The organism is Pseudomonas piscis, assembly GCF_009380155.1.
In the GTDB taxonomy this organism is placed as follows: domain Bacteria; phylum Pseudomonadota; class Gammaproteobacteria; order Pseudomonadales; family Pseudomonadaceae; genus Aquipseudomonas; species Aquipseudomonas piscis.
Genome location: NZ_WHUV01000001.1, coordinates 1627353 through 1685023 on the forward strand (window position 1 = coordinate 1627353; position 57671 = coordinate 1685023).

Below are 57671 nucleotides of genomic sequence, written 5' to 3' on the forward strand. Positions count from 1 at the left end.
CGAGGGAGCCGGCTCCCTCGCCACCGATGCCGTTATCGAATCATTGAGCAGGCAGAGACCTGCGATGCCGTTACTGACCTGAACCTGGAGCCTGAGGAATCGACCTACCCATAACCCCGCCATTGGAGTGCACGATCCATGAGCGCCAACGTTGATCTGAACAACCGTCCCGATTACGACCCGGTTTTGCAGGACATTGCCGATTATGTCCTGGAGTATCGCGTCGACTCCCCCCTAGCCCTCGATACCGCCCGCCATTGCCTGATGGATACCCTGGGCTGCGGCCTGCTGGCATTGCGTTTTCCTGAGTGCACCAAGCACCTGGGGCCGCTCGTCGAAGGCACCGTGGTGCCCCATGGCGCCCGCGTGCCGGGTACCAGCTATCGCCTGGATCCGGTGAAGGCCGCCTGGGATATCGGCTGCATCGTGCGCTGGCTCGATTACAACGATACCTGGCTGGCGGCGGAGTGGGGGCACCCGTCGGACAACCTCGGCGGCATCCTGGCCGTGGCCGATCACCTTTCGCAGAAACGCGTAGCCAACGGCGAGGCGCCACTGAGCATGGGCGATGTGCTGCGGGCGATGGTCATGGCCCACGAGATCCAGGGTGTGCTGGCCCTGGACAACTCCTTCAACCGCGTCGGGCTCGATCATGTGCTGCTGGTGAAGGTGGCCTCCACGGCCGTTTGCGCCCGCTTGATGGGGGCCAATCGCGAGCAGCTGCTGGCCGCGCTGTCCCATGCCTTCGTCGACGGCCAGGCGCTGCGTACCTATCGCCATGCACCCAATGCCGGGTCGCGCAAGTCCTGGGCGGCGGGGGATGCCTCGAGCCGCGGGGTGCGCCTGGCGGACATGGCGCTGCGCGGCGAAATGGGCATTCCTGGCGTGCTCAGTGCGCCGCAGTGGGGCTTCTACGACGTGCTGTTCAGCCATGCCAACAAGGACCTTTCGCTCAAGCCCGAGGGCCAGCGGCGCTTCAGCTTGCCCCAGGGGTACGCCAGCTACGTGATGGAAAACATCCTGTTCAAGATCAGCTTTCCGGCCGAGTTCCATGCGCAAACCGCCTGCGAAGCGGCAGTGGCCCTGCACCCGCTGGTGCGCGATCGGTTGCAGGAGATCGAGCGGATCGTCATCACCACCCATGAGTCGGCGATCCGCATCATTTCCAAGGTCGGACCGCTGGCCAATGCCGCCGATCGCGACCACTGCCTGCAGTACATGACCGCCGTGCCCCTGGCGTTCGGCACCCTGGTGGCCGAGCACTACGAGGATGATTTCCACGCGGCGCATCCGATCATCGACCAGTTGCGCGACAAGATGCAGATCGTCGAGGACCCGCGCTACACCCGCGAGTACCTGGAGGCCGACAAGCGTTCGATCGCCAACGCGGTGCAGGTGTTCTTCGCCGATGGCAGTTGCACCGAACAGGTGGCGGTGGAGTACCCCATTGGTCACCGCCGGCGGCGGGCCGAGGGCATCCCGCTGCTGGAGGACAAGTTCAAGGCCAACCTGGCCACGCGCTTCAGCGCCCAGCGCTCGGTGCAGATCTTCGATCTGTGCAAGGACCCGGGACGGCTGTCGGCCACGCCGGTGCAGCGCTTCGTCGATCTGCTGGTGATTTGAAACCGCGATGCAGGCAGCGCCTGGTGCGCTGCCTGCCGATGGTCGCTGGGGCCGCGCAGGCCCTGGGAATAGGGGACAGCTTTACTTGAAACGGCGTTCGACGCCTTTTTCCACGAGGATCTTGGCCGAGATTTCCTCGACGGAGAAGTGCGTGGAGTTGATATGCGGGATGTTTTCCCGGCGCAGCAGGTTCTCGACTTCCCGTACCTCGAATTCGCACTGGGCGAAGCTGGAATAGCGGCTGTTGGGCTTGCGCTCGTTGCGGATCGCGGTGAGGCGGTCGGGGTCGATGGTCAGGCCGAACAGCTTGTGCTTGTGCGGGCGCAGCGCGTTGGGCAGTTGCAGGCGCTCCATGTCCTCTTCGGTGAGCGGGTAGTTGGCCGCGCGGATGCCGAATTGCATGGCCATGTACAGGCAGGTCGGGGTCTTGCCGCAGCGTGACACGCCCACCAGGATCAGGTCGGCCTTGTCGTAGTAGTGGGTGCGGGCGCCGTCGTCGTTGTCCAGGGCGAAGTTCACCGCCTCGATCCGCTCCATGTAGTTGGAGTTGTGGCCGATGGAGTGGGATTTGCCCACGGAGTAGGAGGAATGCTCGCTCAGCTCCTGTTCCAGGGGGGCGAGGAAGGTGGAGAAGATATCGATCATGAAACCATTGGAGGTCGCGAGAATCTCACGGATGTCCTGGTTGACGATAGTGTCGAAAATGATCGGTCGATAACCGTCTTTTTCGGCGGCTATATTGATTTGCTGTACCATGGCCCGCGCTTTTTCCATGCTGTCGATATACGGCCGCGTGAATTTGCTGAACGTAATGTTCTCGAACTGCGCCAGAAGGCTCTGGCCGAGGGTTTCCGCTGTGATACCGGTACCGTCGGAGATGAAGAAGGCAGATCGTTTCATTTGCGGCTTGGGCCTTAAGCTAGTGACGATTCTTGGATATGATAGGCGCGATTTGTCGGCCGGGAATGGCCCGCATTCTCACTTATTTTCCAGGTCCAGGCCATATGACGGGCAGATGCACCCCTGAAGCAGCCCGTTTCTGAGCTTTTCCAACACAGTTAGTGGAGAGATCACCTTGGTAGAGTACGTAGTTTCCCTCGATAAGCTCGGCAAACACGATGTTGAGCATGTGGGGGGCAAGAACGCATCCCTGGGCGAGATGATCAGTAACCTCGCGGGTGCCGGCGTCTCGGTCCCGGGTGGCTTCGCCACGACCGCCCAGGCATATCGAGACTTTCTCGAACTGAGCGGTCTGAACGACCAGATCCATGCAGCGCTCGACGCGCTGGATGTCGATGACGTGAATGCCCTGGCCAAGACCGGCGCACAGATCCGCCAATGGATCATGGACGCCGAGTTCCCCGAGCGCCTCGACGCGGAAATCCGCAAGGCCTTCGCCGCGCTGTCGGCGGGCAACCCCGAGATGGCCGTGGCCGTGCGCTCCTCGGCTACCGCCGAAGACCTTCCGGATGCATCCTTCGCCGGCCAGCAAGAGACCTTCCTCAACATCCGTGGCGTGGACAACGTGATCCGCGCTGCCAAGGAAGTGTTCGCCTCGTTGTTCAACGACCGCGCCATTTCCTACCGCGTGCACCAGGGCTTCGACCACAAGCTGGTGGCCCTGTCCGCCGGCGTGCAGCGCATGGTCCGTTCGGAAACCGGTACCGCCGGGGTGATGTTCACCCTGGATACCGAGTCGGGCTTCCGTGACGTGGTGTTCATCACCGGCGCCTACGGCCTGGGTGAAACCGTGGTGCAGGGCGCCGTCAACCCTGACGAGTTCTACGTTCACAAGAACACCCTGACCGCCGGCCGTCCTGCGATCCTGCGTCGCAACCTGGGCAGCAAGGCGATCAAGATGATCTACGGCGACGAAGCCAAGGCCGGTCGCTCGGTGAAGACCGTGGACGTGGACAAGGCCGATCGCGCACGTTTCTGCCTGACCGACGCCGAAGTGAGCGAGCTGGCCAAGCAGGCGATGATCATCGAGAAGCACTACCAGTGCCCGATGGACATCGAATGGGCCAAGGACGGTGACGACGGCAAGCTGTACATCGTGCAGGCCCGCCCGGAAACCGTGAAGAGCCGTACCCAGGCCAACGTGATGGAGCGCTACCTGCTCAAAGAAAAAGGCACCGTCCTGGTGGAAGGCCGTGCCATCGGCCAGCGCATCGGCGCCGGCAAGGTGCGGATCATCAAGGACGTGTCGGAGATGGACAAGGTCCAGGCCGGCGACGTGCTGGTTTCCGACATGACCGACCCGGATTGGGAGCCGGTGATGAAGCGCGCCAGCGCCATCGTCACCAATCGCGGCGGCCGTACCTGCCACGCGGCGATCATCGCCCGTGAACTGGGCATTCCGGCGGTAGTGGGTTGCGGCAACGCCACCGAGCTGCTCAAGGATGGCCAGGGCGTGACCGTTTCCTGCGCCGAGGGCGACACCGGCTTCATCTTCGAGGGCGAACTGGGCTTCGACGTCAAGCAGAACTCCGTGGATGCCATGCCGGAGCTGCCGTTCAAGATCATGATGAACGTCGGCAATCCGGACCGCGCCTTCGACTTCGCCCAGCTGCCGAACGCCGGTGTGGGCCTGGCCCGCCTGGAATTCATCATCAACCGCATGATCGGCGTGCACCCCAAGGCGCTGCTGAACTACGCGGGCCTGCCACAGGACATCAAGGACAGCGTCGACAAGCGTGTCGCCGGCTACCATGATCCGGTGGACTTCTACGTCGACAAGCTGGTCGAGGGCATCAGCACCCTGGCCGCGGCATTCACGCCGAAGAAGGTCATCGTGCGCCTGTCGGACTTCAAGTCCAACGAATACGCCAACCTGATCGGCGGCAAGCTCTACGAGCCGGAAGAAGAAAACCCGATGCTGGGCTTCCGTGGCGCCTCGCGCTACATCAGCGAATCCTTCCGCGATTGCTTCGAACTCGAGTGCCGTGCCCTCAAGCGCGTGCGCAACGAGATGGGCCTGACCAACGTCGAGATCATGGTGCCCTTCGTGCGTACCCTCGGCGAAGCCAGCCAAGTGGTTGATCTGCTCGCGGAAAACGGTCTCAAGCGGGGCGAGAATGGCCTGCGCGTGATCATGATGTGCGAACTGCCATCCAACGCGATCCTGGCCGAGGAGTTCCTGGAGTACTTCGATGGTTTCTCCATCGGTTCCAACGACCTGACCCAGCTGACCCTGGGCCTGGACCGCGACTCCGGCATCATCGCCCACCTGTTCGACGAGCGTAATCCTGCGGTCAAGAAGCTGCTGGCCAACGCCATTGCGGCTTGCAACAAGGCTGGCAAGTACATCGGCATTTGCGGCCAGGGCCCTTCGGATCACCCTGACCTGGCCAAGTGGCTGATGGAGCAGGGCATCGAAAGCGTTTCGCTGAACCCGGATTCGGTGCTCGAGACCTGGTTCTTCCTGGCCGAGGGCCAGGGCGCCGCATAATCGGTGAGTGCAGGCCTGGCCAGCGACTGGCCGGGCCTTGCGATTCAAGCAGGGCGCGCTTCTTCCGGATGCCGCCCTTTTTTGTGCAAGAAAGAATATGCAAAGCAGCAGCAACCTATTTCCTGTCGCCTTGATCAGTGCCGAGCGTCGAGGCGACCTCAGCGAAGATGTCTATCGCTTGAAACCCGGCAACAGCCCCGATCCTTCGGTGGAGCTGGCCGTGACGCGCCTGGGCCTGGCCGATGCGCCTGGGGCCCAAGGCGTACCCGTGGTCCTGTTGCACGGCAGCTTTTCCAACCGGCGCTTCTGGTACTCGCCCAAGGGTATCGGCCTTGGGGCCTACCTGGCACGGGCCGGTTTCGATGTGTGGATCCCGGAAATGCGCGGCCATGGCTTGTCACGCCGCAATGCCCAGTACCGCAACAACCGAGTGGCGGATTACGCGCGCTACGACCTGCCGGCCATCGCGGCCTTCGTTCGTGAGCTGAGTGGGCAGGTTCCCCACTGGATCGGCCATTCCCTGGGCGGTACCACCCTGGCCGCGGCGCTGGGCGGCCAATACCTGGGCGACGCGGGGGTGGCCTCGGCGGCGTTCTTCGGCACCCAGGTCAGCCGTATCTACTGGCCCTTGAAGATTCCCTTGGTGGAGTGGAGCGGACGCCTGTTCATCAAGCGGTTTGCCCAGTTGTCCGGTTCCCGGCTCAAGCGCGGCCCGGAGGACGAGCCCATTGGCCTGGCCCTGGAGAGCATGCGCTGGCATGGGCTGTTCGGGCGTTTCGGTGATGCCGACAAGGATTGGTGGGCCGGCCTGACGGAGGTCGGCGTACCGGCCCTGGCGGTCAGCGCCGCTGGCGACCACCAGGATCCGACCTGGGCCTGCCGCAAGCTGTTCGATCAACTGGGCAGCGAACACAAGCAGTTCGTCTGCCTGGGGCGTGAACAGGGCTTTGGCGGTAATTTCGGCCATGTCGAGATGCTCGTGAGCAAACCGGCGCAGGCCGAGGTCTGGCCGTTGGTGGCACGCTGGCTCAGGGACCAGCAGGCGCCGTTGCTGGTTTGCGCCACCGAGCAGATGGCGACGGTTTGACGCAGAGGCTCTGACAAGGGCATTTCGCTGGATAGCGCTTGCGGCTAAGATATGACGCGCTGAACCGTTTTGGTCACATTCAGTTATTGAGTCGACTTTCCGTTCTGTCGGCAGTCTTGCGAAAATGCCCGCCAGGTTGGTGGGCGGCCCGAGTGCGGTAGGCTAAACATCTGCCGATTGGGCTCGTATTTTCATTGCTGGCCCCGGAATGACCGACACCGTCGATCGTGTTCTTTCTGTTACAGGAGCTTCTCGATGAACCATTACCTTACTCCCGACCTGTGCGACGCCTACCCGGACCTGGTGCAGGTGGTCGAGCCCATGTTCAGCAACTTTGGCGGGCGCGATTCCTTTGGTGGCGAAATCGTCACCATCAAGTGCTTCGAGGACAACTCGCTGGTCAAGGAGCAAGTCGAGCTCAAGGGGCATGGCAAGGTGCTGGTGGTCGACGGTGGCGGTTCCCTGCGACGCGCCCTGCTGGGGGACATGCTGGCCGAGAAGGCAGCCAAGAATGGCTGGGAAGGCTTGGTGATCTACGGTTGCATCCGCGACGTGGATGTCATCGCCCAGACCGACCTCGGCGTCCAGGCCCTGGCCAGCCACCCGATGAAGACCGACAAGCGCGGTATCGGCGACCTCAACGTGGCCGTGACCTTTGCCGGGGTGACCTTCCGTCCGGGTGAATATGTTTACGCCGACAACAATGGCGTGATCGTTTCGCCCAGCCCGCTGAAAATGCCTGAATGACCAAGCGGCCAGAGAAGGGGTGAGGATGTTCGAGGAAGAAAACGCGCAGTGGGGGCTGGTGCATGCCCTGGTGCTGGATGGTAAAGGCGGTGCGCGTTCGATTGCCCGGACTGAGCTCGACGATCTGCAACTGCAGGCCCATGAGAGCCTGTGGTTGCATTGGGATCGCAGCCATCCGCAGACCCAGACCTGGTTGCGTCGCTCCAGTGGCTTGAGCGAGTTCAGTTGCGACTTGCTGCTGGAGGAAAATACCCGGCCACGCTTGCTGGCACTGCCTGATTCGGAACTGCTGCTGTTCTTGCGTGGCATCAATCTCAATCCGGGTGCCGAGCCTGAGGATATGGTCTCGGTGCGGATCTTCGCCAGCGCGCAGCGGGTGATTTCGCTGCGTTTGCGCCCCTTGCGAGCCACCGATGAGCTACTGGTGCAGTTGAGCGAGGGCAATGGCCCGAAAAGCGCCGCCGAGTTGCTCCTCTACATGGCCGAATACCTGACCCACAAGGTGCAGAACCTGGTCAGCGATCTCGCTGAAGTGGTCGATGATGAGGAAGAAAAACTGGATGCCGACGAACGGTATACCCCGGAGCATGGCAGCATTTTGCAGATTCGTCGTCGGGCTGCCGGACTGAAGCGGTTCCTGGCCCCGCAACGGGATATCTTCTCGCAGTTGAGCCGGATAAAACTGCCCTGGTTCGCTGCCGACGATGGCGACTACTGGAATGAATTGCACAACAGCCTGACCCGCTACCTGGAAGAGCTGGAACTGGCCCGGGAGCGCGTGGGGCTTGTGCTCGAGGCCGAGGATAGGCGTTTGAGCGTGCGCATGAATCGCACCATGTACCGCTTCGGCATCATTACCGGGATCTTCCTGCCGATGAGCTTTCTCACCGGGCTTTTGGGGATCAACGTCGGTGGTATTCCGTTCTCTGCCAGTCCCTATGGCTTCATCATCGCCTGCCTGTTGCTGGTGGCGGTGGCGCTGGGCCAATGGTGGCTATTCCGGCGTTTACGTTGGGTATGAAGAGGCTTCATGTGACCCGAATAAATCTGATCGCGTCTTTTTCAAACATCACCAGAGGTGCTTATGCACGATCCGTTTGAAGAGTCGCTGCGTGACATGCTCAAGGCCTCGCCATCCAGTCGCGATGACGACGCTTGCCTGGGCCGCGTATTGAAAACCGCCAACCGCCAAGTGGGGGCAGGGGACCTGTTCAGCCTGCTGGGTCGCTGGTTGCCGGCCTTGATGATCGCCCTGAATAACGGATCGGCCCATATAGCGCCGGTTTCTCGTCTTAAATCTACTGCTCGCACTGCTGATAAGGCTGATTGAATATGGAACTTGATCTCTGGACGCAGAGCCTCGTCACAGCGATGACCGCCTTGTGGACCAAGGTGGCGAACTTCATTCCGAACCTGTTCGGCGCATTGGTGGTGCTGTTGTTGGGCTTCGTGGTTGCGAAGCTGCTCGACACCCTGCTGTCCAAATTGCTGGCCAAGCTGGGGCTGGATCGGCTCATGGGTGGTACCGGCTTGACCAAATTGCTGTCCCGTGCGGGCTTGCAAGTTCCCATTTCGACCCTGATCGGCAAGATCGTCTACTGGTTCGTGCTGCTTATTTTTCTGGTTTCTGCTGCTGAATCCCTTGGCCTTGAGCGAGTTTCGGCTACGCTCGACATGCTTGCGTTGTATTTGCCGAAGGTTTTCGGCGCTGCGCTGGTGCTGTTGGTGGGGGTTCTGCTGGCGCAGCTGGCCAATGGGCTGGTGCGGGGCGCGGCGGAAGGCGTGGGGTTGGAGTATGCCAGCGGCGTGGGGCGGATCGCTCAGGGATTGGTGATCATCATCAGTATTTCCGTGGCGATCAGTCAGCTGGAGGTCAAGACCGACCTGCTCAACCATGTGATCGTGATCGTTTTGATTACCGTTGGTCTGGCAGTTGCGCTGGCGATGGGGTTGGGAAGCCGGGAAATTGCCGGTCAGATTCTTGCGGGAATCTATGTGCGTGAGTTGTACCAGGTGGGTCAACAAGTGCGTGTTGGCGAGGTTGAAGGCCAGATCGAGGAGATTGGCACGGTCAAAACTACATTGCTGACCGATGAGGGTGAGCTAGTCTCTCTCTCCAATCGGATCCTGCTGGAGCAGCATGTAAGTAGCCGCTAACCCGGCACCCTGCTAATGTATGCCGCCGCAAAATGCCCCTCGCCGGGCTGCGGTGGACACTGACCTGACTGTCGGCACGACTCGTTTTGAATAACACCCAAACGCTATCCACGCGCTATGACCCCCGCGAGCTCTCTGATGAGGAGTTGGTTGCGCGCTCACATACGGAGCTGTTTCACGTAACACGCGCCTATGAAGAGTTGATGCGACGCTATCAGCGAACCCTATTTAATGTTTGTGCGCGTTATCTGGGGAACGATCGGGATGCCGATGATGTCTGTCAGGAAGTGATGTTGAAGGTGCTGTATGGCCTTAAGAACTTTGAGGGCAAATCGAAGTTCAAAACCTGGCTATACAGCATCACGTACAATGAATGCATCACGCAGTATCGCAAGGAGCGACGCAAGCGGCGGTTGATGGATGCTTTGAGCCTTGATCCCCTCGAGGAGGCGTCTGAAGAGAAGGCGCCGAAACCTGAGGAGAAGGGCGGACTTGACCGCTGGTTGGTGCATGTGAACCCGATCGATCGGGAAATCCTGGTGCTGCGTTTTGTCGCAGAACTGGAGTTTCAGGAGATCGCAGACATCATGCATATGGGTTTGAGTGCTACAAAAATGCGTTACAAACGTGCTCTTGATAAATTGCGTGAGAAATTTGCAGGCATTGCTGAAACTTAGTTCGGCGCAAATATCTCTTACGTCTAGGTGAGTTCTGATAGACTTACCGCCGAGTTGTCCCCCGGTATGTGGGACTGCTTTACAATCACCAGATGGGGATTTAACGGATGAAACTGAAAAACACCTTGGGCATTGCCATTGGTTCTATTGTTGCCGTGACTTCGTTCGGCGTTCTGGCGCAAGGCCAAGGCGCGGTCGAGGGTGAACTGTTTTACAAAAAACAGTACAACGACAGCGTTAAGCACATCGAAGATGGCTTCAACCCAGGCGCCCGTATTGGTTACTTCTTGACCGACGACCTGTCGTTGGACCTGAACTACGACAAGACCAACCACACCCGTTCCAACGACGGTACTGGCAACCAGAAGATCAAAGGTGACACCACCAGCCTGCTGGCCACCTACCACTTCGGCCAAGCTGGCGTGGACTCCCTGCGTCCATACGTTTCCGGTGGTTTCGGTCACCAGAGCCGTAGCAACGTAGCAGCTGATGGTCACGGCGGTCGCGACAAGACTACCCAGGCCATCATCGGTACTGGTGTTAAGTACTACTTCACCGACAACCTGTTCGCCCGTGCTGGCGTTGAAGCCGACTACGGCATGGACAACGGCAAGTGGGACTACGCTGCCCTGGTTGGTCTGGGTGTGAACTTCGGCGGCAACGCCGGTAAAGTCGCTCCAGCTCCAGTAGCTCCAGCTCCGGCTCCAGAGCCAGCTCCAGAAGCTCCAGTTGCTGAAGTCGTACGTGTTGAGCTGGACGTGAAGTTCGACTTCGACAAGTCGGTCGTCAAGCCTAACAGCTACGCTGACATCAAGAACCTGGCTGACTTCATGAAGCAGTACCCACAGACCACCACCGTTGTTGAAGGTCACACTGACTCCGTCGGTCCTGACGCTTACAACCAGAAGCTGTCTGAGCGTCGTGCAAACGCCGTTAAGCAAGTACTGGTTAACCAGTACGGCGTTGGCGCTGAGCGCGTTCAGTCCGTTGGTTACGGTGAGTCCCGCCCAGTTGCCGACAACGCAACTGAAGCTGGTCGTGCTGTTAACCGTCGCGTAGAAGCCTCGGTAGAAGCTCAAGCTAAGTAATTAGCCTGTCAGCTTGGAAAAACCCGGCCTAGGCCGGGTTTTTCTTTGCCCGGATTTTGTCCTGGGCCTCAGGCCTGGAGCAGGCGGGTGGCGCTGGTACCGCCAGTTGCCGCTACTGCGCCGATCACCAGGATCGCCGGGCTCTTGAGCCTGAAATCCAGGGCATCCTGCTGCATATTCCCCAGCATGCTGCGACATTCCCGCTGCTCTGGCAGCGAGGCGTTCTCGATCATCGCCACCGGTGTCCAATCCGGCATGCCAGCGGCGCGCAACTGTTCGCCGATCTCTGTCAGTTTCGCCACTCCCATGTAGATCACCAGGGTCGTTCCGCCCTGGGCCAGTGCCTGCCAGTCCAACGGGCTGTCGTCCTGGGTATGGGCGGTGAGTAACGTCACGCCGCGGGCCACGCCACGCAAGGTCAGGGAAATATCGCAACTGGTGGCACCGGCCAGGCCGGCGGTGATGCCGTTCACCAACTCCACCTCGATGCCGTGCTCCCGGAGCCACTGGGCTTCTTCGCCACCGCGTCCGAAAATGCATGGATCGCCACCCTTGAGGCGAACCACGCAATGGCCTTGGCGGGCATAACGCAGCATCAGGCGATGGATGAAGGCCTGGGGCGTGGAACGACAGCCGCCACGCTTGCCCACCGCGATCACCCGCGCTCCGGGACAGTGTTGCAAGACGGCACTGTTGACCAAGTCATCGATCAGTACCACATCGGCCTCGCCCAGGGCGCGTACCGCCTTGAGCGTCAGCAGCTCCGGGTCGCCAGGACCCGCGCCGACCAGCCAGACTTTTGCACTCATGGGAATTCCTCTCACACAGGGATGGCCAAAGGTTGCGCCGCAGTGGCCAGGAGACGCTTGATCTCCGGCACGCAGGAGCCGCATTGGCTGCCGCAACCCAGTTGTTGTCGCAGTTGCCCCAGATCCAGGCCGGCGGCGATGCCGGCTTGCACGGCGCGATAACCGACGTTCTTGCAGTTGCACAAGGTGCGGTCCGCAGGCTCGCCCAGGCCGCAGGCTTGCGGTGGCGTGCTCAGGGGGGCCAACAGCCAGCGGCGCAGTTGTTCGTCGGCACGTCCTTCGAGCCAGAGCTGCTGCAACCAATGCCGGGCGAGGGTTTCCCCGGCCAGGCGGATGGCTGTGATCCGCTGCTGCTCGATACGCACCCGCTTGCCGATGGCCCGGCGCGGATCGTCATAGGCCAGCACCGGGCCGGCATCCAGCCCCAGGTGCTGGTCGATGGCCGCAAGCAGCTGGGGTTCCGGCGCCTGCAGGTGGGCGGCGCGAATCACCAAGGCCGGGCGCTCGCGGCCGGTCAGGGCGAGGCTGACATAGGCCAGGGACTCGCACAGCGGGCGCAGGGCCTGGAAGCGGGCCTGTACATCGCCTTCGACCAGGGCGAACAGTTGCCACGGCAAGTGCACCGGCTCCAGGCGCACGCCGCTGTGCTTGAGCTCCGGTTGCTTGGATAGCGGGTCGAAGGCCGGTTGGGTGACGGCATTGATTCCGCCCTTGAGGAAGCGATCGCCCCAATGCATCGGCAAGAACGCCTGGCCCGGGCGCACGCTGTCATCGCCGGTCACGGGCACTATCACGCTGCCGCGTCGGCTCTTGAGGCTCACCAGGTCGCCGTCTTGCAGGCGCTGGCGGCGCAGGTCATCCGGATGCAGGCTCAGCAGCGCCTCGCCGACATGGCCGAACGCCTGCGCTGCGGTGCCGGTACGGCTCATGCCGTGCCATTGGTCCCGCAGCCGGCCGGTGATCAGGGTCAGGGGAAAGCGCGCCTCGCGCTGCTCCCGGGCCGCTACGTAGGGATCGCTGATAAAGCGTGCGCGCCCCGTGGGCGTGGGGAACACGCCGTCGCCATACAGGCGTGCCGTGCCGTGGTCGGCGCCCTCTGGAAATGGCCACTGCTGCGGGCCAAGCCGGTCGAGCAGTTCGAAGCCGAGGCCGGACAGATCCAGGTCGCGCCCCCGGGTCAGGCCCTTGTATTCATCGAACAGCTGGCTGGCACTCCCGAAGGCGAACAGGCTGGGCAGCCCGGGACGCAGGCGGCGCTCCAGGCGTCGGGCGAAATCCAGGGTGATCGCCCAATCCGCACGAGCTTCTCCAGGCGGCGGCACCGCTTGGCGCACATGGGAAACCCGGCGCTCGGAGTTGGTCACCGAGCCTTCTTTTTCCCCCCAGCTGGCCGCTGGCAGCAAGAGGTCGGCGAAAGCCGCCGTTTCCGTGGTGGCGAAGGCCTCTTGCAGGACCACGAAGGGACACTCGAGCAAAGCCGCGCGTACGCGATTCTGGTCGGGCAGCGATTGGGCCGGGTTGGTGCAGGCGATCCACAGCGCCTTGATCCGTCCGCTGTGCAATTGCTCGAACAGTTCGATAGCGCTCAGCCCGGGTGTCTCCGGCAGGCGCTCAACGCCCCAGTAGCTGGCGACTTCGGCGCGGTCTCCGGGATTGGCGGCTTCCCGGTGGCCCGGCAGCAGGTTGCTCAGGCTGCCGGTTTCCCGACCGCCCATGGCATTGGGCTGGCCGGTGAGGGAGAAGGGCCCAGCGCCGGGCCGGCCAATCTGCCCGGTGGCCAGGTGCAGGTTGATCAGCGCGCTGTTCTTGGCGCTGCCGGCGCTGGACTGGTTCAGGCCCATGCACCACAGCGACAGGAAGCTCGGCGCGGTGCCGATCCATTGGGCGCACTGCTGCAGTTGCTCGATACCGATGCCGCACAGCTGCGCCACCATGGCCGGGGTGTAGTCGCGCACCAGGGCCTTGAGTTCGGCCAGGCCCTCGGTATGGGCCTGGATGAAATCCCGGTCGATCCAGTCCTCCCACAACAGCAGATGCAGGATGCCGTGGAACAGCGCGACATCGGTGCCCGGCAGGATCGCCAGGTGCAGGTCGGCCAGGTCGCAGGTGTCGGTGCGCCTGGGGTCGATGACGATGACCTTCATCGTCGGGCGTTGGTTCTTGGCCTGTTCCAGGCGGCGAAACAGCACCGGGTGGGCATAGGCCATGTTGCTGCCGACGATCATCACGCAATCGCTCTGCTCCAGGTCCTCGTAGTTGCACGGTGGTGCATCGGCTCCCAGGCTGCGCTTGTAGCCCACCACCGCCGAAGACATGCACAGCCGCGAGTTGCTGTCGATGTTATGGGTGCCCACCAACGCCCGGGCCAGCTTGTTGAAGGCGTAGTAGTCCTCGGTCAGCAGTTGTCCGGAAAGGTAGAACGCCACGCTGTCCGGGCCGTGCTCGGCGATGGTTCGGGCAAAGACTTCGGCGGCGTGGTCCAGGGCACTGTCCCAATCGCAGCGGCTGCGAGCCAGGGCCTTGCCCAGGCGCAACTGCGGGTACAGCGCGCGGGCCGCCGGGTCGCCGGTCAGGTGCAGGCTGGCGCCCTTGCTGCACAGTCGGCCGAAGTTCGCCGGGTGCGCCGGATCGCCGCTGACCCCGAGGATCTGCCGGCCATCGTGCTCGATCAGCACGCCGCAGCCGACCCCGCAATAGCAACAGGTCGAGGCGGTGCTCTGGCGCTCCATCACCCGGCATCCCGCAGGGCCAGTTGCACCCGGCCGCTGGCGACCCGGGCCGCGTGCTGGTGGGCGCAACCGACATCCGGCGCCTGGGCCTGACCCGATTGCAGGTCGATCTGCCAGTTGTGCAGCGGACAGGCCACCCGCTTGCCGTGGATCAGGCCCTGGGACAGCGGCCCACCCTTGTGCGGGCAGCGATCGTCGAGGGCGAACACCTGGTCGTCGCTGGTGCGGAAAATCGCGATATCGCCCCGGGGCCCCTTGATGATGCGCGAGCCCAGGATGTTGATGTCTTCCAGGGCGCAGATATCCAGCCAGTTCATGCCGGCACCTCCAGTTGCTTGACGGGGATGGTCTCGTACTCTTTTTTCAGCAGCGGCTCGGCCAGCCGCTGCTGCCAGGGGTCCTGCTCGAAGGACAGGGAAAACTGCAGGCGTTCGTTGAGCGCCTGGCGCCGCTGCGGGTCTTCCAGTACGGCGCGTTTCACGTGTTCCAGGCCGACCCGCTCCAGGTAGTGCACGGTGCGCTCCAGGTAGAAGGCTTCCTCGCGGTACAGCTGGAGGAAGGCGCCGTTGTACTCGCGCACCTCGTCGGCGGTCTTGAGCTTGACGAAGAACTGCGCGACCTCGGTCTTGATCCCGCCGTTGCCGCCGATATACATCTCCCAGCCGGAGTCGACGCCGATGATGCCCACGTCCTTGATCCCGGCTTCCGAGCAGTTGCGCGGGCAGCCGGAGACGGCCAGCTTGACCTTGTGCGGCGCCCACATGTTGAACAGGTCGTGCTCCAGGTCGATACCCAGCCGGGTCGAGTCCTGGGTGCCGAAGCGGCAGAATTCGCTGCCAACGCAGGTCTTCACAGTGCGGATGGATTTGCCGTAGGCATGGCCGGACGGCATGTCCAGGTCCTTCCACACTCCCGGCAGGTCTTCCTTGCGGATGCCCAGCAAGTCGATGCGCTGGCCGCCGGTGACCTTGACCATGGGCACCTGGTACTTGTCCGCCACGTCGGCGATGCGCCGCAGCTCGGACGGGTTGGTCACGCCGCCCCACATCCTCGGCACCACCGAGTAGGTGCCGTCCTTCTGGATGTTGGCGTGGGCCCGCTCGTTGATCAGGCGCGACTGTGGGTCGTCCTTGGCCTCGCCCGGCCAGGTGGAGATCAGGTAGTAGTTCAGGGCCGGACGGCAGGTGGCGCAGCCGTCCGGGGTACGCCAGTCCATGAAACGCATGGCGTTGCCCAGGGTGATCAGGTGGTGCTCGCGGATCGCCTGGCGCACCTGGCCATGGGTGAGGTCGCTGCAGCCGCAGATGGCCTTCTCGCTCTTGGGCTTGACGTCCGCCGCGCCGCCCACGGTGCTGATCAGGATCTGTTCCACCAGCCCGGCGCAGGAGCCGCAGGAGCTGGCGGCCTTGGTGTGCTTTTTCACCTCGTCGACGCTGAACAGGCCGTTCTCCTGGATGGCCTTGACGATGGTGCCTTTGCATACGCCATTGCAGCCGCAGACTTCGGCGCTGTCGGGCATGTTCGCCGCGCTGTTCTGGCCCTGGTGGCCAACGTCGCCCACGCTGTTCTCGCCGAACATGAGGTGGTCGCGGATCTCGCCGACGTTATGGTTCTCGCGGATCTGCCGGAAGTACCAGCCGCCGTCGGCGGTGTCGCCATACAAGCAGGCGCCCACCAGCACGTCGTCCTTGATCACCAGCTTCTTGTACACCCCGCCGATGGGGTCGGCGAGGGTGATGGTCTCGGTGCCTTCGCCGCCCATGAAGTCGCCGGCGGAGAACAAATCGATCCCGGTGACCTTGAGCTTGGTCGACGTGACCGAGCCCTGGTAGCGGGCGAAACCCAGCTGGGCCAGGTGATTGGCGCAGACCTTGGCCTGCTCGAACAGCGGCGCCACCAGACCATAGGCGATGCCGCGATGGCTGGCGCATTCGCCGATGGCATAGATGCGTGGGTCGTAGGTCTGCAGGGTGTCGTTGACCAGGATCCCGCGATTGCATGGCAGGCCGGCACGTTCCGCCAGTTCGGTATTGGGCCGGATGCCGGCCGCCATGACTACGAGGTCGGCGGGCAGGATGTCGCCGTTCTTGAGCCGTACCGAGCCGACCCGACCGTTGCCGGCATCGAGCAGCGCCTGGGTCTGCTCGCTCAGGCGGAACTTCAATCCGCGGCTTTCCAGGGCGCCTTGCAGCAGCTGGGCGCTGGTCTGGTCCAGCTGGCGCTCGAGCAGCCATTCCCCCAGGTGCACCACGGTCACTTCCATGCCGCGCAGCTTCAGGCCGTTGGCGGCCTCCAGGCCCAGCAGGCCTCCACCGATCACCACGGCATGGCGGTGGGTCCTGGCGGTGTCGATCATCACCTGGGTGTCGGCGATGTCCCGGTAGCCGATCACGCCCTGCAGATCGTTGCCGGGAATCGGCAGGATGAAGGGCGTGGAGCCGGTGGCGATCAGCAGGCGATCGTATTCGGCCTCGGTGCCGTCGTCGGCGATCACCCGGCGCCGGATACGGTCGATCTGCACCACCTTGCGGTTGAGCAGCAGCTTGATGCCGTGCTCCTGGTACCAGCCAAGGTCGTTGAGGATGATGTCCTCGAACTGCTGTTCGCCGGCCAGCACCGGCGACAGCAAGATACGGTTGTAGTTGGCGTGGGGCTCGGCACCGAAGACGGTGATGTCGTACAGCTCCTCGCTCAGCTTGAGCAGTTCCTCCAGGGTGCGGACCCCGGCCATGCCATTGCCGATCATCACCAGCTTGAGTTTTTTCATGGGCTCCTCCGGGAGCGCAGGCAGGGCTTGGGCCTGGCTCGACAAAATGCGCGCAAACAAAAAAGGCGTCCCGTCAGTGGCCTGACGAGGACGCCTTTGTCCGATCCCGTTCTCTCGGGAAGCCTGCCTTCGTCGTTGAAGGCCGGGCTTTATGTCTGTTGCCAGGAGCAATGCAGCGCCTGTGCCAAGTTACCGAGACCGCGTATTTGCATGCTGCCCAGGCAGCTGTTCGCGCTACCGGGGCAGTTTCTGCACCGAATTGACGCGTCCTGCCCCGTTTCGATACCGGCCATTTCCACTCCCACGTGGCCGCTGCCGAGCCTGTGAGGCTGCGACAAGGCCCGCAGGGCCTTCATCGCCGGGTCATGCGCAACCAAGGCCTCAGCCGCGCAGCACCAGCCACAGCAGCACCAGGTTGAGCAGCACGGCGGCCAGGGCGAGTCCGCGCCAGACCTTCAGCGGCTCGCGTTCCAGCAGTGGCCGGGGCCGGCTGTGCAGGCTGCGGCGTTCACCCTGTTCCAGCGCCAGCAGCCACTGCTCGGCAGTTTCGTAGCGCTGCTGTGGTTGGGCGCAGACTCCGCGCTCCAGGCTCTCCTCCAGCCATTGCGGCAAGTCCGGGCGGTAGCGTCCTGGGCTGGTCGGCAGGCCGAAGCGCGGGCGCTGGAAGGCTTCGACCTCGCCATGGGGATAGTGCCCGGTCAGCAGGAAGTACAAGCACACGCCCACGGCGTACAGGTCTTGCCCGGGGCCGGGAGGTTCGCCAGCGAAGGCTTCCGGGGCGATGAAGCTCGGGGTGCCGGGCAGCAGGTGTTGCGGGTCCACCGTCAATCCGGGGCAGTAGGCCAGGCCGAAATCCAGGATGCGCAGTTCGCCATCCTCGCCCAGCAGCAGGTTCTCCGGCTTGAGGTCGCGGTGCACGATCTGCCGCCGATGCAGCAGGCCCACCGCCCGCAGCAGGCGTTCGGCCAGGGCCTGCCACTGGTCCAGGGGCAGGGTGCCGTGCTGTTGGAACAACTGCGCCAGGGTCCGTCCCGGATATTCGCGCATCAGGTAGTACAGGTGCTGGCGCGAGCTGCCGCCATGTACTTGGGGAAAGTGCCGGCCGGCGACCCGACGCAGCAGCCATTCTTCGGCCAGCAGTGCCTGGCAGGCCGGCAGGTCATCGTGCAGGGCGCCGGGCAGGGTCTTGAGCAGCCAGGCCTGATCTTGCTCGTCGCGCACCCGATACAGCAGCGACTGCCGGCTCTGGCCCAGCAGCGACTCGACCTGCCAGCCCTCGAACATCTGGCCGGGCTTCAGTGGCGGCGGCAGGGGCCATTGCTGCAGGTGCAGCAGGGCATCGCCGATGCTCTGTTCACCCAGGGCATCGACCCGTACCAGCAGGGCGCTGGCATTGTCCTGGCTGCCGGCCAGGTGGGCGGCGCTGACCAGGGTCCGGGTGGCGCTCTCCGGGTCTGGTTGGTCGTGCAGGATCGCCGCGATGGCGGTGTCGCTCAGGGTGGCCCAGACCCCGTCGCTGAGCAGCAGGAAGCTCTCGCCCTGGCGCAGTTCCCCGTCGAGGAAGTCCAGCACCAGGTGCTGGTCCAGCCCCAGGGCGCGCTTGAGCACATGCTGCATGCCTGGCTGCTCCCAGACATGATCTTCGCTGATGCGCTGCAAGCGTTGCTGGTGCCAGCGGTAGACCCGGCAGTCGCCGACGTGGGCCAGGGTGAAGCGCCGCCCGCGCAGCACCAGGGCGCTGAGGGTGGTGAGCAGCGGTTGGCCGCCACCATTGGCCTGCAGCCAGCGATTCTGTGCGTTCAGCAGGCGCTCCAGGGACTCGGCCACGCCCCAGGTTTCTGGTGTCGCATAGTAGTCCAGGGCCAGCGCCTGCAAGCTGGAACGGGCTGCCAGGCCACCATCGGCGCACTGGCTGACACCGTCGGCAATGGCGAACAGCAGGCCCTTGCTCGCGGCCAGGACCGGCTCCGGGGTCACTCGGCGCAGGGCATCCTGGTTCTCGGTCCGGGGGCCGGTGGCGCTGGCCTGGGCGTGGCTCAGTTGCAGGGCCATGCAGTGTCAGACCCGGGCCGCGGTCACGGCAGCCGAGCCCCAGGTGGTGCGCCAGCGACGCTTGACCCCATGCAGGCCGAACCAGGCCAGCAAGCCCAGGCTGGCGAACAACCACAGCGCCAGCTGGTAGCTGCCGGTGCCTTGCTTGATCGCCCCCATGCCGGCCGCCAGGGCGAAACCGCCGATGCCGCCGGCCATGCCGATCAGCCCGGTCATCACGCCGATTTCCCGCCGAAAGCGCTGCGGCACCAGCTGGAACACCGCGCCATTGCCCGCTCCCAGGCCGAGCATGGTGCAGACGAACAGCGCCAGGGCGGCGTAGGAGCTGGGTAGGTTGAAACCCACCGCGGCGATGCAGACCGCCGCCACGCTGTACATCGCCAGCAAGGTGCGGATGCCGCCGAAGCGGTCCGCCAGGGCCCCGCCCAGGGGGCGCATCAGGCTGCCGCCGAAGACACAGGCCGCGGTGTAGTAGCCGGCCGTCACCGGGCTCAGCCCGTACTGGTCGTTGAAGTAGCCGGGCAGGGCGCTGGCCAGGCCGATGAAGCCGCCGAAGGTGACGCTGTAGAAGAACATGAACCACCAGCTGTCGCGGTCGCCCAGGGCCTTGAGGTAGTCCGCCATGGACTTGGCCCGGGGCCGTTCGGGGGCGTTTTGCGCGAGCCAGGCGAACAGCACCAGGGTCAGCAGCAGCGGGATCAGGGCGAAGCCGAACACATTGCTCCAGCCATAGGCCGCGGCCAGCGCCGGGGCCAGCAGCGCGGCGAACACCGTGCCGGAGTTGCCCGCGCCGGCGATGCCCATGGCCTTGCCCTGGTGCTGCGGCGGATACCACTGCGAGGCCAGGGGCAGGGCCACCGCGAACGATGCGCCGGCCATGCCCAGGAACACTCCCAGCAGCAGGGCCTGCTGGTAGCTGTGGACCCCTAGCGTCCAGGCGCCGAACAACGCGCCGATGACGATCGCCTGGCCGATCAGGCCGGCGGTCTTGGGGGACAGGCGATCGGCCAGCAGGCCCATGGCGAAGCGCAGCACCGCGCCGGCGAGGATCGGCGTGGCCACCATCAGGCCGCGCTGCTGGGTGGTCAGCTGCAGGTCGCTGGCGATCTGTACCGCCAGTGGTCCCAGCAGGTACCAGACCATGAAACTCAGGTCGAAATAGAGAAAGGCCGCGAACAGGGTCGGGGCATGGCCGGATTTCCAGAAGCTTGAACTCATCGCGCACCTCGGCTGACAGCAATCGTGAAAGTGGTCATGGGCTTTGAGGGGGTGCGCCACGCCGGCCGCACCACCAGCCCCGTGCAGTGGGGCCAGAACGAAAAGACGCCGGCACCCGGCTCGCGGTGGGCGAGCAGGATGCGCGACGTCTTTGTCGTGGGTGGGGCAACCGCCGTTGGTTACCGATGCTTATCCGATAGCAAGAGCCGGGCCAATCGCCGCCAGGGGCGGGGTCAGCCCAGCAGTTCCTGCATGGCGATGATCTGCTCCGCCACCTGGATCAGCTTCTGCTGCCGGCTCATGGCCTGGCGGCGCATCAGGGTGTAAGCCTGCTCCTCGTCGCAGGCCTTCATCTTCATCAGTAGCCCTTTGGCCAGTTCGATGCGCTTGCGCTCCGCCAGTTGCTGGTCCCGGGCCTGCAACTGGGCGCGCAGGGCCTGGTCGCTCTCGAAGCGGGCCATGGCCACATCGAGGATCGGTTGCAGGCGCTGGACCTGGATGCCTTCGACTATGTAGGCGCTGACCCCGGATTTGATCGCCTGGCGCATCACGCCCGGGTCGTGCTCGTCGGTGAACATCACGATGGGCCGGGGCTGGTCGCGGCTGACCAGCACCACTTGCTCCATGACGTCGCGCCCCGGTGACTCGGTATCGATCAGGATCACGTCCGGACGCACCGCTTCGACGCGTCCGGGCAGGTCGATGGTCAGGCCGGATTCGTCGATGACTTCGAAGCCGGCCTCGCTGAGGGCCGCCTTGAGCCGCCCGACTTTCTTCGCGGTGTCGTTGATCAGCAAGATTCGCAGCATGTTCGCAGGCTCCGCTCAGTGCCGGGCGCAGAGGGCTGGGGTGTCGTTCAGGGCGTGCAGGTGGAAGCTGCGGGCATAGGCGGCCGGTTGTGAGCCGTCCCAGACCTTGCCATCGATCAACTGGCTGCTGCGCATCTGCGGGCCGCAGGCGATGCCCAGGGCTGTCGCTGCTTCGCGGTAGAGCTGCACTTGCTGTACCTGGCGTGCCACGGCCAGGTAGTCCGGGTCTTCGCGCAGCAGGCCCCAGCGGCGGAACTGGGTCATGAACCACATGCCGTCTGATAGATAGGGCTGGTTCACCGCGCCATGCTGGTGAAAGCGCAGGGCATGGGGATCCTGCCAGCGATGGCCGAGGCCGTCGGCGTAGTCGCCCAGCAGTCGTGGTTCGATGCAGGCAAGCGGCGCGTCGAGGTAGTCGCTGGCGCTCAGTAGCCGGGCGGTGCCTCGACGGTTCTCCAGGCTTTGCTCGATGAAGCGGCTGGCCTCCAAGACGGCCATCACCAGGGCTCGGGCGGTGTTGGGGTAGTGCTCGGCGAAGGTTCGGGTGCAGCCCAGGACCTTTTCCGGATGATCCGGCCAGATCGCCTGGCTGGTGGCCAGGGTGAAGCCCAGGTCTTGCTGCACCGCGCTGGCGCTCCAGGGTTCGCCGACGCAGAAGCCGTCGATGCGCCCTGCCTGCAGGTGGGCCACCATCTGCGGCGGCGGTACCACCACGCTGTCCACGTCCTGCAGCGGATGGATGCCCTGGCTGGCCAGCCAGTAGTACAGCCACAGGGCGTGGGTGCCGGTGGGAAAGGTCTGGGCGAAAGTCAGGCGCGCCCGGCTTTGGTGCACATGGCGCTCCAGTGCTTCAGGGCTGGTCACCTCGAGGGCTTGCAGCCCCGGCGACAGGTTGATGCTCTGGCCGTTCTGGTTCAGGCCCATGAGTACCGCCATGGGGCAGGGGCTGGTACCGCCGATGCCCAGGTGCACGGCGTAGACCAGGCCGTACAGGCTGTGGGCGGCGTCCAGTTCGCCGCTTACCAGTTTGTCCCGCAGGCTGGACCAGGAGCTCTGGCGCTTGAGGTTCAGGGTCAGGCCGTGGGGCTGGGCGAACCCCTGGGTGGCGGCGACTACCAGCGATGCGCAATCGGTCAGGGCCATGAAGCCCAGGTCCAGTTCGGGCTTTTCCGGGGCATCGCTACCGTTGACCCAGGCCAGCGCTGGGCGAAGGTGTTCAGTCATGGGGCTACCTTGCGTGAAGGACCTGGCCTTGGCCCGGGAGGATGGCGAAGCAGCAGGTGCAAGGCATATGCCAGCGCTGGTCGGATTTGCCGATGCGCCTCGCCTGTGGGGCCCGGGCCCGGCTATAATCGCTGCCCCATTTCGCTGTCCACCGAGTCCATCGCGCCCATGTATAACCTGGCCCGCCAGCTGCTGTTCAAACTCTCCCCGGAAACCTCCCACGATCTGTCCCTGGACCTGATCGGCGCGGGCGGGCGTCTGGGCCTCAACGGCTTGCTGTGCAAGGCTCCGGCATCAAAGCCGGTGACGGTCATGGGCCTGGAGTTCGCCAACCCGGTGGGGCTGGCCGCCGGCCTGGACAAGAACGGCGCGGCCATCGATGGCTTCTCCCAGCTGGGTTTCGGTTTCGTCGAGATCGGCACCGTCACCCCGCGCCCGCAGCCAGGCAACCCCAAGCCACGGATCTTCCGCCTGCCGGAGGCCGAGGGCATCATCAACCGCATGGGTTTCAACAACCTGGGGGTCGATAACCTGCTGGCGCGGGTCTCCGCCGCCAAGTACCGGGGCGTGCTGGGGATCAACATCGGCAAGAACTTCGATACCCCGGTGGAGCGGGCGGTGGACGACTACCTGATCTGCCTGGACAAGGTCTATTCCCGGGCCAGCTACATCACGGTCAACGTCAGCTCACCCAACACTCCGGGCCTGCGCAGCCTGCAATTCGGCGAGTCCCTCAAGCAGCTGTTGGCCGCCCTGGGCCGGCGCCAGGAGGAATTGACCGCGATCCATGGCAAGCGTGTGCCGCTGGCGATCAAGGTCGCTCCGGACATGAGCGATGAAGAAACCGTGGAAGTGGCCCGTGCCCTGCTGGAGGCGGGCATGGATGCGGTGATCGCCACCAACACCACCCTCAGCCGTGAAGGCGTCGAAGGCCTGGAGCATTGCGACGAGGCCGGTGGCCTGTCCGGTGCGCCGGTGCGGGAGAAGAGCACCCATACGGTCAAGGTCCTGGCTTCCGAGCTGGCCGGTCGCCTGCCGATCATCGCGGTGGGCGGCATCACCGAAGGCAAGCATGCAGCCGAGAAAATCGCCGCCGGCGCGAGCCTGGTGCAGCTGTATTCGGGGTTCATCTATAAAGGACCGGCGCTGATTCGCGAATCGGTGGATGCCATCGCGGCGATGGGCTGAGGCATCGGCGGACTTTTGCGGCGGCAATAAAAAGGGCTCCTTGAAGGAGCCCCTGGGCCGAAGCCCGCCGCCCGGATGGGGCGCGCGTGGTTAAATCGTCATCTATTCAAGTTTTAGGTGTCGGAATGTGCCCTGATCAGCCGACAGCGCGAAGTTCGTTGAGTCTGTGTATACCCGCAGTGCCTGTCATACCGTCCCAGTTGTCGCCGCGTCCTTCGCGCCAGCCGTTGATCCAGGCTTGGCGTACCGACGGTAGAGTAAATGGGCAAAGCTCACGGGACTTGCCATTAACGCCATACTGATATCCGCGTAAAAACGCTCTTTCCAACGGATCACGCTTTAGTCTTCTCATAGGGTGTTTCCCTCACTTGTTGACTGTATATGTCCCGTCGACCTTCGTTGAGGTCGGGCAGATCGGTTCTGCCGTTGGTGCTCGCTGCCGGCGTCGCGAGCCTTGATGTCGACGCCGTTGCGGCGCCAACCTGTGTTGAGTTCTAACCAATAGGTCACAGCAAGTGAATGATCGTTTTGTCATAAGAACGTAACCATAATGCTGTCCAGGCCATAAGCCAGAGCGGTTTTTGCACGGTCTCCTTGGAGCAAAGCCTGCTGTGATCAGGCCTCTACTAGATGATGAGGTTAATGCTTTAGTGAGAATGTCGAACGGTTGCACTCAACTACTATTCGACGAAGGGTAGACTTATGTCATTTTGTTGCCCTGACTTTTCATCTGCCCCGGCCTCTAAGCTCTTTTGTCCTGCAAGAAAGCCTGCCCGCCGGGGTGGGACGGCACGTTGCGTGCCACACGAGCGCTCTTGAAGAAAAGCGCTTGATTAAAAACCGAGCGGGCGATGCGTTGCCCGTTCACTTATTTGCCTAAGGCCCTGGTATTTCCATGTCGGATCGTTACGAACTCTTCCTCACCTGTCCCAAAGGCCTAGAAGGCCTGCTGATCGAGGAAGCCACCGGGCTTGGCCTTGAACAAGCGCGCGAACACACCTCCGCCGTGCGCGGCATGGGCGACATGGAGACGGCTTATCGCCTGTGCCTGTGGTCGCGCCTGGCCAACCGGGTCTTGCTGGTCCTCAAGCGCTTCCCGATGAAGAACGCCGACGACCTGTACCAGGGCGTGCTGGATGTCGACTGGCAGGACCACATGCTGGCCGACGGTACCCTGGCGGTGGAGTTCAGCGGGCATGGCTCGGGCATCGACAACACCCATTTCGGCGCCTTGAAGGTCAAGGATGCCATCGTCGACAAGCTGCGGACCCCAACCGGCGAGCGTCCCTCGGTGGACAAGCTCAACCCGGACCTGCGCATCCATCTGCGCCTGGATCGTGGCGAAGCCATCCTCTCCCTGGACCTCTCCGGCCACAGCCTGCACCAGCGTGGCTATCGCTTGCAGCAGGGCGCCGCGCCACTCAAGGAAAACCTCGCCGCGGCGGTGCTGATCCGCGCCGGCTGGCCGCGTATCGCGGCTGAAGGCGGGGCTCTGGCCGACCCGATGTGCGGTGTCGGGACCTTCCTGGTGGAGGCCGCGATGATCGCCGCCGACATCGCCCCCAACCTCAAGCGCGAGCGCTGGGGCTTCACCGCCTGGCAGGGACATGTGCCGGCGCTGTGGCGCAAGCTGCACGACGAGGCCCAGGCCCGTGCCCAGGCCGGGTTGGCCCGGCCGCCGCTGTGGATCCGTGGCTACGAAGCCGATCCGCGCCTGATCCAGCCGGGCCGCAACAACGTCGAGCGTGCCGGCTTGAGCGACTGGATCAAGATCTACCAGGGCGAGGTGGCGACCTTCGAGCCGCGCCCGGACCAGAACCAGAAGGGCCTGGTGATCAGCAACCCGCCCTACGGCGAGCGCCTGGGGGACGAAGCAAGCCTGCTGTACCTCTACCAGAATCTTGGCGAGCGCCTGCGCCAGGCCTGCCTGAACTGGGAGGCGGCGGTCTTCACCGGCGCCCCGGAGCTGGGCAAGCGCATGGGCATCCGCAGCCACAAGCAATACTCGTTCTGGAACGGTGCCCTGCCTTGCAAGTTGCTGTTGATCAAGGTGCAGCCGGACCAGTTCGTCACTGGCGAGCGCCGGACCCCCGAGCAACGCCAGCTGGAACGCGAGCAGGCCCAGGCCGCGCCTGAGCCGGTCGAGCGCCAGTACAACAAGAACGGCAACCCGATCAAGCCTGCTCCAGCCCCGGCCCCGGTGGTGGAGCAGGCGCGCTTGAGCGAAGGTGGGCAGATGTTCGCCAACCGCCTGCAGAAGAACCTCAAGCAACTGGGCAAGTGGGCCAAGCGCGAGGGTGTGGAGTGCTACCGGGTCTACGATGCCGACATGCCCGAATACTCCCTGGCCATCGACCTGTACCAGGATTGGGTGCATGTGCAGGAATACGCGGCGCCCAAGTCGGTGGATCCGGAGAAGGCCCAGGCGCGGCTGTTCGATGCCCTGGCGGCGATCCCCCAGGCACTCGACGTCGACAAGAGCCGTGTGCTGATCAAGCGCCGTGAGCGCCAGAGCGGCACCCGCCAGTACGAGCGCCAGGGGGCCCAGGGGCAGTTCACCGAGGTCCGCGAAGGCGGGGTCAAGCTGCTGGTGAACCTCACCGACTACCTGGATACCGGGCTGTTCCTGGACCACCGGCCGATGCGCATGCGCATCCAGAAGGAAGCGGCGGGCAAGCGTTTCCTCAACCTGTTCTGCTACACCGCTACCGCCAGCGTGCATGCGGCCAAGGGCGGGGCGCGCAGCACCACCAGCGTCGACCTGTCGAAAACCTACCTGGACTGGGCGCGGCGCAACTTCTCGCTCAATGGCTTCTCCGACAAGAACCGCCTGGAGCAGGGCGATGTGATGGCCTGGCTGGAAACCTGCCGCGACGAGTTCGACCTGATCTTCATCGACCCGCCGACCTTCTCCAACTCCAAGCGCATGGAAGGGGTGTTCGACGTACAGCGCGACCACGTGCAGTTGCTCGACCTGGCCCTGGCGCGCCTGGCTCCTGGCGGCGTGCTGTATTTCTCCAACAACTTCCGCAAGTTCCAGCTGGATGAGAATCTCGTTGCGCGCTACCAGGTCGAGGAGATCACCGCGAGCACCATCGACCCGGACTTCGCCCGTAACGGCAAGATCCACCGCGCCTGGAAAATCAGCGTCCGCTGAAGACCGGACAAGCCGCCGAGGCCTGAATTTCCAGGCTTCGGAATGGCTTGATACTGGTCAAATTAATGGCTAATGGCTATAACTCACAGCAAGTCCGAATGACACCCAAACTCGCTGGCGTGATGAGTTCTACTTATGCCGTTGCATGTGGTACGCCCGAAAATCCTGGGTTTCATCAGTGAAGAAGTTTCTGCCTGGCTGGTGGCCCTGTTGGTGCTGCTGGCCGGCGGCATCCTGACCGGCCTGCTGGCCTGGTCCACCTACAACCTCAACAAGCAGCAGTTGCGCCAGCGCTTCCAGTTGCTGGCCAGCGAGCGCTACAGCCGCATCGAGGAACGCTTCCAGGACCAGGAGCAACGCCTGGATGGCCTGCGGCGTTTCTTCGTCAATTCCGACCTGGTGAGTCGCCAGGATTTCGATGGTTATGCCAAGCCCTTGTTGCGTCGTACCCAGGCCTATGCCTGGGCGCCGCTGATCAGTCGTGCCCGGCGCCCGGCCTTCGAGCAGGAGGTGCGCGACCAGGGCGTGGCAGGGTTCTCTATCCTGCAACTCAATGGCGCCGGGCAGATGGAGCCGGCCGGCGAGCGCGAGGACTATGCCCCGGTGTTGTACAGCCAGACCCAGAGCCCCATGGGTTCGCCCCTGGGCTACGACCTGCTGGCCCAGCCCCTGCGCCGGGCCACCCTGGAGCGGGCGCGGGAGCTGGATGGCATGGCGGTGTCGGCGCCAGTGCACCTGGTGGCGGTCGACCCGGCCTATGCCCGTGGCGTGGTCCTGGCGGCCCCGGTCCGGCGTGCTGTGCATGGCGGCCAACAGCAGTCGCGGCCTGACGGCTACGTATTGGCGGTGATCAGCCTGCGGCAGTTGGTGGCCGAAGGGTTGTCGGTGCCGGCCAGCGACAATCTCTCGGTGCGCATCCTCGACCTGTCCAGCGAAGGCCGGCACGAGGTGCTCTATGAATCGAACAACCCGCCGATCAACGGGTACCTGAATGCCAGCCGCCTGCTGCGCCTGGCGGACCGCGATTACCAGGTGGAGATCCGGCCGGGAGCGGCCTTCCTGCATGCCAACCATTTTTCCCTGGCCAGCCTGGTGATCCTCGGCGGGCTCTTGAGCCTGTTGCTCAGCGCCTTGCTCTACGTGCTGGTCAGCCAGCGCCAGCGGGCCCTGACCCTGGTGGAGCAGCGCACCGCCGAACTGCGTAGTCGCGAGCACGAACTGCGCGGGACCCACAGCCAGCTGCGCAGCGTGCTCAACGCCGCGACCCAGGTGGCGATCATCGCCACCGACCTGCGCGGGATCATCACCACCTTCAACGCCGGGGCCGAGCAGATGCTCGGCTACAGCAGCAGCGAAGTGGTGGGGCTGTTGACCCTGGAGAGCCTGCATTTGCCCAAGGAGCTGGAGAGCTGGGCCCAGAGCCTCAGCCAGCGCTATGGCAAGCCGATCCCGATGTCCCAGGCGATGCTGGTGGAAGAGGGCATGGCGGGCGGCCACGAAGCCCGGGAGTGGACCCTGGTGCGCCGGGATGGCAGCCACCTGCCGGTGAACATGCTGGCGACCCCGGTACTCGACGACCAGGGTTTGTGGATCGGCCACCTGGCGATCTGCATCGACATCACCGAGCGCAAGCGCGTGCACGAGGCCCTGGCCGCCCGTGACCGCTTGCTCAAGCGGCTCAGCGCCCATGTTCCTGGCGGCATCTACCAGTTCAAGATCGACGCCGACGGGCACATGAGCTTCACCTATGCCAGTGATGGCATGCGGGAGATCTACGAGATCGATCCGCTGCTACTGCAAGAGGATGCCGCGCCGGTGTTCGAACGCATTCATCCCGAGGACCTGGAACGGATAAGCCAGTCGATCCAGGTGTCGGCGCAGCACCTGAGCCCTTGGCGCGAGGAATACCGGGTCTGCCTGCCGGAGCGAGGCCTGCGCTGGATGCGCGGCGCGGCCAGCCCGGAAAGCCTGCCTGGCGGCGGGGTGCTATGGCACGGCTACATCTCGGATATTTCCGATCTCAAGCGGGTCGAGGAAGAGTTGCGCGCGCTGTCGGTCACCGACGCCCTGACCGGCATCCACAACCGGCGCTATTTCCAGGAGCAGCTGCAACATGAGATGCAGCGCCTGGAGCGCAGCGGCGGGGAGATGGCGGTGATCATGCTGGACATCGACCACTTCAAGCGGATCAACGACCGCTACGGCCATGCCGTGGGCGACCAGGTGCTGCGCGGCGTGTGCCAGCGCATCAGCCGGCGCTTGCGCCGCACCGATGTGTTCTGCCGCCTGGGGGGCGAGGAATTCATGCTCCTGTGCCCGGACACCAATGGCCAGCAGGCGCAGGTTTTGGCCCAGGAGCTGTGGCAGGGTTTGCGCAGTGCGCCGATCGAGCCGGTGGGCAGGGTCACCGCCAGCTTCGGCATTGCCAGCTGGCGGGTGGGCGAGGGAGCGGATGGCTTGTTGCTGCGGGCCGACTCCGGCGTCTATGCCGCCAAGCAGGCCGGGCGCGACCGGGTACAGCCGGAGCAGGCGTGAACGGCAGCGGCGGCGGATGCGCCGCCGCTGCAACTGGGCCTAGCGCGTTGCTGCGCTACCGGCCAGTTTGGGCTGGCGATAGAGGTCCAGCAGGACCTGGTCCAGCACCGAGGAAGCGCCGAAGGGTTGCGGATCGTTGAGGATCGCCACCACGGCCCAGGTGTTGCCATTGTCATCGCGGCTGTAGCCGGCGATGGCCCGAACGGTGTTCAAGGTGCCGGTCTTGATGTGCGCCTCGCCGCTCATGGCCGTGCGTTTCAGGCGCTTGCGCATGGTCCCGTCCATCCCGGCGATAGGCATCGAGCTGATGAACTCGGCAGCGTAGGGGCTTTTCCAGGCCGCTTGCAGCAGGCTGGCCATCTCCCGGGCGCTGACCCGCTCGGCCCGGGACAGGCCGGAACCGTTCTCCATCACCAGGTGCGGCGAGGTGATGCCTTTTCTCGCCAGCCACTGGCGCACCACTCGCTGCGCGGCCTTGGCGTCGTCGCCGTCGGCTTCGTTGCGGTACTTGGCCCCCAGGCTCAGGAACAGCTGCTGGGCCATGGTGTTGTTACTGTACTTGTTGATGTCGCGGATGATCTCCGCCAGGTCCGGGGAGAAGGCCCGGGCCAGGACCTTGGCGTCCTTGGGCACCACGGCCAGGCGATCCTTGCCCTGGATGCTGCCGCCCAGTTCGCTCCAGATCGCCCGTACCGCACCGGCGGTGTAGGTGGCATGGTCCAGCAGCGACAGGTAGGTCTGCGAGCTGCAGCCATCGCCCAACTGGCCGCCGACGGTAACGATCACGCTGCCATCGGCCTGGGTCACCGGGTTGTAGCGCACATCGCCCGTGCATTGCTTGCCGCTGAGGGCCTTGACCTGGTTGTCGATGCGGATCTTGGCGATCGGCGGTTCCACCGATACCAGCACCCGGCCGGAGTCGTTGCGGGCGACGAAGCGCAGGGCCTTGAGGTTGACCATCAGGGCATCGGGCTTGACCAGGAATGGCTTGTTCTCGTCCTTGCCGTCGTCATCGAATTCCGGCAGTTGCGGCTGGACGAAATAGTTGCGATCCAGCACCAGGTCGCCGGTGATCTGCTGCACGCCGTTGGCCCGCAGGTCGCGCATCAGCAGCCAGAGCTTCTCCATGTTCAGCTTGGGGTCGCCGCCGCCCTTGAGGTACAGGTTGCCGTTGAGGATGCCGCCGCTGAGGGTGCCGTCGGTGTAGAACTCGGTCTTCCACTGGTGGGTCGGGCCGAGCATTTCCAGGGCCGCGTAGGTGGTCACCAGCTTCATGGTGGAGGCCGGGTTGACCGATACGTCGGCGTTGAAGATGGTCGGGGTGCCAGGGCCATCGAGAGGCAGCATCACCAGGGACAGGGCGTTGTCCGGGACCTTGGCGGCCTTGAGGGCTTGCTGGACCTTGGGAGTCAGGGTGGTGTTGATCGGGGCGGCGTAAGCCTGGAAAGCCAGGGGTAAGACGACACTGGCGAGCAGTAGTGGACGCAACGATTTGATCATATGGAATGGAACCCTGCAGTCGAGGGGAAAAAAGGCGAGGGGTACAAATGAAAATCCCTCAGTGGTCATGAAAGTGTCGGCATTATGCCCCAAGGTATAGCGGCTTGTGCCGTGCCACGGCCTGCGGTGGCGGTATTTTTTTTGCCAATGACCGACCGGCGTTCTCATAGAGTCAGGCAATCGCCTGGCTAAACTGGTAAAGTGCCGCCCGTTATTACTTATGAGGATTGTTCCATGGCCACTAACCGTTCCCGCCGTCTGCGCAAAAAGCTCTGCGTAGATGAATTCCAGGAGCTGGGTTTTGAGCTGAACCTGGATTTCAAAGAAGATCTGTCCGACGAAGCCATCGACGCTTTCCTCGACGCATTCCTCAAAGAAGCGATGGAAGCCAACGGCCTGGGCTATGTGGGCGGTGACGACTTCGGTCTGGTTTGCCTGAGCAAGCGCGGTTCCGTCAGCGAAGAGCAACGTGCCACCGTTGAAGCCTGGCTCAAGGCACGCACCGAGCTGACCAACGTTGAAGTCAGCCCGCTGCTGGACGTGTGGTACCCGGACAACGCGATCAACCCGACCGCGTGATGTCATGCACGGACGACCCGGCCGGGTCGTCCGTGCGTTGTTGCCCGAGGGCAACCTTTCCTTTTTCCCTATCGATCGTTGCTCCGGCCTCGGGCTTGTCCCGGGTTTTGTCGTGGGCGTCATTTGGCGCCCACGCCGGTTCCGGGTCTCAGGCGTTGCGCCAGTTGAGGATCAACAGGGTCAGCACCCCGGCGACGATGCCCCAGAATGCCGAGCCCACCGAGAACAGCGTCAGCCCGGATGCGGTCACCATGAAGGTGATCAGCGCCGCTTCGCGCTCCTTGCTTTCGCTCATGGCGATGGTCAGGCCGTTGATGATGGAGCCGAACAGCGCCAGGGCGGCGATGGACAACACCAGCTCCTTGGGCAGAGCGGCGAACAGCGCGGCCAGGGTGGCGCCGAAGGTCCCGGCGATGCCGTAGAAGATCCCGCACCAGACCGCTGCGGTGTAGCGCTTGGCGTGGTCTTCATGGGCATGGGGGCCGGTGCAGATCGCTGCGCTGATGGCCGCAAGGTTGATGCCGTGGGAGCCGAAGGGCGCCATCAGCAACGAACCCAGGCCGGTGGCGGTGATCAGCGGCGAGGCTGGCACGTTGTAGCCATCGGCCCGCAGCACGGCGACCCCGGGCATGTTCTGCGAGGTCATGGCCACCACGAACAGTGGGATGCCGATGCTGATGGTGGCCGCCAGGGAGAAGTGCGGAGTGGTCCAGACCGGGGTCGCCACTTCCAGCTTGAAGCCGCTGAAATCCAGCAGCCCCATCATTCCAGAGAGCGCCGTGCCGATCAGCAGGGCCGCCAGCACCGCATAGCGCGGTGACAGGCGCTTGACCACCAGGTAGGTGAAGAACATGCCCAGCACCAGGGCGGTGCGATGCTGGGCGGCAACGAAGATCTCGCTGCCGATCTTGAACAGGATCCCGGCCAGCAGGGCCGCCGCCAGGGACGCCGGGATCTTTTTCACCAGGCGTTCGAAGCTGCCGGTGAGGCCGCAGATGATGACCAGCACCGCGCAGGTGATGTAGGCGCCGATGGCTTCGCCGTAGGTCACGCCCCCCAGGCTGGTGATCAGCAGGGCGGCGCCCGGGGTCGACCAGGCGATGGTGATGGGGGTGCGGTAGCGCAGGGACAGGCCGATGCTGCATACCGCCATGCCGATGGAAAGGGCCCAGATCCACGAGGAGATCTGGCCGTTGCTCAGGCCGGCGGCTTGTCCGGCCTGGAACATCAGCACCAGGGAGCTGGTGTAGCCGGTCATCATGGCGATGAAGCCGGCGACTATGGCTGAAGGCGAAGTGTCGGCCAGGGGGCGCAGTTGCGCGGGGTTGGCATCGGACATCATGGGGTTCCTTGTTCTTGAAAGACGCGATGGACCGCTCTTGTTCCTGGTGCGAGCCGCGAAGGAGGGCACTGCAATGCTGAAAGGTCCAGGGGCCAAGCCTAAACGTAAACGGCGCTTGCCGTTGCCATACAGCCGCGCCTGCAAACAGCCGTACAGTCAGGGGGCGCCAGCAGGGGGGCAAGTATACTTTTTACTGTTGCGTTCCAAGGGTTGTGTACAATGTGCACCTGTTTTAACGCGATACTTGCCAGCGCCCCACCGTGGCGTATTAAAGTCACGCTGACACCGCTGCAGTCCTCCCGACCCGAGTGCCCATGAACGAACAGTTGCAACCCCTGAAGAAACAACCGCGAGCAGGCAAGGCCGGACGCAGCGGAACCCAGGACGATATCGTCTACGCGCATATCTTCGAGGCCATTCTCGAACAGCGCCTGGCGCCCGGTACCAAATTGAGCGAAGAGGCGCTGGGGGAGATTTTCGGGGTCAGCCGTACCATCATCCGTCGCGCGCTCTCGCGCCTGGCCCATGAAGGCGTGGTGCTGCTGCGTCCCAACCGTGGGGCAGTGGTGGCCAGCCCGAGCGTCGAGGAAGCGCGCCAGGTGTTCCTCGCCCGGCGCCTGGTGGAGCGGGCCATCACCGAGCTGGCAGTGCAGCACGCCACCACCGAGCAGTTGCTGGAGCTGCGGCAGATGGTCAACGAGGAGCGCGACAGCTTCTCCCGTGGCGATCGCGGTGCCGGCATCCGTCTTTCCGGGGAATTCCACCTGAAGCTGGCGGAGGCGGCGAAAAATGCCCCGCTGATCAGCTTCCAGCGCAGCCTGGTATCCCAGACCTCGCTGATCATCGCCCAGTATGAAAGTGGCAACCGCTCCCATTGCTCCTACGACGAGCACACCCAGCTGATCGATGCCATCGAGGCGCGGGATGCCGAGCTGGCGGTGAACCTGATGATGCACCACATGGACCACATCGACAGCAAGCTCAATCTCGACGAGGAAAGTGCCTCGGACGACCTGCATGCGGTGTTCTCGCACCTGCTGCAGACGAAAAAACCGGGCCGCTCCAGCGCCAAGCTGTAGGACCTCGTCCCGCACGACCGATCCCCCGTTCCATGTTCCATGGGGCGGGGGATTTTTGTTTGGCGCCCCGGGCGCTGGGCAACTGCTGGATTGTTGTGGTTTTCTTGTTTAATTGTATACAGTTCTGTCGTCAACGCTCTCGGCCAGCCCGCGGCGGCCTTTCATCGTGCCCAAGGAGTCCAAGGCATGAGCGGCAGAACCCTGCGTATTCATTCTTGCGCGATCCATTATTTCGACATGGTCCGCCGTTGCCGCTCGATCCGCGAGGCTGCCCGGCGCTTGAATGTCGCCTCCTCGGCGGTGAACCGGCAGATCCTCAAGATCGAGGATGAAATCGGTACCTCGCTATTCGAGCGCCTGCCCGGCGGCCTGCGCCTGACCCTGGCCGGCGAGGCGTTCAGTCGGCATGTCAGCCTGGTACTGCAGGACCTGGAGCGAGTGCGCCTGGAGTTCGATGCGCTGCGCGGGCTCCAGAGCGGGCACGTGGAGATCGCCACGGTGGAGGGCGCCACTGTCGACCTGTTGCCGGCGGTACTCAAGCGCATGCGCGACCTCTATCCCCAGGTGACCATCGGTGTGACGGTCCAGGGCTCGCAGGTGATTCCCCAGGCGCTGACCAGCAATCGAGCGGACCTGGGGCTGGCGTTCGCCTTGCCCAGGGCGGCCGAGATCCGTCAATTGAGCGTCGGGCATTTTCGCCTGGGAGCGCTGGTCAGCCCCGGGCATCCCCTGGCCGATCGGGGAAGCGTGAATTTCGCCACCTGTGCCGAGCATGGCCTGATCCTGGCCAAGAGCGAGTTGTCGATCCATCACCTGCTGATGCCCCTGCACAAGCGCCTCGGCCTGCTGGACAAACCACCTTTGCAGAGCAACTCCATGGAGCTGGCGCGGCAGATGGTCCGCCACGGCCTGGGCGTGGCCTTCCAGACCCGGATCGGAGTCGAGGCGGACCTGGCCCTGGGCGCGCTGGTGCACATTCCCCTGAGCGACCAGGGCGGTATCTACAGCGACCTGGGGCTCTATGCCCGAAGCGGTCGCGAGCTGCCTGGCGCGGTGGAAGCACTGGCGCACCTGCTGGATGAAGAGATCGGTATTCGCCAGCGCGCCGAATGCACTGGCCGCCAGCCAGTGCTTAATGTCGATCAGCTAAGGAAATTGTAGGAGCGAGGCTTGCCCGCGATGGACTGCAGAGCGCCGCGTTTATCCAGTCAGCAAGCGCTAACGTTGACAACCATCGCGAGCAATCGAGCGTCGACCGGCTGCTCCTGCAGGGGATCACCTCGCTTAACTGACCTGCATCAGGCCAGCGCTGCCGTTTTGGCAGCACGCCGGGCGATATTCTGTGCTTTGGCCCCTGCGGCGCTTGTGTCGATACTGCGCCGGTCGGCAGCCAGCGAAGCTGCCATCAGCCACAGGACATAATAAAAATGAAAAAGGCACTACAAGGCGCGACCCTGCTGATGACCTTGATCGGAGCGGGGCAAGCGACCGCCCTGGAATGGATGAGCAACAGCGTGGGCTTTCGCTATGGCAAGGAATTCACCAATCCCAACAACCCGCACTACATCAGCAAGCGTGTCTATAGCTTCACCCACGCCAGCGGCTATCAGTACGGCAGCAACTACCTGCACCTGGATGTGCTGCTCTCCGACAACGATGACCCGCGCAAGGGCACCAACAAGGGCAGCAGCGAAGTCTACGGCGTCTATCGTCACCAGCTCTTCGCCTCGCGGGTGCTGGATACGCCCCTGGGCACAGGCCTGGTCAAGGACTACGCGCTGACCCTGGGTTTCGACGCCAGCCGCAACAACAACCTGGGTTCGGCGAAGAAACGCGCCCTGGTGTTCGGCCCGACCCTGAAGTTCAACACCGTCGGCGTGCTCGACCTGAGCCTGCTGTACTACAAGGAAAACAACCATTCCGGCATCCCCGGGGCCAAGGACCCGGACCATACCTTCGACGATACCTACCTGCTCAACCTGGCCTGGATGCGGCCATTCGAGGTAGGCAGCCATGCGGCCAAGTTCCAGGGTTTCGTCAACTACATCGGGGAGAAGGGCCATGACTACAACGACCGTGACACGGCCCCGGAAACCCTGATGCGCACCTCGTTGATGTTCGCCGTGCTGCCGGGCAAGAACGTCAAGCCCAACCTCTACCTCGGGGTCGGCTACGAGTACTGGCACAACAAGTTCGGCGTGGATGGCGGCCGTGGTACCCGTACCTCGGCGCCAACCCTGAACCTGGAAGTGACCTTCTAGTCCGAGCACCCGTACCGGAGCCGGGCCCTCCCCAGGGCCCGGCCGCCATCGCCGACCAAGATCTCAACGCCGTTTCACTCGTCCTCATCCGGATCGGGCTTGAGGCCGGCCAGCAACGCCTCGAAGCTGGGGGCAAGAATCTCCGGTTCGCTACCGTCGTCGTGTCGCCACAGGCGCACCTCGGGGCCTTGGCTCGGGTCGATGATGAGCTGGTCGCCGCTGCCGTCCCCGGCGATGGCGATCACCTTCCTGCCCAGTTCCTCGCAAGGCCACTCGGAGGCCACGGCGATGCTGTAGCTGTCGTCCGGATCGCTTTCCAGGGCCAGGTAGTGGAAGGCCTCGATGGCGAAGGCGGCCTCGTCGTTCTCGAAGAAGTTCAGCGTGGGCGCGCCGCCATTGATCGTGCGCAGGAACTGCAGGTAGTCCGCGGGCAGGGCGACGCCCTGCCTGGCCTGGAATTCGGCGATTTCATCCAGGCTCGGGATGGGCCGTTCGATAACGCAGTTCTGGTAGTAGATGCCGAGTTCAGCTAGCTCTCTCATGTGCTTTCTTCCGGTTCGGGGGCGGCCTGCGGCGACGCCCCTTGTTGCTCCATGGGGCCCGGGGCAGAGCAGCAGGGCCCGGGCGAAGCGGCAGATGATACGCAGTGCGAGCCCATCCGCGTGAGCTCTTTGCCGATGGTCGGCGCGAGCGTGCGCAGCAGGTTGCGACTCCATGAAAAATCCCCCGGTCGAGCGGTATCGAGCGGGGGATCCTTGGCGCCGGGGACCGATCAGCGCTGGTGCACTTGCTGGCCGGCGGCGTAGGTCTGCAGCACGGTGCGGTCGTCGCCCAGGGTCATCAGCACGAACAGGGTCTCGGCGATGCTCTTGGCCTGTTGCAGGCGGTATTCCAGCAGCGGCGTGGCCTTGTAGTCCAGGACCAGGAAGTCGGCGTCGGTGCCGGGGTGCAGGGTGCCGATCCGTTCTTCCAGACGCAGGGCCCGGGCGCCGCCGAGGGTGGCCAGGTACAGGGATTTGAACGGGCTCAGGCGCGCGCCCTGCAACTGCATCACCTTGTAGGCCTCATTGAGGGTGTTGAGCAGCGAGAAGCTGGTGCCGGCGCCGATATCGGTGCCCAGGCCGACATTGAGCTTGTGCTTCTCGGCCATCGGCAGGTTGAACAGGCCGCTGCCGAGGAAGAAGTTCGAGGTCGGGCAGAAGGCCACCGCCGAACCGGTCTGCGCCAGGCGCGCGCATTCGTTGTCGCACAGGTGCACGCCATGGGCGAACACCGAGCGTTCGCCCAGCAACTGGTAATGGTCGTAGACGTCCAGGTAGCCCTTGCGCTCGGGGAACAGCTCCTTGACCCACTCGATTTCCTGCAGGTTCTCGCTGATGTGGGTCTGCATGTAGAGATCGGGATACTCCTTGAGCAACTGGCCGGCCAGGGTCAACTGCTGCGGGGTGCTGGTGGGGGCGAAGCGCGGGGTCACTGCGTAGTGCAGGCGGCCTTTGCCATGCCAGCGCTCGATCAATGCCTTGCTGTCCTGGTAGCCGGACTCGGCGGTGTCGACCAGGTAGTCCGGGGCGTTGCGGTCCATCATCACCTTGCCGGCGATCATCCGCAGATCGAGCTTCTGCGCGGCGCTGAAGAAAGCATCCACCGACTGCGGGTGCACGCTGCCGAACACCAGGGCGGTGGTGGTGCCGTTGCGCAGCAGCTCCTTGATGAACACGTCGGCCACTTCGTCGGCGTGGGCCCGGTCGGCGAACTGGCTTTCGCAGGGGAAGGTGTAGGTATTGAGCCAGTCCAGCAGTTGTTCGCCATAGGCGCCGACCATGCCGGTCTGCGGCAGGTGGATATGGGTGTCGATGAAGCCCGGGGTGATCAGCGCGTCCGGGTAATGGTTCACCGGTACCTCGGCGGGCAGGCTCGCGAGCAGTTCGCTGGCATGGCCAAGGGCGCTGATCCGGCCGTTTTCCACCACCAGCAGGCCGTCCTCGAAGTACTCGTAGGAGGCTTCGATTCCGACCTCCGCCGGGTCGGCGATGCTGTGCAGGATGGCGGCACGGTAGGCTTTGCGAGTCTGGGACATGGTCATTCTCAAGTGTGTGGCTGTTTCAGTTCGAGGCCTGACTGCGGCGCGAGACCGGCAGCAGCTGGGCAATGGGTTCGGCGGTGACGCTGGGCTGGCCGAAATGGGCGTTGTAGGTGGCGATGATTTCACCGGCGATGGAGATGGCGATTTCCACGGGCAGCTTGCCCTTGACCTCGCCCAGCCCCATGGGGCAACGCATGCGTTGCACGGTGGCGGCGTCGAAGCCGCGATCGCGCAGGCGATGTTCGAACTTCACCCGCTTGGTCCTGGAGCCGATCAGGCCGAAATAGGTGAAATCGTTGCGCTTGAGCAGGGCGGCGGTCAACTCCAGGTCCAGCTGGTGATTATGGGTCATGACGATGCAATAGCTGCCTGGGGGCAGGTCATCGATCTCGTCCACCGGCTCCTCGCTGACGATCTTGCGCACCCCCTGGGGAATCTGTTCGGGGAATTCCTGCTCCCGCGAGTCGATCCAGCGCACCCGGCAGGGCAGCGCGGCGAGCAAGGGTACCAGGGCGCGGCCGACATGGCCGGCACCGAACACGGCAATTTGCGCCTGCACCTGGCCCATGGGCTCGAACAGCAGTACCGTGGCCCCGCCGCAGCACTGGCCGAGGCTGGCGCCGAGGCTGAAGCGCTCCAGGTGGGTGGTTTGCCGGCCGCTGGCGAGCATCTGCCGGGCGATCTGCATGGCCTTGTATTCCAGGTGGCCGCCGCCGATGGTGTCGAAGGCCCGGCTGGCGCTGACCACCATCTTCGAACCGGCGTTGCGCGGGGTCGAGCCCAGCTCTTCGATGATGGTCACCAGCACGCAGGGTTCTCCCTGGTTCTGCAGGTCGGCGAGGGCGCTGATCCAGTCGTACATGTTCACCTCGACATCGCTGTTGTGTGTTCGGGCCTCATCGCGGGCAAGCCTGGCTCTTCCAGGGAAATGCCATCCCGGCAGGAGCCAGGCTGCCCGCGACAGGCGCGCCTGGGTCTAGAGCGGAGCCAGCTCGGATTCGCTCTCTACGGCTTTCGCCACCTGCAGCTGGCGCATCTGTTCACAGCCCCAGAGCACCCGTTCCGGGGTCGCCGGGGCGTCGATCCGTGGCTGGTGCCGGTAGTCGCCAAGGCTGGCCACGGCGTCCTTGATGGCGCACCAGGCGGCGATGCCGAGCATGAACGGCGGTTCGCCCACCGCCTTGGAGTGGAACACTGTGTCTTCCGGGTTCTTGCGGTTTTCCACCAGCTTGACCCGCAAGTCCGCCGGCATGTCGGCCACTGCCGGGATCTTGTAGCTGGCCGGGCCATTGGTCATCAGCTTGCCCTTGGCGTTCCATACCAATTCCTCGGTGGTCAGCCAGCCCATGCCCTGGATGAAGCCGCCTTCCACCTGGCCGATGTCGATGGCCGGGTTCAGCGACGCGCCGACGTCATGCAGGATATCGGTGCGCAGCATCTTGTATTCGCCGGTCAGGGTATCGACGAGCACCTCGGCGCAGGCCGCGCCGAAGGCGAAGTAGTAGAACGGCCGGCCGCGGGCCTGGGCGCGGTCGTAGTAGATCTTCGGAGTCTTGTAGAAGCCGGTGCTGGACAGCGACACCTGGGCGAAATACGCCTGCTGGATCAGTTCCTCGAAGGTCAGGATCAGCTCGCGAACCCGCACGTGGCCGTTGTGGAACTCCACATCTTCCTCGCTGACCTGGTACTTGCGCGCGGCGAACTCCACCAGCCGGTCCTTGATGGTCTGCGCCGCGTTCTGCGCCGCCTTGCCGTTGAGATCGGCGCCGCTGGAGGCCGCGGTCGGCGAGGTATTGGGCACCTTGTCGGTATTGGTGGCGGTGATCTGCACCCGGCCGATATCGACCTGGAACACCTCGGCCACCACCTGGGCCACCTTGGTGTTCAGGCCCTGGCCCATCTCGGTGCCGCCATGGTTGAGGTGGATGCTGCCGTCGGTGTAGACGTGGACCAGCGCGCCGGCCTGGTTGAGGAAGCTGGCGGTGAAGGAGATGCCGAATTTCACCGGGGTCAGGGCCAGGCCTTTCTTCAGCACCGGGCTGTTGGCGTTGTACAGCCGGATGGCTTCGCGGCGCTCGGCATACTGGCTGCTGGCTTCCAGTTCGGCGGTCATTTCCTCGAGCATGTTGTGCTCGACGGTCTGGTAGTAGTGGGTGACGTTGCGCTCGGTCTTGCCGTAGTAGTTGGCCTTGCGCACGGCCAGCGGGTCCAGGTGCAGGTGACGGGCGATGGCATCCATCACTTCCTCGATGGCGACCATGCCCTGGGGGCCGCCGAAACCGCGATAGGCGGTATTGGAGGCAGTGTTGGTCTTGCAGCGGTGGCCGTTGACCGTGGCGTCGCCCAGGTAGTACGAGTTGTCGGCGTGGAACATCGCCCGGTCGACGATGGACGCCGAGAGGTCCGGCGAGCAGCCGCAGTTGCCCGCCAGCTCCAGCTGGATGCCGTGCAGCCGGCCGCTGTCGTCGAAGCCCACGTCGTATTCGATGTAGAACGGGTGGCGCTTGCCGGTCATCAGCATGTCCTCGACCCGGGGCAGGCGCATCTTGGTCGGCTGGCCGGTGAGGCGCGCGATCACCGCGCACAGGCAGGCGGGGCTGGCAGCCTGGGTTTCCTTGCCGCCGAAGCCGCCACCCATGCGGCGCATGTCCACCACGATCTTGTTCATCGAGACATCCAGCACCTCGGCCACCAGCTTCTGCACTTCAGTGGGGTTCTGGGTCGAGCAGTAGACGATCATGCCGCCGTCTTCGGTGGGCATCACCGAGGAGATCTGGGTCTCCAGGTAGAAGTGCTCCTGGCCGCCGATGTGCAGGGTGCCCTGGATGCGGTGCCTGGCGCTGGCCAGGGCGCTGGCCGAGTCGCCGCGCTGGTGGGTGTGGCTGTCGAGCACGAAGTGGCGCTTGCGCAGGGCCTCGACCACGTCCAGCACTGGTTCCAGGTCCTCGTACTCGATGATCGCGGCCATGGCGGCCTGGCGAGCGGTATCCAGGTCGCGGGCGGCCACCGCCAGCACCGGCTGGCCGACGTATTGCACGGTGTCGATGGCCAGCAACGGGTCGCCGGGCAGCAGCGGGCCGATGTCCTTGAGGCCGGGAATGTCCTCGTGGGTGATGACGATGCGCACCCCTTCGAAGGCATGGCAGGGGGTGGTGTCGATGCTGATGACCCGGGCGTGGGCACGGTCCGAGAGCCGGGCATAGACGTGCAGCTGGTTGGGGAATTCCAGGCGGTCGTCGATGTACACCGCTTCGCCGGACACGTGTTTTTCGGCGCTGTCATGCTTGACGCTGCGACCGACGCCGGTGGTCAGGTCCTGGCGAAACAGGGCCGAGAGTTCGTCCTGGGTCTTTTCGACCTTGTGCTGGTTAGACATGAGCGGTCACCCGGGTCTCGATGTGCGGTGTGTGCAGTTCGATGAAGTACTTGCGCAGCAGGTTCTGCGCGCTCAGCAGGCGGTATTCCTTGCTCGCGCGAAAATCCGAGAGCGGTGTGAAGTCCTGGGCCAGGGCCGCGCAGGCCTGCTCGATGCTCGCCTGGGTCCAGTCGGCGCCGGTCAGGATCGCCTCGCAGTGCCTGGCGCGCTTGGGGGTTGCGGCCATGCCGCCGAAGGCGATGCGCGCTTCCTCGATCACGCCGTCGACTATCCGCAGGTTGAAGGCCGCGCAGACCGCGGAGATATCGTCGTCCAGGCGCTTGGACACCTTGTAGGCGCGGAACTGCCGCTTGGCGCTGGCGCGGGGCACGATGATCTTCTCGATGAACTCGCTGTCCTGGCGGGCGGTGACGCGGTAGTCGATGAAGTAATCCTCCAGGGCCAGGGTCCGGCGCACCTGGCCCTTGCACAGCACAATCTGCGCGCCCAGGGCGATCAGCAGCGGCGGCGAGTCGCCGATGGGCGAGGCGTTGCCGATGTTGCCGCCCAGGGTGCCCTGGTTGCGGATCTGCAGCGAGGCGAAGCGTTGCAGGAGTTCGCCGAAGTCCGGGTACTCGCCGCGCAGGGCGTCGTAGCAATCGGTGAGGGCGGTGGCCGCGCCGATCTCCAGGCGGTCCTCGAAGTGTTCGATGCGCTTGAGCTCGGCGATATTGCCGACGTAGATCATCACCGGCAGGGTGCGGTGGAACTGCGTTACCTCCAGTGCCAGGTCGGTGCCGCCGGCCAGCAGACGGGCCTGGGGATAGGCGTCGTAGAGGTCGGCCAGGTCGGCGACTGTCAGGGGCACCAGGCAGCGCTTGTCGCCGCTGTTGAGCTCGGCCGTGTCTTGCGGGGCGATGGCCTTGAGGCGGGCGATGGTCTCGGCCTGGCGGGCATCGAACTGGTCGCCGCGTTCATCAGCGCAGGCCTGTTCGGCGGCGGCGAGGATCGGCCGGTAGCCGGTGCAGCGGCACAGATTGCCGGCCAGTGCTTCGTGGGCCTTGTGGCTGTCGGGCTGGCTGCTGTTCTTCTGCAGGGCGAACAGCGACATGACGAAGCCCGGCGTGCAGAAGCCGCACTGCGAACCATGGCAGTCGACCATGGCCTGCTGCACGCTGTGCAACTGGCCCTGGTGCTTGAGGCCTTCGATGCTGATCAGCTGCTTGCCATGCAGGGAGGACACGAAGGTCAGGCACGAGTTGAGGCTGCGGTAGCGGATCGATTCGCCGCCCCGGGCATCGACTTGCAGCTCGCCGACCACCACGGTGCAGGCCCCGCAGTCACCGCTGGCACAGCCTTCCTTGGTGCCAGGCTTGCCTAGGTGTTCGCGCAGGTAGTCGAGCACGGTCAGGTTCGGGTCCAGGGTGTGCTCGCTGCGGAGCTCCTGGTTGAGTAGAAACTGGATCACGGAAGGCCTCGCAAACTCATTATTGTTGTTAAGCGACGTGGGCCGAATTTAGTCATGTCTGACTTTTCGGTCAATGATTTTTCTGACTTCAAGGTCAGGAAATTTATTCGCCCAACAATTCAAGTATGACCAAGATCCTCGTGGCCGCAGGCGCGGGGTCGGGCGTCAGTCGACAACCATCGGTGCAGACCCGACCAATAGCTGTCTATCTGCGGGTTTCATGGCAAATTCCGCTGCCGTGGCACTCCGCGCCGAGGTATCAATTGCGCTACACTTCGCCGCTTGTGCCGATTAAAGATTCTGAAGGAAAACCATGACGTTCAAGGCGCCGGACAGTCTCGCCGAGCAAATCGCTCACCACCTCGCCGAACGTATCATTCGCGGGGATCTCAAGCCTGGGGAACGCATTCAGGAACAGAAGGTCACCCTGGCTCTCAATGTCAGCCGCGGCTCGGTCCGCGAGGCCTTGCTGATCCTGGAACGTCGCCACCTGATCGCCATCCTGCCGCGCCGTGGCGCCCACGTGACCGAGCTCACCGAGCACAAGGTCCGCAGCCTCTGCACCCTGATGAGCGAGATGTACATCCTGCTCGGCAATTCGGTAGCCAGCGGCTGGCAGCAGCAAAGCGACATGGCGCCGTTCCTGCAGATCCAGCAACGCCTGGAAAGTGCCTACCAGAGCCAGGACATCCGCGCTTTCGTCGAAGACAGCTTCAGCGTGATGCGCGCCGCCTATCCCTTCGCCAACAACCCGTACCTGCAGGAGACCGTCGAGAACCTGCACCCGGCCATGAGCCGCGCCTATTACCTGGCGCTGGACCAGCGCAAGGCGTCCATGAGCGAGTACCTGGAGTTGTTCGAGCAACTGCTGGCTGCCGTGCTGGCCCGTGACCTGGCGCAGATCCGCCGGGTATTGACCGCCTACGGCCAGCGCAGCAGCGACCTGGTGGTGTCTGCCCTGGCGGATGCATAAACGTGCGACTCAAGTGCATCAAGCTGGCGGGGTTCAAGTCCTTCGTCGATCCGACCACGGTCAACTTCCCCAGTAACATGGCGGCGGTGGTCGGGCCCAATGGCTGCGGCAAGTCGAACATCATCGACGCCGTACGCTGGGTGATGGGCGAAAGCTCGGCGAAGAACCTGCGCGGCGAATCGATGACCGACGTCATCTTCAACGGTTCCACCAGTCGCAAGCCGGTGAGCCAGGCGAGCATCGAACTGGTATTCGACAACTCCGATGGCACCCTGGTGGGCGAGTATGCCGCCTACGCGGAGATCTCGATCCGGCGCAAGGTCACCCGCGATAGCCAGAACAGCTATTTCCTCAACGGTGCCAAGTGCCGTCGCCGGGATATCACCGACATCTTCCTGGGCACCGGCCTCGGGCCGCGCAGCTACTCGATCATCGAGCAGGGCATGATCTCCAAGCTGATCGAGGCCAAGCCCGAGGACCTGCGCAATTTCATCGAGGAAGCCGCAGGCATTTCCAAGTACAAGGAGCGCCGGCGCGAGACGGAAAACCGCATCCGTCGCACCCATGAAAACCTGGCGCGCCTGACCGACCTGCGCGAGGAGCTGGAGCGCCAGCTCGAGCGCCTACATCGTCAGGCCCAGGCCGCTGAGAAATATCAGGAATACAAGGCCGAGGAGCGTCAGCTCAAGGCGCAACTGTCGGCCTTGCGCTGGCAGGCGCTGAACGAGCAGGTGGGGCAGCGCGAGTCGGTGATCGGCAGCCAGGAGGTCAGCTTCGAGGCTCTGGTGGCCGAGCAGCGCAACGCCGATGCCGCCATCGAGCGCCTGCGCGACGGCCATCATGAGTTGTCCGAGCGCTTCAACCAGGTGCAGGGGCGTTTCTACTCGGTAGGTGGCGACATCGCCCGGGTCGAGCAGAGCATCCAGCACGGCCAGCAGCGCCTGCGCCAGTTACAGGACGATCTGAAGGAGGCCGAGCGCGCGCGCCTGGAGACCGAATCGCACCTGGGCCACGACCGCACCTTGCTCGCGACCCTGGGCGAAGAGTTGGCGATGCTCGAGCCCGAGCAGGAGCTCACCAGCGCCGCTGCCGAGGAAGCCGCGGCGGCCCTGGAAGAGTCCGAGGCCACCATGCATGGCTGGCAGGAGCAGTGGGACGCCTTCAACCTCAGTTCCGCCGAGCCAAGGCGCCAGGCGGAAGTGCAGCAGTCACGCATCCAGCAGCTGGAGGCCAGCCTGGAACGCCTGGCCGAGCGCCAGCGACGCCTGGGCGAAGAGCGTGAGCAACTGACCGCCGATCCGGAAGACGCGGCCATGCTCGAGCTCAATGAACAACTGGCCGCCAGCGAGGCCACCCTGGAGGACTTGCAAGCCAGCGAGGAGTCCCAGGTCGAGCGCCTGGAACAACTGCGCCAGCAGTTGCAGCAGGCGACCCAGGCCCAGCAGCAAGCCCAGGGCGAGTTGCAGCGGCTCAACGGTCGCCTGGCGTCCCTGGAGGCCCTGCAGCAAGCGGCCCTGGACCCGGACACCGGCACCGCCCAGTGGCTGCGTGAGCAGCAACTGGCCGAGCGCCCACGCCTGGCCGATGACCTGCAGGTGGAGGCCGGCTGGGAGCTGGCAGTGGAAACCGTGTTGGGTGCCGACCTGCAGGCAGTGCTGGTGGAGGATTTCACCGGTATCGACCTGGGTGGGTTCGAGCAGGGCGACCTGCGCTTGTTGAGCCTGCCGGGAGAGGCTTCGTCCTTGCCCGGCAGCTTGCTGGACAAGGTGCAGTCCCAGGTCGACCTGGCGCCCTGGTTGGGCCAGGTCAAGCCGGTGGACAGCCTCGAGCAGGCCTTGGCCTTGCGTGGCCAGCTGGCGGCGGGGCAGAGCCTGATCAGCCGCGACGGTTATTGGGTCGGTCGGCATTTCCTGCGGGTGCGCCGCGCCAGCGACGCGCAGAGCGGAGTGTTGGCCCGGGGCCAGGAAATCCAGCAACTGATACTCGAGCGCGACGAGCGTGAAGCCAGTGTCGAGGACCTGGAAAGCCAGTTGCTCAACCTGCGGGCCCAGCAACGCCAGCAGGAAAACGGGCGTGAGCATCTGCGCCGGCTATTGCAGGACGAGGCTCGTCAGCAGGGTGAGTTGAAAGCCCTGTTGTCCGCTGGCAAAGCCAAGGCCGAGCAGTTGCATCTGCGCCGCAGCCGCCTCGACGAGGAGCTGGTGGAGCTGGCTGAGCAGCGCGAACTGGAGCATGAGCAGATCGGCGAGGCGCGCCTGCAACTGCAGGATGCGCTGGATGGCATGGCCTTGGACACCGAGCAGCGCGAGTCGCTGCTGGCCCAGCGCGACAGCTTGCGCGAGCGTCTCGACCGGGTGCGCCAGGAGGCCCGCCAGCACAAGGACCACGCCCATCAGTTGGCGGTGCGCATGGGCTCGCTCAAGGCCCAGCACGACTCCACGCGCCAGGCCCTGGAGCGCCTGGAGATGCAGTCCGAGCGCCTGACCGAGAAGCGCGAACAGTTGAGCCTCAACCTGGAGGAGGGCGAGGCGCCCCTGGAAGAATTGCGTCTCAAGCTCGAAGAGTTGCTGGAGCGGCGCATGAGCGTGGATGTCGAGCTCAAGGCCGCGCAGATCGCCATGGAAGATGCCGACCGTGAATTGCGTGAAGCCGAGAAGCGTCGCAGCCAGGCCGAGCAGCAGTCGCAGTTGATCCGCGGGCAGCTCGAGCAGCAACGGATGGAGTGGCAGGCGCTGAGCGTGCGGCGCAAGGCGCTGCAGGAGCAGTTGCTGGCCGATGGTTATGACCTGGATGGGGTACTGGCGACCCTGGCGGCGGATGCCAGCGAGCCGGCCGCGGAAGAGGAACTGGAGCGGATTGCGGCGCGGATCCAGCGCCTGGGGGCGATCAACCTCGCGGCGATCGACGAATACCGCCAGCAGTCCGAGCGCAAGCGCTACCTGGATGCCCAGGATGCCGACCTGGTACAGGCCCTGGAAACCCTGGAAAACGTGATCCGCAAGATCGACAAGGAAACCCGGAATCGTTTCAAGGACACTTTCGACCAGATCAATGGTGGCCTTCAGGCATTGTTTCCAAAAGTTTTCGGTGGCGGCAGCGCTTATTTGGAACTGACGGGCGAAGATCTACTCGATACAGGGGTGACGATCATGGCGCGCCCTCCGGGGAAGAAGAACAGCACCATTCATTTGCTCTCCGGTGGAGAAAAGGCACTGACCGCACTGGCCCTGGTATTCGCCATCTTCAAGTTGAATCCGGCACCTTTCTGCATGCTCGACGAAGTTGACGCACCGCTGGATGACGCTAACGTTGGACGCTATGCAAAGCTGGTCAAGGAGATGTCGCAAACGGTGCAGTTCATCTATATCACCCACAATAAGATCGCCATGGAAATGGCCGATCAATTGATGGGGGTGACGATGCACGAGCCCGGTTGTTCGCGCCTGGTGGCCGTGGACGTCGAAGAGGCCATGGCGATGGTGGACGCTTGAACCAGCGGGGTTGAGGGGGCTGTCGGGGGCAGCGCAGGAGGTTTTTCGCCATTGTCGGGCCAGCCAGGCGACATATTGGCCATAAGCGTTGCGACAGACGGTGTAAAGTTGCCTTTGGTCGTGCTAGTTTAATGTCAATTTTTTCTACGCGTGAGCAAAAGGCCATTCAGAACATAGAGTTGGCGCCACGTTTTAAAGCGGTTTGCAGATTGTAAGCCCCTTATTTTTCAGCATTTTTCATAGAGGCACGGGATTACATGGAAATCGGTCTGCGCGAGTGGCTGATCGTCATCGGCATTATTGTCATCGCCGGTATTCTTTTTGATGGCTGGCGGCGTATGCGCGGCGGCAAGGGCAAGTTGAAGTTCCGTCTTGATCGAAGTCTTTCCAACTTGCCGGATGAGGAAGGCAATGCCGAACTGCTGGGTCCGTCCCGGGTGCTGGACAACCACAAGGAGCCGCAACTGGATGAGCATGACTTGCCTTCGGTGAGCATGCCGGCCCGCGAGCCTCGGGAAAGTTCTTCGTCCAAGCGCGGCAAGCGTGGTAGCGAGCCGCAGCAGGGCGACCTCAACCTGGACCTGGATCTGGACAACGGTCCGAGCTTCAGCAGCCGTGACGATGATTTCCCGGCCGATGAAGGCAAGGCTGCCGGCTTCGGCGACAAGGACCAGCCCCAGGCCGAGGAAGTGCTGGTGATCAGCGTGATCTGCCGTGATGCGGCGGGCTTCAAGGGGCCGGCACTGTTGCAGAACATCCTCGAGAGCGGCCTGCGTTTTGGCGAGATGGATATCTTCCACCGCCACGAAAGCATGGCTGGCAACGGCGAAGTGCTGTTCTCCATGGCCAACGCGGTCAAGCCCGGGGTGTTCGACCTGGATGATATCGACCACTTCAGCACCCCGGCCGTGAGCTTCTTCCTGGGCCTGCCGGGCCCGCGTCATCCGAAACAGGCTTTCGACGTAATGGTGGCCGCGGCGCGCAAGTTGTCCCAGGAGCTCAATGGCGAGCTAAAGGACGACCAGCGCAGCGTCCTGACCGCCCAGACCATCGAACACTACCGCCAGCGCATCGTCGAGTTCGAGCGCCGTGCCCTGACCCAGAAGCGGTGACCCTCTGATCGCTGGCCAGCGATTTCGCCGAAGCGGGATCTATCCTGTAGGAGTCGACTGGCCAGCCAAGCCTGAACACCATCTTCGATCGAGCAGCCTAGGCTGCTCTTTTGCTTTATGAGAGAACCCCATGACCGCCGCCGAAACCCGCATTCTTGAGCTGCGCGCCGAGCTGGACCTGCACAACTATCGTTACCACGTGCTCGATGAACCCAGCATCCCGGACGCCGAGTACGACCGCCTGTTCCGCGAGCTCAAGGCTCTGGAGGCCGAGCATCCGGAGCTGGTGACCAGCGACTCGCCGACCCAGCGGGTCGGCAGCGCCGCGCTCTCGGCCTTCACCCAGGTCCGCCATGAGATCCCCATGCTCAGCCTGGGCAACGCCTTCGAAGAAGTCGACATGCGCGAGTTCGATCGCCGGGTCAATGAGGGCCTGGACCTGCCGAGCGGCGACCTGTTCGGTGGTGGCGCGGCGGTGGAGTACAGCTGCGAGCCCAAGCTCGACGGCCTGGCGGTCAGCCTGCTGTACCAGGGCGGCCTGCTGGTGCGTGGCGCCACCCGTGGCGACGGCACCACCGGTGAGGACATCAGCGTCAACGTGCGTACCGTGCGCAACATTCCGCTGAAGCTGCAGGGCAGTGGTTGGCCGGCGACCCTGGAAGTGCGCGGTGAAGTGTTCATGTCCAAGGCCGGCTTCGAGCGCTTGAACGCCGCGCAACTGGAGGCGGGCGGCAAGACCTTCGCCAACCCGCGCAACGCTGCGGCGGGCAGCCTGCGCCAGCTGGATTCGAAGATCACCGCCAGTCGGCCCCTGGAGTTCTGCTGCTACGGTCTGGGCCAGGTCACGGCGGACATCGCCGATACCCATATCGGCAACCTCGAGCAGCTCAAGCAGTGGGGCATGCCCATCAGTCGCGAGCTGCGCCTGGCCAAGGGGATCGACGAGTGCCTGGACTACTACCGCGAGATCGGCGAGCGGCGTAACGCGCTGCCCTACGAAATCGACGGCGTGGTGTTCAAGGTCAACAGCATCGCTTCCCAGCGCGAGCTGGGCTTCCGGGCCCGGGAGCCGCGCTGGGCCATCGCCCACAAGTTTCCGGCCATGGAAGAGCTCACCGAGCTGCTGGATGTGGAGTTCCAGGTCGGTCGTACCGGCGCGGTAACGCCGGTGGCGCGCTTGAAACCGGTCAAGGTGGCGGGGGTGACCGTATCCAACGCCACCTTGCACAACATGGACGAAGTGGCGCGCCTGGGGCTGATGATCGGCGACACGGTGATCATCCGGCGTGCTGGCGACGTGATCCCGCAGGTGGTGCAAGTGGTCACCGAGCGGCGCCCGGAGGATGCCCGGGCGGTGCAGATTCCCGAAAGCTGTCCGGTCTGCGGTTCCCATGTCGAGCGCACGCAACTGGTCAAGCGCAGCAAGGGCCGCGAAACTGTCAGCGACGGTGCGGTCTATCGCTGCGTGGGCCGCCTGGCCTGCGGTGCGCAGCTCAAGCAGGCGATCATCCACTTCGTCTCCCGGCGTGCCATGGATATCGAAGGCCTGGGGGACAAGACCATCGAGCAACTGGTGGACGAGCAGCTCATCGCCTCGCCGGCCGATCTCTACAAGCTCAAGTACGAGCAGATCATCGACCTGGAAGGCTTTGCCGAGGTCTCCAGCAACAAGCTGCTCAAGGCCATCGAAGACAGCAAGCGCCCGTCACTGGCGCGTTTCGTCTATGCCCTGGGCATCCCCGATGTCGGCGAAGAGACCGCCAAGGTCCTGGCGCGCTCCCTGGGCACCCTGGAGCGGGTACGCCTGGCGTTGCCGCAGGTGTTGACCTACTTGCCGGATGTCGGCCTGGAAGTCGCCCATGAAATCCACAGCTTCTTCGAAGACAGCCATAACCAGCAGGTGATCGGCGCCTTGCTGGCGGCGGACCAATGCGCCCTGGTGCTGCAGGATCAGGGCGAGCTGGGGGCGGAATTCGCCGCCAGCACCACCCTGGGCGGCATGCTCGACAAGTTGAACATTCCTTCAGTGGGGCCGGGCGCGGCACAGAAGCTGGCGGACAAGTTCGGTTCCTTGCAAGGGGTGATCGACGCCGATTGGCTGGACATGCGCCAGGCCTTGTCGGAGAAGCAGGCCAAGGCGGTCCGTGAGTTCTTCGACAATCCGGCCAATGCCCAGTTGGCCCAGGCCATCGAGCAACAGTTGCGTGACTTCGGCATGCACTGGCAGAGCGAGAAGAAGGCGGTCGAAGGCTTGCCCCTGGCCGGCCAGACCTGGGTGCTGACCGGTTCCCTGGAGTTGATGAGCCGCGATGTGGCCAAGGACAAGCTGGAAAGCCTGGGAGCCAAGGTGGCTGGTTCGGTTTCGGCCAAGACCCATTGCGTGGTGGCAGGTCCCGGGGCCGGTTCCAAGTTGGCCAAGGCCAACGAACTGGGCCTGAAGGTGCTGGACGAGGAGGCATTCGTCGCCTTCCTCGGTGAGCACGGCATTTCCGCTTTGGCCTGAAGCGTGGGCCGGCCGGCGCGAGCCAGCGCCCGCCGGCCCTGCTTGGTGACACTCCAAGTGCTTGAAGCCCTTCGAGTTTTTTATTCTGCAATGAGCGGTTGTATCTTCAACTCAGATAGGTACAATGGCGCGGCTCGCCATCAGGTGAGCGTCGTTATGGTGGCCCCATCGGTCCCCCCGCAACGATTACCCGTTAACCTGGTCAGGCCCGGAAGGGAGCAGCCACAGCGGGAACATTGTGTGCCGGGGTGTGGCTGGTGGGGCTGCCTCCAATCATCTAGATGATTGAGTCTCAACGAATTCCAAGGCTTTAGCGCGTGTTTGCCTTGTTTCGTATCTTTTCCAACCCTGCATACCCCTATCTTCGACTGCTCATCGTTGAGTCAAGTCGCAGGACTGCTTCGTTTCCATTTTAAAAGACCTCTCTGCGCCAGTTCGGAGAACGAACTGCGGAAGAATCAGCAACGGTCGCAGTTGTCCTTGGCATGGCGACTCAGAGGCCGGGATCAAACAGCGATTTGCTGGAATCCAATGGTTTTCTGAGGTAGAGAGGAATGCCATCCAGTTTGCTGAAATCAGGTTTGAGCTTTTTACCTCCCTTGGGCGCAGGCGCTGCTGGCTTGGCCTCCGGAGCGGCGGCAGCCGGTCCTGTTGTACCTTCAAGACCGATCATGTGTTTGAGCTGGAGCAGGTTGGCCTGGGCGAGATTGTCATAGATCTTCGCGCAAGCGCTGTCCAATGATGGGGGCCGGCGTGCGCTGGGCAGGTTCGCATAGGCGTTGAGGCAGATGTAGAACAGGTCGTTGGTCCAGGTGGTCATTTCGGTAATGCGCTGGACCGCTTCGGCAATTGCCTGCACGTCTGCGGCAGGAAGAGTGGTGGCAGGCGCGGCACTCAGGGTTGCTGCGCTGGAGGTTTGCACCATTGCTTGCTGCGCTTGCTTGAGCTGGGCCTGCATGGCGTCGATATTGCCTTGCATGGTTTTGGCTTCTTCACTGCCAGCGGTCATTTTGGCCAATTTGTCCTGAGCGTCCTTGATCATCTTGCTCTGGTCGATCAGGTATTGGCTGTTGGCGGTCGAACTGGCGCTGGTCAGGGCCACGGCGGGGCCCTTGGCTACACCGGTGAGTTGCTCGATTGCAAGAATGGCGACGGTGTTGCGTTGGTTGCGGGTCATGTACATCTGATACATGTCGGCAGTTATCGCCCCATTGGCATAAGCCTGGCACACGGCAAACAGCTGGTCGCGCAGGAGCTGGATGGATTGGGTGCGCAGGCCAATACTGGCTCCGGACTGCTGGTACGCGGCAGACAGCGCCGCGATATCTTCCTTGGACGCCGTGCCTGATGCTGCGAATGTCTTCAAGGCGTCGGGGCTGGGCTCGGGGCAGATGATCCGGACATCCTGAAGGACGTTGTTGACCAACTCCTTGCGCTCGATACCTGTTATGACTCGATCCTCTGCCTGGAGAGTCCGGGTCGATAGGCGGGCGGTGGTGCAGCCCGACAACAAAGCCAGGCAAAGAGCTGCTGACAAGGCTCGTTTCATCGAATTCCCTTCCGTTGGATCATGGTTTTTCATGTTCTGCCGGAGTCTAGATGCAGTCAGAAGATCGATATGGCGCTTCGCCATATTGCTGACGAGTGGCAAGTACCGAAGCACTCGCGAGGGTGTAGTAGTGCCCTGGATAATCGAAACGAACGCACATCCAAGGAGTGAACATGGCGTTGACCAGCAAGATTTCCCCCTACGACCCGCGATGGCCCCTGGCATTCGCCGCGGAGCGCGAGCGCATTGCGCCGGGTTTTGTCGGCGAGCTGCTGGACATTCATCACGTGGGCAGTACTGCGGTGGCCGGGCTTGCGGCCAAGCTGGAAATCGATGTGCTGCTGGTGGTCGCGCAGCATCGGGACGAGGCGCTGCGCCAGGCTTTCATGGCGACCCTGGGTTATGTCCGGGGCAGCGACTTGTCTGCCGGGCATCATTTCTATCGGCGGGACGTCGATGGGGTGCGGACCCACAAGGTGCATGTGTGCCTGGCGGGGCATGGGCAAATCCGGCGGATGCTGGGGTTTCGCGACCTGTTGCGCAGTGATCCGAACCTGCGCCAGCGCTATCAGGAACTGAAGCTGCAACTGGAAGCCAGTAACCGCGACGGTATCGGTGAGTATCTTGCACGCAAGGCGCCTTTCATTGATGCAGTGATGGAGAGCTGTCGATCGTGACCGCTCCGGGCGCGCTCATGCGCCGAGTTTCTCGCGCAGCAACTGGGCGAAGGCATCCCGGGCGCGGTGCTGCTGCACGTCCTGATGCCAGACAAAACGGTTGTCCACCGGCGCCAGGTCATCGAAGCGTTGCACGGTCAGGGTCGAGGACTGCGCATAGCGCTCCAGCACGCCTTCGGGGATCAGCGACACCCCCACACCCGCGCTGACGCAGCCGATGATGGTGCCCCAGCTGGCATAACCGGTGATCGGCAGGTTCAGGCCGTGCTTGCCGAGCCAGTTCTCCAGGGCGCGGCGATAGGGGCAACCGGCTGGCCACATGAACAGGTGCTGGCCTTGCAGGTCGCTGGCGCTGTGGATCGGAGCGCTACCGGCACTGGAAATCAGCACCAGGGGTTCGTGGTAGAGCACGGTTTGCTGCAGTTTCGCCGGCAGGGTATCGATGGCCACCAGGGCGCCGTCGATGCGCTGGTGGCGCAATTCTTCGAAGAGTTGCGACCAGGTGCCGGTGACCAGTTCCACGCTGACTTGTGGGTAGCGCCGGTGATACTCGGCCAGCAGCGGGGGCAGGCGGCCGCCGGCGCAGGACTCGATCGAGCCCAGGCGCAGCAGGCCGCTGGGTTCGGCCTGGCTATCCACCGCGCGTCGGGCTTCATCCACCAGGGCGAGGATGCGCTCGCTATAGCCGAGGAAGATTTCCCCGGCCGGGCTGATCCTCAGGCCGCGCCCGATGCGAGTGAACAAGGGAGTGCCCAGTTCGTTTTCCAGCTGCTTGAGGCGGTTGGTGATGTTGGACGGCACGCAGTACAGCTGCTCGGCCGCGCGAGCGATGCTGCCGAAGCGGGCCACGGCCTGCACCATCTTCAATTGAGTCAGTTCCATCGTTCATTTCCAGTGAGCAATGGGCTCAGTATTGATCAATTGTGGTGAGCTTTCGAGGGCGTGACACTGTAGTTCCCTACCTTGCCTGGAAGTTTGTCTCGTGAAGATCTCGCCCTCGCTGAAACTGGTTCTGGCCACGGCCATGGTCATCTTGTGCTGGGCCTATTCGCCGGTGGGCATCCATATCGGCCTTGAGGGCTACAGTCCCGGGCACCTGGCACTGCTGCGCTTTCTCATCGCTTCGGTATTCATGGTCGGCATTGCGCTGGTTGCAGGTATTTCCCTGCCGCGCTGGCGTGACATGCCCTGGTTGCTGGTGCTGGGGTTCTTCGCCATCGCCCTGCATCACGTCAGCCTCAACTACGGGCAGCAGGGTTTGAGTGCCGGCGCGTCCAGCGTGTTGGCGCAATCGGCACCGATCTTCAGCACCCTGATCGCGTTTTTCTGGCTCAAGGAGCCGGTCAGTGCCTGGCGCTGGAGTTGTGTGGCGCTGGGCCTGGTGGGCGCATTGCTGGTGGTGGCTGGTGATCGCGGCCTGGGTTCGATCCAGCCGCAGGGCTTGCTGGTGCTGCTGGCGGCTTTTTCCTGGGGGCTGTATTTCGTGCTGCAGCGGCGCTTTTCCGGGCGCCACGGGCTCTTGACCACCACTTGCTACATGGTCTGGGGCGGTACCTTGCTGTTGGCGGTGTATACCCCGGGCCTGGCCCAGACCGTTGTCCAGGCGCCCTTGCGGGTGAACCTGGCGGTGCTGTTGCTGGGGTTGTTTCCCAGCGCGCTGGCCTACCTGGCCTGGGCCTATGTGCTGGCGCGGGTCGAGGTCAGCCGGGCGTCGATCGCCATGTACCTGATCCCGCCGGTGGCCATGTTGTTGGCCGCGATCGTCTTGGGCGAGACGTTGCGCTCCGGGGTGGTGCTGGGGGCGGCGGTGGTGCTGGGCAGTGTGATGGCGATGCAGTTGGAGGGGCGCTGGCGCTGGAGCAAGAGCGCCAGTGCACGTGCCATGAACGACAAGGCCCCGGTTTGACGGGGCCTTGTGCAGTGGATCAGCTTTTCTTCTTGAACAGTCGGCCGATGAAGGCGACGACGGCAAGCACGCCGATGACGATGAACTTCTTGCCGGCCAGGAGCAGGACCCCGAGCTTGGCGAACAGTCCGGCCTTACTGGCGATACCGCCGGCCACCAGGGCTGCCAGGCCATAGGTGGCCAGCTTGTCGGTGCTCGGGTTGTAGTCGGCGTAGCGGTTGCCGTCGGTGAAGTTGGTGAAGGCCAGCACCTTGGGAATCTCGCGCTTGATGGTGGGCAGGTCTTGCATGGAAGCGACCGCATTGAGTTCCAGCACGCCTTCACGGCCCAGCACGCGGATGCTGTAGTTCAGGGTGTTGCTTTCGGCGCCTTCGGCCTTGAGTTCGCGGGCCCAGTACATCTTGTGCGATTGCGCGTCATAGCTTGGCTGCTCGGCCCAGCCCAGCAGGTGAATGGCGCTGTAGCCCTGTTCCTTGCGTTCTTTGTTGTCTTCCTCGTCCGCGGCCTGCATTTCTTTGAGCAGGTCCTGGTAGTCGATCTTCGCTGCATCGTCGTCGGAGATGTGGCCGTCGTTCTTGTAGCTGATGATCACTCCCCAGCCTTCGGCGGCCAGCGGGCTGACGGCGCTGGGCACGATCATGCCCAGGGTGGTGAAGCCGGGCGGGTTGCCCCAGCCTTCGGTCAGCAGCTTCTCGGTGTCCTTGGGAGTGAGGTAGTAGAACTCTTTGCTCAGGTCGAGGCTGGCGATGTCGCCAGGTAGCTTGATGTTGCCGTGGCGTGGCGAGAGCGAGGCGAGAAACTGTTCGGCAGTCTGGGTTTCGGCGTCCTTGGTGTCGGGCGTGTCGGCAGCGTTGGCCAAGAATGGGGTGGCGCAGAGCACGACCATGGCCATGAGGTGACGCAGGTACTTCATCGTATTCCCTTACATTTTGTGACAAGTGATAGGCGCGCAAGGATAGCGATGAGCCGCGTGCTGCTCAATGCAATGTTTCCATTTATTTCCGATGACTGGCAGAAGGGCAGCCCAAGGGCGGCGATTGCGCCCTTGGGGGATAAACGGATCAGTTCGCGGTGAGGAACAGCACTCGCAGGCGGTGTCCGTCCGGGTCGAGGGCGAGCAGGGTGTAGCCGAAACCCGTCACGGTCGGCTCCTGGACGATGGGGATGCCCAGCGCCTGCCAGTGACGATGCAGTTCATCCACGGCTTCGCGGCTGTCCACGGCCCAGCCCAGTTCGCCACCGCCGGCCAGTACCTGGGATTCGGGTCTGACGACCTGGCGGGACCAGAGCCCGAGCTTGATTCCCGAGTCGAGGATGAACAGGGTGAAATCCGCCGAAGCCTGCACCGGCGGTTTGTCCAGCAGCCGGCTGTAGAAGTCGGCGCTGGCGATGGGGCTATCCACGTAGAGCAAAAAATAGGTGTTGGTGATCATCATGACTCCTGGGGGGCTGGATTGGAGCGGCAGCTTATGCGCCGAGTCCGTCAGTTCCTGTCAGGAGTCGCAAGGTGAAAAAGAGACCTGCTCGCAAGGGGGGGCGAGCAGGCCTCTCTTGGTTGATTGACTGCGGGGCTCAAGGCTTGGACAAGGCCTGGTCTACCGCTGCTATCAGCTTTCCCAGATCCTTCGGGGTGGCTTTGTGAATGACACCGAACAAATAAGCCCGCTGTTCCTCTTCATCACCCAGATCGGCGAAGAAGGCTTTCAGCTTCACTCCCAGTACTTCGGCCAATAGAAATAGAGCTTCAACGCTGGGGGTGTAGGTGCCGGTTTCGAAGCGGCTGATGGTTTTGGGGTCAAAACCGGTTTTTTCACCTAGTTCAGCCTGAGTAAGCCCCGCTACCTTTCGATAGCGCTTGATGGCTGCACCCAAACTTGAAATTTGCATCGCTCAATTCCCATTTAGAATCAAGAACTTAACGATAAATATTGGCATTAGACAACACCATGTTTCATCACCTTGCTTTGCAAAATGTGATGCATTTCGTAGAATCGGCGCTTCGGACAGGTATTTGGTGATCTAGTTTCAGAAGGCAGGTTTATGAAACAAGAAATCATTGCATTTCCCTTGTTCACCTAAACCCAGGACTTGGCAGAGGCTCGAACGTCTCGTAATCCCGCCAACACTCCGTCCGCCGCCTCCATCTGACGCCTTACCTGATCCTAGTTGATCTATGTCGCACCGACGGTCAACCGCGGCGCAAACCCGCTGTACGGCTGCAATCAGGGCGTATCTTCCGATTGAGTCGTGCCGCCAGGAAAGTAATCGCCAATCAATTAATGCCGGCTCCGGCAACTATTGATTGCAGGCTGTCTATGGAGTTCTAAAGTGCGTCTCAATTTGCCGGTCAACTCTATCGAGCAGACCTTTCCCGACCAGCAGCGGCTTATCTCCGCCACCGACACCAGCAGTCACATCACGTACTGCAATGCCGAGTTCGCCGCCATGAGCGGCTTCAGCCAGGCCGAACTGATC

Annotated in this window: 44 protein-coding genes, 1 other RNA gene and 1 pseudogene (1 of these 46 only partly in view); 24 read left to right on the forward strand and 22 right to left on the reverse strand. The window is 63.6% G+C overall.

The annotated features are described in order from the left end of the window. The first annotated feature begins 138 nt into the window (after nucleotides 1-138). Nucleotides 139-1623 carry a 2-methylcitrate dehydratase gene (gene prpD, locus GDH07_RS07815; protein WP_152897078.1) on the forward strand — a complete coding sequence of 495 codons (1485 nt, stop codon included), beginning with the start codon at nucleotides 139-141 and terminating at the stop codon, nucleotides 1621-1623. An 81-nt stretch (nucleotides 1624-1704) separates the two neighbouring features. On the opposite strand, the gene ppsR is transcribed toward prpD, so the two are convergent. Continuing rightward, a complete protein-coding gene (ppsR, locus tag GDH07_RS07820) occupies nucleotides 1705-2523 on the reverse strand; it encodes a posphoenolpyruvate synthetase regulatory kinase/phosphorylase PpsR (protein ID WP_022643241.1) in 819 nt (272 codons plus the stop codon). A gap of 175 nt (nucleotides 2524-2698) precedes the next feature. On the opposite strand from ppsR, the gene ppsA reads away from it, so the two are divergent. From ppsA to GDH07_RS07860, 8 genes are all read left to right on the forward strand, one after another. Beyond that, entirely contained in the window at nucleotides 2699-5074 is a 2376-nt protein-coding gene (ppsA, locus tag GDH07_RS07825; protein ID WP_053135898.1) for a phosphoenolpyruvate synthase, read from the forward strand. Nucleotides 5075-5171: 97 nt separating this feature from the next. Then, nucleotides 5172-6161, forward strand: a complete 990-nt coding sequence (locus GDH07_RS07830) for an alpha/beta fold hydrolase (RefSeq protein ID WP_022643243.1) — start codon at nucleotides 5172-5174, stop codon at nucleotides 6159-6161. Nucleotides 6162-6416: 255 nt separating this feature from the next. Beyond that, on the forward strand, nucleotides 6417-6908 hold the full coding sequence (rraA, locus tag GDH07_RS07835; RefSeq protein WP_009042919.1) for a ribonuclease E activity regulator RraA: 492 nt from the start codon (nucleotides 6417-6419) through the stop codon (nucleotides 6906-6908). 25 nt (nucleotides 6909-6933) lie between these two features. Continuing rightward, nucleotides 6934-7929 (forward strand): zinc transporter ZntB, encoded by a 996-nt coding sequence (locus GDH07_RS07840; RefSeq protein WP_022643244.1) that lies wholly within the window; start codon nucleotides 6934-6936, stop codon nucleotides 7927-7929. Between the two features lie 63 nt (nucleotides 7930-7992). Next, the gene (locus tag GDH07_RS07845) at nucleotides 7993-8238 is read left to right on the forward strand and encodes a hypothetical protein (RefSeq protein WP_022643245.1); all 246 of its coding nucleotides are present in this window, start codon (nucleotides 7993-7995) and stop codon (nucleotides 8236-8238) included. A gap of 2 nt (nucleotides 8239-8240) precedes the next feature. After that, nucleotides 8241-9065, forward strand: coding sequence for a mechanosensitive ion channel family protein (locus GDH07_RS07850; RefSeq protein WP_022643246.1), 825 nt, complete (start codon nucleotides 8241-8243; stop codon nucleotides 9063-9065). A gap of 86 nt (nucleotides 9066-9151) precedes the next feature. After that, nucleotides 9152-9742 (forward strand): RNA polymerase sigma factor SigX, encoded by a 591-nt coding sequence (gene sigX, locus GDH07_RS07855; RefSeq protein ID WP_031321291.1) that lies wholly within the window; start codon nucleotides 9152-9154, stop codon nucleotides 9740-9742. A 107-nt stretch (nucleotides 9743-9849) separates the two neighbouring features. Continuing rightward, nucleotides 9850-10830: an OmpA family protein gene (locus tag GDH07_RS07860; RefSeq protein ID WP_152897079.1), complete on the forward strand. Its 981-nt coding sequence runs from the start codon at nucleotides 9850-9852 to the stop codon at nucleotides 10828-10830. Nucleotides 10831-10898: 68 nt separating this feature from the next. Here GDH07_RS07860 and cobA read toward each other — a convergent pair whose 3' ends face one another. The 8 genes from cobA to GDH07_RS07905 form a co-directional block, all read right to left on the reverse strand. Further along, the gene (gene cobA / locus GDH07_RS07865; protein ID WP_152897080.1) at nucleotides 10899-11639 is read right to left on the reverse strand and encodes a uroporphyrinogen-III C-methyltransferase; all 741 of its coding nucleotides are present in this window, start codon (nucleotides 11637-11639) and stop codon (nucleotides 10899-10901) included. A gap of 11 nt (nucleotides 11640-11650) precedes the next feature. After that, on the reverse strand, nucleotides 11651-14368 hold the full coding sequence (locus tag GDH07_RS07870) for a nitrate reductase (RefSeq protein ID WP_152897081.1): 2718 nt from the start codon (nucleotides 14366-14368) through the stop codon (nucleotides 11651-11653). Further along, nucleotides 14368-14685: a nitrite reductase small subunit NirD gene (gene nirD, locus GDH07_RS07875; RefSeq protein WP_053135907.1), complete on the reverse strand. Its 318-nt coding sequence runs from the start codon at nucleotides 14683-14685 to the stop codon at nucleotides 14368-14370. Before nirD ends, GDH07_RS07870 begins: the two co-directional genes overlap by 1 nt. Further along, complete coding sequence (gene nirB / locus GDH07_RS07880) at nucleotides 14682-17135, reverse strand: nitrite reductase large subunit NirB (RefSeq protein WP_152897082.1); 2454 nt, start codon at nucleotides 17133-17135, stop codon at nucleotides 14682-14684. The genes nirD and nirB overlap by 4 nt, the downstream gene beginning before the upstream one ends. Nucleotides 17136-17516: 381 nt before the next feature. Then, nucleotides 17517-19187, reverse strand: a complete 1671-nt coding sequence (locus GDH07_RS07885) for a bifunctional protein-serine/threonine kinase/phosphatase (RefSeq protein WP_152897083.1) — start codon at nucleotides 19185-19187, stop codon at nucleotides 17517-17519. Nucleotides 19188-19193: 6 nt separating this feature from the next. Beyond that, a complete protein-coding gene (locus tag GDH07_RS07890) occupies nucleotides 19194-20405 on the reverse strand; it encodes a nitrate/nitrite transporter (RefSeq protein ID WP_152897084.1) in 1212 nt (403 codons plus the stop codon). 233 nt (nucleotides 20406-20638) lie between these two features. Next, nucleotides 20639-21214 (reverse strand): ANTAR domain-containing response regulator, encoded by a 576-nt coding sequence (locus tag GDH07_RS07900; protein WP_022643282.1) that lies wholly within the window; start codon nucleotides 21212-21214, stop codon nucleotides 20639-20641. A 15-nt stretch (nucleotides 21215-21229) separates the two neighbouring features. Continuing rightward, nucleotides 21230-22438, reverse strand: a complete 1209-nt coding sequence (locus tag GDH07_RS07905) for a CmpA/NrtA family ABC transporter substrate-binding protein (RefSeq protein WP_152897085.1) — start codon at nucleotides 22436-22438, stop codon at nucleotides 21230-21232. 168 nt (nucleotides 22439-22606) lie between these two features. Between GDH07_RS07905 and GDH07_RS07910 the strand changes: the two genes are divergently transcribed. After that, complete coding sequence (locus tag GDH07_RS07910) at nucleotides 22607-23626, forward strand: quinone-dependent dihydroorotate dehydrogenase (RefSeq protein WP_152897086.1); 1020 nt, start codon at nucleotides 22607-22609, stop codon at nucleotides 23624-23626. Nucleotides 23627-23762: 136 nt separating this feature from the next. Here the strand turns inward: GDH07_RS07910 and rmf are convergent, their stop codons facing one another. Beyond that, on the reverse strand, nucleotides 23763-23978 hold the full coding sequence (gene rmf, locus GDH07_RS07915; RefSeq protein ID WP_016965693.1) for a ribosome modulation factor: 216 nt from the start codon (nucleotides 23976-23978) through the stop codon (nucleotides 23763-23765). Nucleotides 23979-24521: 543 nt separating this feature from the next. Here rmf and rlmKL point away from each other — a divergent pair. Together rlmKL and GDH07_RS07925 are read left to right on the forward strand one after the other, a co-directional pair. Then, a complete protein-coding gene (rlmKL, locus tag GDH07_RS07920) occupies nucleotides 24522-26783 on the forward strand; it encodes a bifunctional 23S rRNA (guanine(2069)-N(7))-methyltransferase RlmK/23S rRNA (guanine(2445)-N(2))-methyltransferase RlmL (RefSeq protein WP_022643285.1) in 2262 nt (753 codons plus the stop codon). 135 nt (nucleotides 26784-26918) lie between these two features. Continuing rightward, a complete protein-coding gene (locus GDH07_RS07925; RefSeq protein ID WP_085597142.1) occupies nucleotides 26919-29318 on the forward strand; it encodes a sensor domain-containing diguanylate cyclase in 2400 nt (799 codons plus the stop codon). Nucleotides 29319-29357: 39 nt separating this feature from the next. On the opposite strand, the gene dacB is transcribed toward GDH07_RS07925, so the two are convergent. After that, entirely contained in the window at nucleotides 29358-30818 is a 1461-nt protein-coding gene (gene dacB / locus GDH07_RS07930) for a D-alanyl-D-alanine carboxypeptidase/D-alanyl-D-alanine endopeptidase (protein WP_152897087.1), read from the reverse strand. A 234-nt stretch (nucleotides 30819-31052) separates the two neighbouring features. Here dacB and GDH07_RS07935 point away from each other — a divergent pair, with 234 nt between their 5' ends. Continuing rightward, nucleotides 31053-31397 carry a YggL family protein gene (locus GDH07_RS07935; RefSeq protein WP_022643287.1) on the forward strand — a complete coding sequence of 115 codons (345 nt, stop codon included), beginning with the start codon at nucleotides 31053-31055 and terminating at the stop codon, nucleotides 31395-31397. Nucleotides 31398-31545: 148 nt separating this feature from the next. Here the strand turns inward: GDH07_RS07935 and GDH07_RS07940 are convergent, their stop codons facing one another. Further along, nucleotides 31546-32736, reverse strand: a complete 1191-nt coding sequence (locus GDH07_RS07940; protein WP_053135919.1) for a benzoate/H(+) symporter BenE family transporter — start codon at nucleotides 32734-32736, stop codon at nucleotides 31546-31548. 317 nt (nucleotides 32737-33053) lie between these two features. On the opposite strand from GDH07_RS07940, the gene GDH07_RS07945 reads away from it, so the two are divergent. The 3 genes from GDH07_RS07945 to GDH07_RS07955 all read left to right on the forward strand — a co-directional run bounded on the left by GDH07_RS07945 (nucleotide 33054) and on the right by GDH07_RS07955 (nucleotide 36079). After that, nucleotides 33054-33818 carry a GntR family transcriptional regulator gene (locus GDH07_RS07945; protein ID WP_022643289.1) on the forward strand — a complete coding sequence of 255 codons (765 nt, stop codon included), beginning with the start codon at nucleotides 33054-33056 and terminating at the stop codon, nucleotides 33816-33818. A gap of 186 nt (nucleotides 33819-34004) precedes the next feature. Then, nucleotides 34005-34979, forward strand: a complete 975-nt coding sequence (locus tag GDH07_RS07950; protein WP_152897088.1) for a LysR family transcriptional regulator — start codon at nucleotides 34005-34007, stop codon at nucleotides 34977-34979. A gap of 266 nt (nucleotides 34980-35245) precedes the next feature. Continuing rightward, nucleotides 35246-36079 (forward strand): hypothetical protein, encoded by an 834-nt coding sequence (locus tag GDH07_RS07955; protein WP_022643291.1) that lies wholly within the window; start codon nucleotides 35246-35248, stop codon nucleotides 36077-36079. Between the two features lie 74 nt (nucleotides 36080-36153). Here the strand turns inward: GDH07_RS07955 and GDH07_RS07960 are convergent, their stop codons facing one another. From GDH07_RS07960 to xdhA, 5 genes are all read right to left on the reverse strand, one after another. Then, nucleotides 36154-36621, reverse strand: a complete 468-nt coding sequence (locus GDH07_RS07960; RefSeq protein ID WP_178124014.1) for an SMI1/KNR4 family protein — start codon at nucleotides 36619-36621, stop codon at nucleotides 36154-36156. Nucleotides 36622-36851: 230 nt separating this feature from the next. Further along, entirely contained in the window at nucleotides 36852-38156 is a 1305-nt protein-coding gene (gene guaD, locus GDH07_RS07965) for a guanine deaminase (RefSeq protein ID WP_152897090.1), read from the reverse strand. Nucleotides 38157-38181: 25 nt separating this feature from the next. Continuing rightward, nucleotides 38182-39024: a xanthine dehydrogenase accessory protein XdhC gene (xdhC, locus tag GDH07_RS07970; RefSeq protein WP_103325993.1), complete on the reverse strand. Its 843-nt coding sequence runs from the start codon at nucleotides 39022-39024 to the stop codon at nucleotides 38182-38184. 114 nt (nucleotides 39025-39138) lie between these two features. Beyond that, complete coding sequence (xdhB, locus tag GDH07_RS07975; protein WP_022643296.1) at nucleotides 39139-41538, reverse strand: xanthine dehydrogenase molybdopterin binding subunit; 2400 nt, start codon at nucleotides 41536-41538, stop codon at nucleotides 39139-39141. After that, nucleotides 41531-42985, reverse strand: a complete 1455-nt coding sequence (xdhA, locus tag GDH07_RS07980; RefSeq protein WP_343038193.1) for a xanthine dehydrogenase small subunit — start codon at nucleotides 42983-42985, stop codon at nucleotides 41531-41533. The genes xdhB and xdhA overlap by 8 nt, the downstream gene beginning before the upstream one ends. A gap of 313 nt (nucleotides 42986-43298) precedes the next feature. Between xdhA and GDH07_RS07985 the strand changes: the two genes are divergently transcribed. The 5 genes from GDH07_RS07985 to ffs all read left to right on the forward strand — a co-directional run bounded on the left by GDH07_RS07985 (nucleotide 43299) and on the right by ffs (nucleotide 51327). Then, nucleotides 43299-43958 (forward strand): GntR family transcriptional regulator, encoded by a 660-nt coding sequence (locus GDH07_RS07985; RefSeq protein WP_022643298.1) that lies wholly within the window; start codon nucleotides 43299-43301, stop codon nucleotides 43956-43958. A gap of 2 nt (nucleotides 43959-43960) precedes the next feature. After that, on the forward strand, nucleotides 43961-47449 hold the full coding sequence (smc, locus tag GDH07_RS07990) for a chromosome segregation protein SMC (RefSeq protein ID WP_343038194.1): 3489 nt from the start codon (nucleotides 43961-43963) through the stop codon (nucleotides 47447-47449). A gap of 257 nt (nucleotides 47450-47706) precedes the next feature. Beyond that, nucleotides 47707-48561 (forward strand): cell division protein ZipA, encoded by an 855-nt coding sequence (gene zipA / locus GDH07_RS07995; protein ID WP_152897091.1) that lies wholly within the window; start codon nucleotides 47707-47709, stop codon nucleotides 48559-48561. Between the two features lie 130 nt (nucleotides 48562-48691). Further along, nucleotides 48692-51064 (forward strand): NAD-dependent DNA ligase LigA, encoded by a 2373-nt coding sequence (ligA, locus tag GDH07_RS08000; RefSeq protein WP_152897092.1) that lies wholly within the window; start codon nucleotides 48692-48694, stop codon nucleotides 51062-51064. Between the two features lie 166 nt (nucleotides 51065-51230). Continuing rightward, an RNA gene (gene ffs / locus GDH07_RS08005) (signal recognition particle sRNA small type) lies at nucleotides 51231-51327 on the forward strand. A 230-nt stretch (nucleotides 51328-51557) separates the two neighbouring features. Here the strand turns inward: ffs and GDH07_RS08010 are convergent. After that, nucleotides 51558-52613 (reverse strand): hypothetical protein, encoded by a 1056-nt coding sequence (locus GDH07_RS08010; protein ID WP_124421279.1) that lies wholly within the window; start codon nucleotides 52611-52613, stop codon nucleotides 51558-51560. A gap of 173 nt (nucleotides 52614-52786) precedes the next feature. Here GDH07_RS08010 and GDH07_RS08015 point away from each other — a divergent pair, with 173 nt between their 5' ends. Beyond that, a complete protein-coding gene (locus GDH07_RS08015) occupies nucleotides 52787-53290 on the forward strand; it encodes a GrpB family protein (RefSeq protein ID WP_152897093.1) in 504 nt (167 codons plus the stop codon). 15 nt (nucleotides 53291-53305) lie between these two features. Here the strand turns inward: GDH07_RS08015 and GDH07_RS08020 are convergent, their stop codons facing one another. Continuing rightward, nucleotides 53306-54172, reverse strand: a complete 867-nt coding sequence (locus GDH07_RS08020; RefSeq protein WP_152897094.1) for a LysR family transcriptional regulator — start codon at nucleotides 54170-54172, stop codon at nucleotides 53306-53308. A 100-nt stretch (nucleotides 54173-54272) separates the two neighbouring features. On the opposite strand from GDH07_RS08020, the gene GDH07_RS08025 reads away from it, so the two are divergent. Beyond that, nucleotides 54273-55196, forward strand: a complete 924-nt coding sequence (locus GDH07_RS08025) for a DMT family transporter (RefSeq protein WP_022643304.1) — start codon at nucleotides 54273-54275, stop codon at nucleotides 55194-55196. 19 nt (nucleotides 55197-55215) lie between these two features. Here GDH07_RS08025 and GDH07_RS08030 read toward each other — a convergent pair whose 3' ends face one another. The 3 genes from GDH07_RS08030 to GDH07_RS08040 form a co-directional block, all read right to left on the reverse strand. After that, the gene (locus GDH07_RS08030; RefSeq protein WP_152897095.1) at nucleotides 55216-56109 is read right to left on the reverse strand and encodes a DUF2167 domain-containing protein; all 894 of its coding nucleotides are present in this window, start codon (nucleotides 56107-56109) and stop codon (nucleotides 55216-55218) included. A 148-nt stretch (nucleotides 56110-56257) separates the two neighbouring features. Then, the gene (locus tag GDH07_RS08035; RefSeq protein ID WP_152897096.1) at nucleotides 56258-56629 is read right to left on the reverse strand and encodes a VOC family protein; all 372 of its coding nucleotides are present in this window, start codon (nucleotides 56627-56629) and stop codon (nucleotides 56258-56260) included. A 139-nt stretch (nucleotides 56630-56768) separates the two neighbouring features. After that, the gene (locus tag GDH07_RS08040) at nucleotides 56769-57083 is read right to left on the reverse strand and encodes a helix-turn-helix domain-containing protein (RefSeq protein WP_011060220.1); all 315 of its coding nucleotides are present in this window, start codon (nucleotides 57081-57083) and stop codon (nucleotides 56769-56771) included. 441 nt (nucleotides 57084-57524) lie between these two features. Between GDH07_RS08040 and GDH07_RS32815 the strand changes: the two are divergent. Next, nucleotides 57525-57671 (forward strand): annotated as a pseudogene (locus GDH07_RS32815) (PAS domain-containing protein); its annotated part runs 135 nt beyond the window's last position; the annotation flags it as partial.

Bases quoted from the DNA above. Each gene is read 5' to 3' on its own strand.
- prpD (WP_152897078.1), top strand. From the start codon at position 139: ATGAGCGCCAACGTTGATCTGAACAACCGTCCCGATTACGACCCGGTT.
- ppsR (WP_022643241.1), bottom strand. From the start codon at position 2,523: ATGAAACGATCTGCCTTCTTCATCTCCGACGGTACCGGTATCACAGCG.
- GDH07_RS07830 (WP_022643243.1), top strand. From the start codon at position 5,172: ATGCAAAGCAGCAGCAACCTATTTCCTGTCGCCTTGATCAGTGCCGAG.
- rraA (WP_009042919.1), top strand. From the start codon at position 6,417: ATGAACCATTACCTTACTCCCGACCTGTGCGACGCCTACCCGGACCTG.
- GDH07_RS07840 (WP_022643244.1), top strand. From the start codon at position 6,934: ATGTTCGAGGAAGAAAACGCGCAGTGGGGGCTGGTGCATGCCCTGGTG.
- GDH07_RS07845 (WP_022643245.1), top strand. From the start codon at position 7,993: ATGCACGATCCGTTTGAAGAGTCGCTGCGTGACATGCTCAAGGCCTCG.
- GDH07_RS07850 (WP_022643246.1), top strand. From the start codon at position 8,241: ATGGAACTTGATCTCTGGACGCAGAGCCTCGTCACAGCGATGACCGCC.
- GDH07_RS07860 (WP_152897079.1), top strand. From the start codon at position 9,850: ATGAAACTGAAAAACACCTTGGGCATTGCCATTGGTTCTATTGTTGCC.
- cobA (WP_152897080.1), bottom strand. From the start codon at position 11,639: ATGAGTGCAAAAGTCTGGCTGGTCGGCGCGGGTCCTGGCGACCCGGAG.
- GDH07_RS07870 (WP_152897081.1), bottom strand. From the start codon at position 14,368: ATGGAGCGCCAGAGCACCGCCTCGACCTGTTGCTATTGCGGGGTCGGC.
- nirD (WP_053135907.1), bottom strand. From the start codon at position 14,685: ATGAACTGGCTGGATATCTGCGCCCTGGAAGACATCAACATCCTGGGC.
- nirB (WP_152897082.1), bottom strand. From the start codon at position 17,135: ATGAAAAAACTCAAGCTGGTGATGATCGGCAATGGCATGGCCGGGGTC.
- GDH07_RS07885 (WP_152897083.1), bottom strand. From the start codon at position 19,187: ATGGCCCTGCAACTGAGCCACGCCCAGGCCAGCGCCACCGGCCCCCGG.
- GDH07_RS07890 (WP_152897084.1), bottom strand. From the start codon at position 20,405: ATGAGTTCAAGCTTCTGGAAATCCGGCCATGCCCCGACCCTGTTCGCG.
- GDH07_RS07900 (WP_022643282.1), bottom strand. From the start codon at position 21,214: ATGCTGCGAATCTTGCTGATCAACGACACCGCGAAGAAAGTCGGGCGG.
- GDH07_RS07905 (WP_152897085.1), bottom strand. From the start codon at position 22,438: ATGACTGAACACCTTCGCCCAGCGCTGGCCTGGGTCAACGGTAGCGAT.
- GDH07_RS07910 (WP_152897086.1), top strand. From the start codon at position 22,607: ATGTATAACCTGGCCCGCCAGCTGCTGTTCAAACTCTCCCCGGAAACC.
- rmf (WP_016965693.1), bottom strand. From the start codon at position 23,978: ATGAGAAGACTAAAGCGTGATCCGTTGGAAAGAGCGTTTTTACGCGGA.
- rlmKL (WP_022643285.1), top strand. From the start codon at position 24,522: ATGTCGGATCGTTACGAACTCTTCCTCACCTGTCCCAAAGGCCTAGAA.
- GDH07_RS07925 (WP_085597142.1), top strand. From the start codon at position 26,919: ATGCCGTTGCATGTGGTACGCCCGAAAATCCTGGGTTTCATCAGTGAA.
- dacB (WP_152897087.1), bottom strand. From the start codon at position 30,818: ATGATCAAATCGTTGCGTCCACTACTGCTCGCCAGTGTCGTCTTACCC.
- GDH07_RS07935 (WP_022643287.1), top strand. From the start codon at position 31,053: ATGGCCACTAACCGTTCCCGCCGTCTGCGCAAAAAGCTCTGCGTAGAT.
- GDH07_RS07940 (WP_053135919.1), bottom strand. From the start codon at position 32,736: ATGTCCGATGCCAACCCCGCGCAACTGCGCCCCCTGGCCGACACTTCG.
- GDH07_RS07945 (WP_022643289.1), top strand. From the start codon at position 33,054: ATGAACGAACAGTTGCAACCCCTGAAGAAACAACCGCGAGCAGGCAAG.
- GDH07_RS07950 (WP_152897088.1), top strand. From the start codon at position 34,005: ATGAGCGGCAGAACCCTGCGTATTCATTCTTGCGCGATCCATTATTTC.
- GDH07_RS07955 (WP_022643291.1), top strand. From the start codon at position 35,246: ATGAAAAAGGCACTACAAGGCGCGACCCTGCTGATGACCTTGATCGGA.
- GDH07_RS07960 (WP_178124014.1), bottom strand. From the start codon at position 36,621: ATGAGAGAGCTAGCTGAACTCGGCATCTACTACCAGAACTGCGTTATC.
- guaD (WP_152897090.1), bottom strand. From the start codon at position 38,156: ATGTCCCAGACTCGCAAAGCCTACCGTGCCGCCATCCTGCACAGCATC.
- xdhC (WP_103325993.1), bottom strand. From the start codon at position 39,024: ATGTACGACTGGATCAGCGCCCTCGCCGACCTGCAGAACCAGGGAGAA.
- xdhB (WP_022643296.1), bottom strand. From the start codon at position 41,538: ATGTCTAACCAGCACAAGGTCGAAAAGACCCAGGACGAACTCTCGGCC.
- GDH07_RS07985 (WP_022643298.1), top strand. From the start codon at position 43,299: ATGACGTTCAAGGCGCCGGACAGTCTCGCCGAGCAAATCGCTCACCAC.
- zipA (WP_152897091.1), top strand. From the start codon at position 47,707: ATGGAAATCGGTCTGCGCGAGTGGCTGATCGTCATCGGCATTATTGTC.
- ligA (WP_152897092.1), top strand. From the start codon at position 48,692: ATGACCGCCGCCGAAACCCGCATTCTTGAGCTGCGCGCCGAGCTGGAC.
- GDH07_RS08010 (WP_124421279.1), bottom strand. From the start codon at position 52,613: ATGAAACGAGCCTTGTCAGCAGCTCTTTGCCTGGCTTTGTTGTCGGGC.
- GDH07_RS08015 (WP_152897093.1), top strand. From the start codon at position 52,787: ATGGCGTTGACCAGCAAGATTTCCCCCTACGACCCGCGATGGCCCCTG.
- GDH07_RS08020 (WP_152897094.1), bottom strand. From the start codon at position 54,172: ATGGAACTGACTCAATTGAAGATGGTGCAGGCCGTGGCCCGCTTCGGC.
- GDH07_RS08030 (WP_152897095.1), bottom strand. From the start codon at position 56,109: ATGAAGTACCTGCGTCACCTCATGGCCATGGTCGTGCTCTGCGCCACC.
- GDH07_RS08035 (WP_152897096.1), bottom strand. From the start codon at position 56,629: ATGATCACCAACACCTATTTTTTGCTCTACGTGGATAGCCCCATCGCC.
- GDH07_RS08040 (WP_011060220.1), bottom strand. From the start codon at position 57,083: ATGCAAATTTCAAGTTTGGGTGCAGCCATCAAGCGCTATCGAAAGGTA.